The sequence below is a fragment of the Sphaerisporangium sp. NPDC088356 genome (assembly GCF_040685555.1).
In the GTDB taxonomy this organism is placed as follows: Bacteria; Actinomycetota; Actinomycetes; order Streptosporangiales; family Streptosporangiaceae; genus Sphaerisporangium.
The window spans coordinates 6,701-54,926 of sequence record NZ_JBFBIK010000015.1 but is presented as its reverse complement, the minus strand read 5'-3'; the positions used below and the strand labels follow the sequence as shown (position 1 = coordinate 54,926).

The window sequence follows — 48,226 nt, the reverse complement described above, 5'->3', positions numbered from 1 at the left end:
GCGTGACGCCGACGGCCCGGTCCGGTGATCCGGGCGTGACGCCGACGGCCCGGTCCGGTGATCCGGGCGTGACGCCGACGGCCCGGTCTGGTGATCCGGGCGTGACGCCGACGGCCCGGTCTGGTGATCCCGCCGCGTCGACGGCGGGATGGGCCAAGAGCGAGCGGCAGCGGGAGCGTGAGCGGCTCCGCCGCCGCATGGACCTGCGGTCCAGCTCGGTCGCGACCGCGTCCACGGTCGTGTTCATCGTGCTGATCGTCTGGCTGGTCACCGCCTCGCCGGGCTGGCCACGGGTCAAGGAGACGTTCTTCGACCTCGGGCAGTTCACCGAGGCGTTCCCCGACGTGCTCCGCGGGTTCCTGCTCAACATCAAGATCTTCCTGATCGCGGAGCCGCTGATCCTGGTCGTGGGCCTGGTGGTCGCGCTGGTGCGCAACCTGCACGCGCCGGTGTTCTTCCCGCTGAGATCCCTCGCCGTGCTGTACACCGACGTCTTCCGCGGCGTGCCGACGATCCTGGTCATCTATCTGGTCGGCTTCGGGCTGCCGGCGCTGCAGCTGCAGGGCATGCCGTCCGACTTCGCCACCTTGGGAATCATCGCGCTGACGCTCTCGTACGGCGCGTACGTGGCGGAGGTGTTCCGGTCGGGCATCGACTCCGTTCACCCCAGCCAGCGTGCCGCCGCGCGCTCCCTCGGACTCACCCACGGCCAGACGATGCGGTTCGTCGTCCTGCCCCAGGCCGTACGCCGCGTCGCGCCGCCCCTGCTCAACGACTTCGTCTCGCTGCAGAAGGACACCGCCCTGGTAGCGACGATCGGGCCGCTGGAGGCGCTGCGCCAGGCGCAGATCCACGCGGCCGAGAACTTCAACTACACCCCCTACCTCGCGGCGGCCCTGCTGTTCATCCTGCTGACGATCCCGATGGCCCGCTTCACCGACTACCTGTCGGCCCGTTCCCAGAGGCGGCGAGGCATGTGAGCGGCCTGCTGGAGATCGAGGGTGTCTGGAAGCACTACCACCGGCACAGCGTGCTGCGCGGCATCGACCTGTCGGTGGACTCCCACGAGGTGGTCTGCCTGATCGGCGCCTCGGGGTCGGGCAAGTCGACCCTGCTGCGCTGCGTCAACCTGCTCGAGACAGTGGACGACGGTGCGATCCGGCTTGACGGCACCGAGATCACCGACGTGCGGGCGAACCCGGACGACGTGCGCAAGCGCATCGGCATGGTCTTCCAGTCGTACAACCTCTTTCCTTACCTGACCGTGCTGGAGAACATCACGCTCGCACCGAGGAAGGTGCACGGCATGGGGAAGGCACAGGCCGAGGAGCACGCACACGAGTTGCTGTCCCGGTTCGGCCTCGACGGCAAGGCCGGGGCCTACCCCGACCGGCTGTCCGGCGGCCAGCAGCAACGGGTGGCGATCATCAGGGCGCTGGCCACCCGTCCCCGCCTGCTCCTGCTCGACGAGGTGACCTCGGCCCTCGACCCCGCGCTGGTCGCCGAGGTGCTGGAGATCATCCGTGAGCTCAAGGAGTCCGGGATGACGATGATCCTTGCCACGCACGAGATGGGCTTCGCGCGCGACATCGCCGACAAGGTGTGCTTCCTGGACGAAGGGGTCCTGCTGGAGCAGGGCACGGCCGAGCAGATCTTCACCGATCCCCGGGAGCCCCGCACCAGGGAGTTCCTCCGCCGGGTGCTCGACGCCCGTCGCATATGACCCCGCCGGCGACATGCGGGCGGGCGGCGGGTTCGGCGGGCCGGTCAGCCGCCGGTGACCAGCCACGCACGGCCGTACGCGCGCACCCCGAGGGTGACCGCGCGGGCCGCCATCCACACCATGAACGCCATCCACAGCGCCACGAGGCCGCCGCCGAGGTGGACCACGCCGAAGACCGCCGGGAGATAGACGATCGTCGTGACGGCGGAGGCCCAGGCGAGGTAGCGCCGGTCGCCCGCTCCGATCAGCACCCCGTCGAGGACGAACACCACGCCGGCCAGGGGCTGGAGCAGCGCGACGATCCACAGCACGGCCGCGAGCTCGGCGCTCACAGCGGGGTCCGCGCCGAACAGATGCGGGATGGCCGGACGCAGGAGGACGATCGCGAGCGCGAGGAACGCCCCGTACCCGATGCCCCAGGTCACCATGGTCCGCGTGGCGGCGCGCGTCCGCTGGACGTCTCCGGCGCCGAGGGCGCGCCCGGTGATCGCCTGACCCGCGATCGCGATGGCGTCGAGGGCGAACGCGAGCAGCGACCAGATCTGGGTCGCGATCGAGTGTGCCGCGAGCTGGGCGATTCCCATGCGGGTGGCGACGCCCGTCGCGACGATCAGCACGAGGCGCAGGCAGACCGTGCGGACCAGCAGCGCGATCCCCGCCGTCCCAAAGTCCCTGATCCCCGCGAGGTGCGGCTTCAGCGAGACGTGGTGCTCGCGGGCGGCCCTGGCGGCGACGAGCAGGTAGACGGCCGCTCCGAGCCCCTGAGCGAGGACGGTGCCCCAGGCGGACCCCGCGATGCCCCAGTGGAGGACGAGCACGAACACGGCGTTCAGCACCGCGTTGAGCGTGAACGAGCCGACGGCGACGGCCAGCGGGGTCACCGTGTCCTGCAGGCCGCGAAGGATGCCGGTGCCGGCCAGGATGATGAGCATGGGCGGGGTGCCCAGCAGGCTGATCCGCAGGTACGTGACCGCCTGGGCGGCCACGCCAGGGGAGGCGCCGAACAGCTCGACGAGCCACGGGGCGAGCGGCCAGCACGCCGCGATCAGGGTCAGGCCGATGGCGGTGGCCAGCCAGAGCCCGTCGATGCCCTGCTTGACCGCCCGCGAGAGGTTCCCCGCGCCCACCTGCCTCGCCACCGCCGCGGTGGTGCCGTACGCCAGGAAGACGCAGACGTTCACCAGCGTGGTCAGGGCGGTGCCGGCGATGCCGAGCGCGCCGAGCGAGGTCGTGCCGAGCCGGCCGACGATCGCGTAGTCCACGAGGATGAACAGTGGCTCGGCCACCAGCGCGCCGAAGGCCGGAATGGCGAGCCTGAGGATCTCCCGGCTACCGACGTGGGGGGTAAGAGACACTCGTCTATCTTGCCCCTTACACCGCCGTGGTCGGGACGGCCGCGGGCGACTATCCACGTGTCGTGCCGACTTTCTTTTCTCCACAGCTCGTGGACACCGTTTCCCCTGCTCAATAAGGGTTCTGTGGTTATGCACATCGGTTATCCACAGGGTTGTCCCCAGGCTGCCCACACCTCGTGACGAGAACTGCACACGTTATCCACAACGTTGTCGACAGGACGCGTTGCCGGTTCCTCCAGAACCGGCGAAACTGTCACCCCGGCTACTTCGGGGGTGGCACGGGAGTTCGTAGGAGGCGGCCAGTTGAGCAGTGAAGTGGTCCCCGCCTTCGATGCACCCTTCGAGCGCACGCCCCCGAGCAACATCGAGGCCGAGCAGTCGGTGCTGGGCGGCATGCTGCTGTCCAAGGACGCCATCGCCGACGTGGTCGAGGTCCTGCGCTCCGACGACTTCTACCGGCCGGCCCACCAGATCATCTACGACGCCATCCTCGACCTGTACGGGCGGGGTGAGCCGGCGGACGCGGTGACGATCTTCGGCGAGCTGTCCAAGCGCGGTGAGATCGCGCGCGTGGGCGGCGGCGCCTACGTCCACACCCTGACGGCCGTCGTCCCCACGGCCGCGAACGCCGGCTACTACGCCAAGATCGTGCGGGAGCAGGCGATCCTGCGGCGGCTCATCGAGGCCGGCACCCGCATCGTCTCCTACGGGTACGGCGGGCAGAACGAAGAGGTCGACGAGCTGGTCGACCGGGCCCAGGCCGAGATCTACGCGGTCACCGAGCGCCGCACCAGCGAGGACTACCGCCCGCTGTCCGAGATCATGCCGGGCGCTCTCGACGAGATCGAGGCCATCGGCAGCCGCAGTGGCCAGATGGTCGGCGTCCCGACCGGCTTCCAGGACCTCGACGCCCTGATGAACGGCCTCCACCCCGGCCAGATGATCGTCGTAGCGGCGCGTCCCGCCATCGGCAAGTCGACGCTGGGGCTCGATTTCGCCAGATCCGCGGCTATCAAGCACCATATGGCGACAGTCGTGTTCTCTCTGGAAATGTCGCGCAATGAGATCACGATGCGTCTGCTGTCGGCCGAGGCCCGGGTGGCCCTGCACACGATGCGCTCGGGCACGATGAACGACGACGACTGGACACGCCTCGCGCGGCGCATGAGCGAGGTCGCCGAGGCGCCGCTGTTCATCGACGACTCTCCCAACATGTCGATGATGGAGATCCGCGCCAAGTGCCGCCGCCTCAAGCAGCGTCACGACCTGCGCTTCGTCATCGTCGACTACCTCCAGCTGATGAGCTCGCCGAAGAAGACCGAGAGCCGTCAGCAGGAGGTGTCCGAGATCTCCCGTGCCCTCAAGCTCCTCGCCAAGGAGCTGGAGGTGCCCGTCATCGCGATCTCCCAGCTCAACCGTGGCCCCGAGCAGCGCACCGACAAGCGCCCTCAGGTGTCCGACTTGCGCGAATCAGGGTCGATTGAGCAGGATGCCGATGTTGTGATCCTCCTCCACAGGGAGGACGCCTACGAGCGCGAGTCGCCGCGCGCCGGCGAGGCCGACCTCATCGTGGCCAAGCACCGTAACGGCCCCACCGCCACGGTCACGGTCGCCTTCCAGGGTCACTACAGCCGCTTCGTCGACATGGCACCCCACTGAGCCTGCTCGTACCGCATTGGAAAAGATCCGGAGAGAAGCGAACCGCGGCGGCACCGGGCAGGTCACGAGTCCACCGAAAGGCCTGGGCGGACATGGACCAGCTTGTCGGGGTTGAGGACGCCGAAGATCTGGTGGACGCGGCCGTCGGCGATGTCGAGTTGCTCCTGGTCGCCATGGAACCGTCGTTCCAGGCGACGACGTCCTCGCTCGGCATCTCGGTGTCACCGGGTTCAGGGCAGGACCACGCGGGCGTGGGAGGTCAGGCGGCCGTCGCCGGTCAGTACGTGCAGCGCGAATCCGGGAGGCAGGTCGAAGTCGACCGGCGGCCATGCCGTGGACTCCTGCGGGAGCAGCGCCGTCGAGGCCACGCCCGGCGCGACGTACACCGGGAGGCCCGCGAAGGTGGTCGCGGCGGCGGTGTGGACGTGCCCGACCAGGAGGCCCACGACCTGGGGATGCGCGTGGAGCACCGCCTCCAGGCGCTCGGGCTCCTTGAGCCCGATCTCGTCGACGTAGGGGATGCCGACCGGCACCGGCTGGTGGTGCATGCCGACGAGGACCGGCGCGCCGGACGACTCCAGGACCTCGGCGAGCCACCGCAGGGTCTCGTCGTCGAGGTAACCGTCGTCGCGGCCGGGGATGCTGGAATCGCACAGGGCGATCGTCGCGCCGCCGGCGCGGAGCACCTGGTTGACGGGCCTGCCGGTGTCACCGGCCTCGCCGAGCAGCACCTTACGGAACTCCGGCCTGCTGTCGTGGTTCCCCGGGCAGATGATCGTCGGGTACGGGAACCGCAGCAGCTCCCGGGCGATCTCGTACTCCTCCACGGTTCCGTGGTCGGCGATGTCACCGGTCACCAGCACGGCGTCGATCGGCCCGGGAAGGCCGGAGATGTGACGTACGACCCGCTCGACGCGCTCGGCACTCCGCGGGGTTCCGTCGATGTGGACATCGCTGACATGGGCGAGTGTGATCATGGGATCCAGGTTTTCACAGGGGTCGCGAAATAAAATGCCGGGGTACGGCCGCCCCGCGCGGGCCGTACCCCGGTAGAGGCCGGAGGTCACTCCCAGCGGAACGTCCGCGCCGCGAGCACGCCGGCCACCAGCGCCCACACGGCGAGGACGGCCAGGTGAAGCACCTGCGGAGACGCGCCCGCCCACGTGTCGCGCAGGGCCTGGCCGAACGCGCCCGTCGGCGTGAAGTCGCTGAGCCTCCGCAGGACCTCGGGCATCAGCTCGCGGGGCAGCCACATCCCCGCGAGGAAGAGCAGGGGGAACATCACGATCGCCCCGATCCCGCCGGCGGCGCGGCTGTTCGGGACGACGGCCGCGATGAGCAGGCCGAGGGCGAACATGGCGCAGACCCCGAGGAGGAAGACCAGGACGAACCACAAGAGCTGGGCGGGCACGCGCGTGCCGAGCACCAGGTTTCCGAACACGATCATCAAGAGGCCGGCCACGACCGTCGCCACCAGGTTGAGCAGCAACTGGGCGACCAGCAGCGCACCCGGCGAGGCCGGGGTGATGGACAGGCGGCGCAGGACCCCGCGCTCCCGGTACACCGCGAGCACCGTCGGGATCACGCTGAACGCGGAGGTCACGACCGACAGCAGGATCATCATGGCGGGCAGCTGGGTGTCCACCACCCGCTCGCCGCCGAGCGAGGGGTCAGGGGTGCGGAAGCCGGGGATGGCGCTGCCGAGGACCAGCAGCAGCGTGAGGGGGAGCAGGAGCGCGAAGAACGCCGTGAGAGGTTCTCGCAGGTAGAGCTTTGTCTCCGTGAGGGCTAGCTTGCGCAGGCTCGTCCCCCTGCGCGTGGTCTTGATGGGGATGGTGGTCGACATGGGGAGGTCCTCCTAGGACGCGTCGGTGACCGGGCGGCCGGTGAGGGTGAGGAAGGCGTCGTCCAGCGTCGCGCGCTCCATCTGGAGCCCGGTGGGGACGATCTGGTTCGCGGCGAGGGCGGTGGTCACGGCCAGGAGGAGGTTCTCCGATCCGGTCACCGTGACGGTGTCGCCGTTCCTGGTGACACCCTCCACCTCCGGAACAGACCTGAGGATGCGGTCGGCGCCGGGAGGGCCGCGGAAGCTGACCCGTTGCCCGCCCTCCACCCGCGCGATCAGACCCGCCGGCGAGTCGATCGCCGCCACGCGCCCCCCGTCGATCACGGCGACCCGGTCGCAGAGCCGTTCCGCCTCCTCCATGAAGTGGGTGACCAGGACGATCGTGACGCCGCGGGACCTGACCAGCTCGATGAGGTCCCAGGTCTCCCGCCGCGCCTGCGGGTCGAGGCCGGTGGTGAGCTCGTCCAGGATCGCCACGCGCGGGGCGCCGACCAGGGCGAGGGCGATCGACAGCCGTTGCCGCTGCCCGCCGGAGAGCTTGGCGAACGTCGTGTCCCGCTTCTGGCCGAGGCCGACCTCGTCCAGCAGCTTCCTCCAGTCCGCGGGCCGGTCGTAGAAGGACGCGTAGAGGTCGAGCGCCTCCCACACCTTGAGCTTGTCCGGGAGTGAGCAGTCCTGGAGCTGCACGCCGACCCGTCGCCGCAGCTCGGCGCGATCGCGGCGCGGATCGAGACCCGTGACGGTGATCGTCCCGCCGTCGGGCGTGCGGAGCCCGGAGACGCACTCGACCGTCGTGGTCTTCCCGGCGCCGTTCCGCCCGACCACGCCGAAGATCTCGCCTTCCTCCACGGCGAACGACACGTCGTCGACCGCCACCTGCTTGCCGTAAAGCTTGCGCAGCTTGGTGATCTCGATGATTTCCATGCCATCGACGCTAGGAATCGCGGCCTGCCGCCGGAATGCGCCTGCGGCCCGAACGGGGGTGTACTTAGATACACCTGAACAGGGTGTCCACGGCTACTTCGAACTACCGGCCCGGTGAACCAGACTGGGGCGCATGGTTCTCAGGACGGTGGTCGGCTTTGGTCACGGTCTCGTGCTGTTCACGCTGGCCGTCACGAACATGGTCATGCTCGCGATCACCGCGGTGGTGTTCGTGCTGTGCTTCGGGCTCGGAATGGTCTTCCTGTTCCCGGCCACGGTGCGCATGGTCCGCGGCCGCGCGGGCCAGGCACGCGCGGTCGCCCGCGCGTGGTCGGGAGTGGAGATCGCCGCCCCCTACCGCGCCGCGCCGCCCCCGCCCCAGCCCCAGCGGGACGGCTGGTACCGCGAGGGCCGGCAGCTCTACCGCACGTCCCTGATCCCGTCCTTCAACAGGACCTGGAACTGGATGATCAAGGACCCCGCCACCTGGCGCGACTTCGCCTGGCTGCTGGCCGAGCCGCTGATCGGCGGCCTGCTGGCCATCTCACCGCTGCTCATGGTGGGGTACGGCGTCGTCCTGGCGAGGGTGGGGCACCCGGTGGAGATGCTCGCCGGAGTCGTCCTCGTCGTCGCGGGGGTGCTCGTGGCTCCGAGGATCGCACGCGTCCACGGCCTGTGGGCCCGGTTGCTGCTGGCCCCCACGCTGAAGGCCCGCCTGGCCAACGAGGTGCGGCACCTCACCCAGGTGCACACCGAAGTGGTCGACTCGCAGGCCGCCGAGCTCCGGCGCATAGAGCGCGACCTGCACGACGGCGCCCAGGCACGTCTGGTGGCCATCGGCATGACCCTCGGCGCGGCCGAGGAGCTCATGGACTCCGACCCGAAGGCGGCCAAGGCGCTCATCGCCAAGGTGAGGGAGGCCTCGGCGGCCTCGCTGATCGAGCTGCGCCAGCTCGTGCGGGGCATCCACCCGCCGGTCCTGGCCGAGCGCGGCCTCGGCGACGCCGTACGGGCTCTCGCCCTCGACAGCCCTCTCAAGGTCACGGTCAGCGTCGAGCTGCCCGTACGTCCCGAGGCGCCCGTCGAGTCGGCCGCCTACTTCGTCATCAGCGAGCTGCTCGCGAACGCCAGCAGGCACGGCGACGCCGCGAACGTCGCGATCGACATCAGCCACCGCCGCTCCGCCCTGCGCGTCACCGTGACCGACGACGGCCACGGCGGGGCCGATCCCTCGCGGGGCAGCGGCCTGCGCGGCATCGAGCGCCGGCTGTCCGCGTTCGACGGCGTCCTCGCGCTGCACAGCCCTCCGGGCGGGCCGACCGTGGCCACCGTTGAGCTTCCGCGCGCGTTCTCCGCGGAAGCCTGCGGGTCCACACTGCCCGTGTGGAAGCAGAAGCTGATGGGCGTCTGCTGGGGGCTGTTCTGGCTGCCGCTGTTCCCTCAGGGCCTGGTGGCGATGTTCTTGAAGATCTTCGGGGCGGACCAGCGGAGCTGGTTCCTCGCGCTCTACATGCCGGAGCCTCTCCAGTGGCCGGTCATCATCGGCATGATCGCTCTTGGCGCAGGTATGGTCTGGTTCGCGGCCAGAGCCGCCCAGCAGGCGAAGGAACGAGACGACGCGTGAGAGTAGTCCTGGCCGAAGATCTCTATCTGCTGCGTGACGGCCTGGTGCACCTGCTCCAGGCGCACGGGTTCGAGATCGTCGCGGCGGTCGAGTCGGGGCCCGAGCTGCTCAGGGCGCTGCTCGACGAGCGTCCCGAGGTGGCGGTGGTCGACGTACGGCTGCCGCCCACCTTCACCGACGAGGGGCTCCAGGCGGCGCTCGCGGCCCGCCTGGCTATCCCCGGGCTGCCGGTGCTGGTCCTGTCCCAGCACGTGGAGCAGCTTTACGCCAGGGAGTTGCTCGCCGACGGCACCGGCGGCGTCGGCTACCTGCTCAAGGACCGCGTCTTCAACTCCGAGCAGTTCATCGACGCGGTGCGCCGGGTCGCGTCCGGTGGCACCGCCATGGACCCCGACGTCATCGCCAAGCTGCTGGCCAGCAACGCCCGCCACGAGCCGCTGGGGAGGCTCACCCCGCGCGAGCGGGAGGTGCTGGAGCTGATGGCCGAGGGCCGTTCGAACGCCGCCATCGCCCAGCGGCTGTTCCTGAGCGAGAGTGCTGTGGGCAAGCACACGGCGAACATCTTCGCCAAGCTCGACCTCGCCGTCTCCGACGACGACAACCGCCGCGTGCTCGCCGTGCTCACCTATCTGAACGGCACCCGGGGCTGACCGCGCCGCGTTCGCGCGGGCTCGCTGGTTCCGTAGCCGCCAAATGTCCGCCCCAGGCGCTACCTTTCTGGGAACGAGACGTTGCGAAGGGGATGGATCAGGGTGAAGTTCCAGGTGAACCGCGATGTGCTGGCCGACGCGGTGGCGTGGAGCGCCCGCACGCTGCCGGGTCGCCCCGCGTTGCCGGTCCTGTCCGGCATTTTGCTGGAGGCGCTCGACGACAGCCTCTCGCTCTCGGTGTTCGACTACGACGTGTCCGCGCGCGCCCTGATCGAGGCCGATGTCGCCGAGCCGGGCAAGGTGCTGATCCCCGGGCGGGTCCTCGCCGAGATCACCAAGAGCCTGCCCGCCGAGCCCGTCCAGATCGTCACCTCCGGGTCCGAGGCGGTGCTCACCTGCGGCGGAGCCGAGTTCGGCCTGCTCACGATGCCCGTTGAGGACTTCCCGACCCTTCCGGCCATGCCGCCCAAGGCCGGCGCGGTGGGCGGCGGCATTTTCGCCTCGGCGGTCGGCCAGGTCGCCGTCGCCGCGAGCCGCGACGACACGCTTCCCATGCTCACGGGCATCCGCGTCGACATCGACGGCGTCAACGTGTCGATGGCCTCCACCGACCGCTACCGCATCGCGGCGCGCGACTTCCTCTGGCACCCCGAGCGGCAGGAGCAGACGGCCGCCGTGATGGTCCCCGCCAGGGTGATGGTCGAGGTGGGCCGCTCGCTGCGCGCGGGGGAGGTGTCGATCGGGTTCGGCGACGGCATCGCCGGTTTCGAGTGCGCAGGCCGCGTCACGACGGTGCGCCTGCTCGACGACCAGTTCATCGACTACCGCGCGCGCCTCACCGAGAGCTGGTCGATACGGGCGGCCGTCAAGGTGGCCCCGTTCGTCGAGGCCATCAAGCGCGTGGCCTTGGTCGCCGAGCGCAACACCGCCATCCGGCTGTCGTTCACGCAGGGCCAGGTGCTGGTGCAGGCGGGTGGCGGTGACATCGGCCGTGGAGCCGAAGCCGTCGAGGCCGACCTTGAAGGCGACGACATCCAGATCGCCTTCCAGCCCCACTACCTGCTCGACGGCCTCGCCGGCGTCGAGAGCGAGCAGGCGCGCATCAACATGGCGTCGCCGACCCGGCCCGTGCTGATCACCGACGACGAGGACGACCCCACCTTCCGCTACCTGGTGATGTCCCTGCGGCTCGCCTGAAGGCCGTTCCGGCGGCGCGTGCCAGGGGGCGGTCAGTCGAGGAGCGCGGGGGTGTCGGTGAGGGCGATCGCGATGTGCTCCATGCAGGCGTGGCCGGCGCGCTCGGCGGCGGCCGCGTCGCCGGCGGCGATCGCACGGGCGATGGAGTCGTGGGGGATGTGGCCGTTCTCCAGCGGCGCGCCGGCGGCGGCGATGCTCGTGCGCAGGGCGGCCGAGAAGTCCTTGTAGAGCTCGATGAGCACGCGGTTGTGCGTCGCCTCGACGACCGCGATGTGGAAGGCCAGGTCGGCCTCCACGAAGGCGTCGACCTCGGCCTCCACCCAGGCCTGCTCCCGGCGGGCGAGCGCGGCCTCGATCAGCTCGATGTCCCCTTCGGTACGCCTGACGGCGGCGAGTTTGGCGGCCTCGACCTCCAGCGCCCGGCGTACCTCAAGGATCTCCAGATGCTCGGCCGCGCGCAGGCGCCTCGCCATGGCTCCTGAGAGCTCGCTGGTGGCACGCACGTACGTGCCGTCGCCCTGACGGCATTCGAGCAGACCCGCATGGGTGAGGGCGCGGACCGCCTCGCGCACGGTGTTACGACCGACGCCGAGTTGCTCCGCGAGCACCGTCTCCGTAGGGATCTTGGCATGCAGGCGCCACGATCCGGAGGTGATCTGCTCCTTGAGTTGCTCGATCACCTGGTCGACGAGGGAAGCCCGCTGCGCCGTACGCAGACTCACAGTCTGCCTCCTCCGGGAAACCAATCATCCTACGAGTCAATGATTGGTCGACCTTAATTATTCCGGTGTCTCCGCGCCAAATCCGGAGCTCCGGCGAGGAGGCCTACCGTGCGAAAACCGCGGACGTCACGGCACCGGCGACGGTCGACCTGACCCCGACCGCTTCGAGTGCCCTACGATACGCGCCCGTCTGCTGCTCCCGGTTACCGGCCTTGCCCCACAGGTCACCCAGCTCGCGCCAGACGCCCGCGATCTCCCGGTCGCGCACCGTTCCCGCTGCCGGCGCGGCCGACAGCAGGGCCCCGGCACGCTCCAGGTGGGTCTTGAGAGCGTCGTCGGACCGTGCCAAACCAACCTCGGCCAACACCAGGTGCGCGGACGCAGCGAGGGTTCCGGGAGCGCCGGACAGCAGCTCCAGGGCCTTCGAGGCGAGGTCTTCCGCGCGACGGGCGTCGCCGGACCTTAGCTGGACGCGGGCCAGCGCGATCAGGCTCCGGGAGTGCTCCACGGACTCGGCCGGGAGTACGGAGAAGACCTGGGTCGCGCGGGAGACGAGCTCGTCGACCTGCTCGAGACCGCCACCGGCACGGGACGCGGAGATCTCGGCCCAGCGCATGGCGATGCGTGCCATCTGGGCGGCGATCCTCGCGGGCCGGCCCGCGGAGAGGGCGTCGTCGGCGAACTGCACAGCGAGAGCCGAATCCTCGCCCTCGGCGGCCGAGACGCTGGCCTGCCAGAGCGAGAGGATCTCCGTCGTGCGGTCGGTCGGCACGGGCACGCCGGTGTCGGCGAGCACCTGCTCGACGTACGGCAGCCCGATCTCGGCGTCGGCCAGCGCCGCGGCGAGGTCCACGGCCACCTCTCCGTGGAAAAGTGACAGTTGTGTGACCTGGTCGAGTGCCTTGGTGCCCAGATCGCGCGCGCGCATCACGTCCCCGGCGCGCTGGTAGCACCGGCACAGCGCCACGGTGAGCGGCACGTCCGCCAGGCGCTCGGGGTGCGCGGCGGCCTCGCGGCGCAGGCGCTCGTACGCCTCCACCGCGCGCCCGATGCGACCCTGGGCCTCCAGAGCACGCGCTCGCCCGAGGCGGGCATGCGCGGCAAGCAGCGCGTTGTCCTCGCCGGCGGCTTTGACGATGTCACCGAAGCGGTCGGCGGCGATGGCCGCGTCCCCGTGGTAAAGCTCCAGCTCTGCGTGACGCAGCCCGAGTTCGGTGTCGATGCGCTGGCGCGGCTCGATCCCGTGGAGGAGAAACTCGGTGGTGCATCCTAGGCGTTCCGCGAGCAGGCGGGCGACCACCGGCGTCGGCGTGCGCTTGCCGGACTCGATGAGAGAGACATAACTGTCGGAGAGGTCGGGTCCAGCCAGCTGGGCCTGAGACATTCTCCTGCTCAGACGCAGCCCGCGGACGCGGTCACCGATGGTTCCCTGACTCGGCATGTGATCTCTTAGGGCGGGGATATGGTCAATGGTTCCGCCATGATGGCACGAAGCAGCCGAATCGGGTATACCCACGTCAAGAATCCCGAGGAGGAAGTCTGTCTCACCCCTCGGGATTCAGGACGAAAGTGGACTAATCATCGTCGTCAGAACTGGGAAAGAGCATCTGGCAGACCTCGAGGTACAGGGTCTCCGGATAGGGGATGAAGGGGACGGTCGACAGGGCCTGATCTTGACCCGCCGACTCCAGGACGAACTCGCCGTACCCCAGCATGCGGCCGAGCAGTGAGCGCTGGAAGCTCATGTCGGTCACCTTGCCGAGCGGCATCATCGCCACCCGGCGGGTGATCAGGCCGGTGGTCAACAGCATCCGCTTGGACGTCACCACGAAGTAGTCGACCGACCACTCCGCCACTTTCCACACGAAGCGGATCAGTAAGAGAAGCCACGCCCACCAGACGATGACCAGCGCCTGTGACCCTTGGTTCTCACCGAGCCACTTGCTCAACAGGCCTGCCAGCACCAGGCCGCCGAAGACCTCGGCGACCGGGCGTAACAGGACGGCCGGGTGGCGCCGCACCATGATGACCTGGTGTTCGTGGGGGAGAAGGTAACGATTGACCGACGACGGAGCAGAGTCCCCGTGGGTCACAAGTCTCATGTCAGCTTCGTGAAGAATAGAGCCAGCGAATCCGCGGCATTCACCACAGTGTCCATTGCTCCCTTGACCGCGCTTGCCGCGTCAGCCGGTCTGGTGAACAGGTAGAAAGCCACAAACGCGATGGCTGCGTACGTTAGAACCTTCTTGACCTGCACTGCCGCCTCCGTTAACCACTCACCCACTGCACCCACCGTATACATTACCCAGACCAATGGCCGGGTAAAGCGCATCCGGACCCCATAGTCTTTAGGGGTCTGGATGTGACCTGCGTCACCCTTGCTCGCCGGCCACCACTGCCAGCACCTGGAGGTGCTTGCGAGCGATTCGCTCGACCAAGCTCGGGTACGCGTAACCAGTGACTTCCATCGCACCGTGGTGAGCCGCTTCGATGCAGCGCGTCACCGTCGCGGCGGGATGAACCCCGGCGAACTCGACCTTAAGCACGGTCTCGACCTGTGTATAGGCGTCAATATCCGGCAGCTGGTCCATGGCTCTCCCAGGTGTGCGTTCACGGCCTGAGGGACCGGAACACAGTGACATCGTCATCACTCTGTGTACCCACCGAAACACATTATGTAACGAGACGAACGTCAACCTGAGGAAAAGAAGGAAAAGGAAATCAGACGACGCCGTAGAGGCGGTCTCCGGCGTCGCCGAGGCCGGGCACGATGTACCCGTGCTCGTTGAGCCGCTCGTCGAGCGCGGCCGTGACCACGCGCAGTGGCTGCCTGCAGTCGGCGAAGACCTTCTCCATGAAGGCCAGGCCTTCGGGGGCGGCCAGAAGGCAGATGGCCGTGACGTCCTCGGCACCGCGCTCGAAGAGCAGCTCGATGGCCGCCGCGAGGGTGCCGCCGGTCGCGAGCATGGGGTCGAGCACGTAGCACTGGCGGCCTGAAAGGTCCTCCGGCAGCCGGGTCGCGTAGGTCTGGGCCTTGAGGGTGCCCTCGTCGCGGATCATGCCGAGGAAGCCGACCTCGGCGGTGGGCAGCAGGCGGGTCATGCCGTCGAGCATGCCGAGGCCCGCGCGGAGGATCGGCACGACCAGGGGTGCGGGGCGCGCCAGCCGTACCCCGTGGGCGGGGGAGACGGGGGTGTCCACCGTGGCCGCGGTGACTCGCACGTCGCGGGTCGCCTCGTAGGCCAGCAGGGTGACGAGCTCATCCGCGAGCCTGCGGAACGTCGGGGAGTCCGTGCGTACATCCCGCAGCGTGGTCAGCTTGTGGGCGACGAGCGGATGGTCGACGACGAGGGTCTTCATGGCTGCCAAAGGTATCTCCTGAGACCGGGTAAATGGTACGAGTGGGTCGGTAACGGCCATCACACCCTAAGCTGGCCGGGCACAGCCGTTTTTGATCACAATTTGCCCGAGGGGCGTACGGGGACTGAGTGATTCTGCGAGCATTGCCAACTGTAAGAACCGCGTCGGTGGGGTGAAGATGACAGACGTAGATGCTCTTGACTTCGCCATCGTGGTCTACCGCGAGGACGACCAATGGGAAGCCGAGATGCTGCCCGTGGGTCTCACAGCGGACCTGCATGGGCTGATCCACTCCCTGCGCCAGCAGCCGAGCATGGGCACCACGATTGGGCTGGTCGCCGTGGGGGATGACTTCTTCGTGGCATTACGGGTGTTTGGCGAGCGCGTCGACGTGTTCCTCTCCGACATCACGGCATCGTGGGACTGGCCCCTGGCCCAGCAGATCCTCGAGTTGCTCGATGTCCCTGTGCCAGAGGAGGAGGAGCTCGACATGGTCCTCCCGGCGGGAGATCTGTCGATCTTCTCCGACCTCGGGCTCGACGAGATGGAGCTCGGCGCCCTCTCTGGCGACCTCGAACTGCTGCCCGACGAGGTGCTTTCCAGCATCGCCGCACGGCTCGGGTTCTCCCAGCCGTTTGAACGTGCCGTCGACTCAGCCCTCGGCTGACCGCGGGAGCCCCGATCATGCCCTCCAGACCAACACACAGTGCCATGTTCGCCGCGGCCTTCGTCCGCACGCCTGACGGGTGGAGCGGCTCGGAGGTCGACCTCGCGAACGCCGAGATCGCCGACGACCTCGGTGACGCCGTGCAGGACGCCCTCGGACTCCAAGGCGACGAGCTGGCCCTGCTCTGCGTCGAGGTGGAGGACGAGTGGTTCGCCCTCGTCCGCTACGACGGTGACGCCGAGCCACGGGCGTTCGTCTCCGATGTCCACTCCGCGGCCAGCGACGCCCTCGGAGAGCTCTTCAGCGAGCTCGCCGGGGTCCTCGTGCCCGACAAGGAGGCCGACCTCGGGGTACGGCCGGCCGGTGACTTCGAGCTGCTGAACGATCTCGGGGTGACCGCCGAGGAGTTGCTGGAGCTCAGCATGGAAGAAGGCGTGCTCCCCGCCGACACCCTCTCGGTGATCGCCGAGAAGCTCTCCTTCGCGGACGAGCTCGACCGGCTCCACTAGCACGAGATCCCGCACGTGAGCGAGCCCGCCTTCGAGCAACCCATGCGGCTCGCGCTGGCGCAGGCCGTACGGGCGGGTGAGCGCGGCGAGGTGCCGGTCGGCGCGGTCGTGCTCGGGCCCGCGGGCGAGGTGCTGGCCGCGGCCGGCAACGATCGTGAGGCGAGCGCCGACCCCACGGCACACGCGGAGGTCCTGGCACTGCGCGAAGCCGCCCGCGTGCGCGGGGAATGGCGCCTGGCCGGCTGCACGCTGGTGGTCACCCTGGAGCCGTGCACGATGTGCGCGGGGGCCGCGGTGCTCGCGCGGGTCGACAGGGTCGTCTACGGCGCCGCCGACGAGAAGGCCGGAGCGGCCGGTTCGCTCTGGGACGTCGTCCGCGATCGGCGGCTGAACCACCGTCCCGAGGTGATCCTGGGCGTGCTCGCCGGGGAGTGCTCGGCCGTGCTGAGGGACTTCTTCGCGGACCGACGCCCATGAACACCCCCTTTCTTCGCATACCGGACGCTTGCGACGCGCGAAGAGGGTCGCGGATCCGGTAGGCTGCTCGGCGGTGGAGTCGCCTAGTGGCCGAGGGCGCACGCCTCGAAAGCGTGTGATGGGGCAACCCATCCGTGGGTTCAAATCCCACCTCCACCGCCACCACGAAGGGCCCCCAGCCCGCACCACCGGCTGGGGGTCCTTCGCGTGTCCCCGGTCTGGCGCCGTGCGGCACGGGCGGTCCTAGGGGACGGCTGCCGCCGACTGGAGACGACCGCCGCCGACAAAAGGCTTAAATAGGGCAATTGGGGCCGTCAGGTGGGGCCGGGGTCATCGGCGCGGCTCGTGGATTGACCCTTCGTGCGTCTCATTCCCGGACATAATGCAATAAGCCGGTTATATGCCTCGGGGAGAGGGCGGCGCTCGTCAGCGCATTTCAGGATTTACGCCTACACATCGTCGAAAGGCGGTGCGTACGCGAAATCACCGCGTATGGCGGGGGTATAGGTGCTCAGAGTGCGGGCCTGGAAGTTCGGAGCCCAACCCGGCACCGGCGGCGTGATTCCGTACTCCTCGGCCAGGCGGAAACCGAACAGCGGGTAGTAGTCGCTGTGACCGAGCAGCACGATGATGGGCTCTCCGAGCGCGTCCGCGGCCCCGAGCACGGCGTGCATGAGCGCGTGCCCCACTCCCTGCCGCTGGAAGGCGGGGAGCACGCCGAGCGGGCCGAGCCCGAGCACGGGTGCGGCGCCGGCCGAAGCCCGGCTGCAGACCACGTGCCCCACGACGGACCCGTCGCCCGAGGTGGCCACCAGGGAGAGCTCGGGGATCCAGGCGTCGCAGGCTCGCAGCGCGTCTACCAGGACGGCCTCCACGGATATCCGGCCCGCCTCCACGGTGGCCTGGCCGGGCGCCGGCGGCTTGGCGAAGGCGGCGGTGTGCACCTCGCGAATGGCTGGGATATCTGCTGGGAGTTCACGTCTTATCAACACTTGTTCAGGCTTTCGACCCCAAGACAGGCCGTCAACCGAATAAACCTGCGACTCGCGGCCTCCCGCCCCGATCGTACGGGCGCGGGGGCCGGGGTCTCGCGGGTCTCCGCGTACTCCCCGAATTGCTTGAGGGATCGGCGAATCGGAAGCTTCCCACCTGCCGGCTCGTGTCCGTGAAAGCGCCGAATGGGATTCAGGGATGTGCCGAATGTCCGAAACCAAGCCTTTGCCTCTTACGGGATGCTCGCTGGATTTCGTCCGCTTAAGGTGAGATATGTAGTTTCTCGCGACGTTTTGGGATATCCCGAGGAAACCAATACGAAGCTCCGCATGCCCGGGTGTAGCTCGGGCCTAAGACCACCTCTATCAACGGAAGTGATCTCCTATGCTCAGAAAAGCTCTCGCCACCGGATTCCTTGTGGCTTCCGCACTCGTCATCCCGGGGACGGTGGCGGTGACCGCCGCCGGCGCGTCCACCGTGCCCGGCGCCTCGGTGACCTCCCAGACGACGGACCACGCCTCCTGTAAGGGCAAGCGGTGCGCCACGAGGTATGGCCACCACAAGAAGAAGCGCGTCACCCACCACAAGAAGCACAGCAAGCACAAGCACGCCAGCCGCTCGCACAAGAAGGCGCACGCCGCCAAGCGCCACAAGAAGGCGCACAAGATGTCGCACATCATCAAGCACCACTAGAAGCGACCACGCTCCTGCCACTTCTCCGTCGCCCCGCGAGGACCTCCTCACGGGGCGACTATCGCGGACGGGCATCGCCCAGGTCGCCTCAGGGGTCGAGCGTGCTCTCCTCGGCGTTCTCCATGCGGCCGTACAGCACCCGCTCGTTGATCTCCAGGTTGTTGATCAGCCGCAGGGTGGCCGTGATGGCGTTGCCGACCAGCTCGCCACCCACCTCGCCGTACTCGGCCTGGAGGACCGTGTTCGTCGCCCGGTCGTCGTCGGCCACGTGCCACGTGCCCTCGGCGCCCATCTCCCTGGCGGCGCGCATGATGGACCCGATGGCATGGGCCTTGGACTTCGGGATCGTGAGCGTCAGCAACTCGCGCTCCGCCCGATCGAGCCACACGCCGTCCTCGGCGCCGCCGAACAGCAGCGCGTGCAGGAGATCTTTGGACTCGGTCAGCAGCGCCTCTCCGCTGGGCGCGCGGTGCTCGGGGGTGATGAGCGCGCCGCCCTTCTGCGGTGGATCGAGAAGGTGGCCTTCGCTCTCGAGAACCTCGCGGGTCAGCGCCCGGTAGCGTTCGAGGTATCCCGGCAGGGACGTGTGGTCGAGGGCGAGCCGGCGGATGCGGGCCGCCCTGGCGACCCGATCGCTCTCCTGCTGCGGCCCCTGGCCGTTTCCGGCGAGATGATCCGCCTGGCCGTTTCCGCCGTGTACGGGATAATTCGTGGCCGGTTCCTGGACGCTTCCGGCATCCTCGCCCGTGGCCTCGTCCTCGCCGTCCCTGTACGCCTGGTCGCCCTCGCTCTCCCGGACCGGAGGGGCGTACACGCCTTCCTCGGCCGAGGGGCCTCGCGGCACCTGTCTCGGGATCGAGTACGTGATCTCGTCCGGTCGCAGGACCAACGCCATCAACTGCTCGACCAGCCAGTCCGTGGGCTGCTCGTGGAGACGCACGCGCAGGCGTTCGCGCAGCTCACCCGCGAGCTCTTCACGGACCTGCGCCACGAGGTGTGTGACATCTCGCATTGGGTCACCGTCCGACCTTGCGTTCCAGCGGCCTGAGCCGTGTCGCCCCTGCGACTGTCGCAGCTTAGGAACCCGCGGCCCCGAGGATGGCCGGTAAGGGAACTGTTTTACCTATGACGCCTGCGGCCGACGGACGATATGCGGATCATTCGGATGGGGCGCCCGTGGGAGCGTCCACGTCGAGCACCCGCGCGTGGAGAACCGAGCGCTGGTGGAGCGCCGCGCGCAGCGCGCGGTGCAGGCCGTCCTCAAGATAGAACTCGCCGCGCCACTGCACGACATGAGGGAAAAGATCGCCATAGAACGTCGAGTCCTTGGCGAGCAGGGAATGCAGGTCGAGCACCGCCTTCGTGGTGATCAATGAGTCGAGCCTGACCTGCCGGGGCGCTATCCGCGCCCATTCACGATGCGACAGGCCATGCTCGGGGTAAGGGCGGTTGTCACCGACTGACTTGAAGATCACCTATTCAGTTTAAGAGAGTTTTCGACCTTTGCCTGCTTCAGTGGCTTGGCAGTGAGGTGCCGTACGGCTCAGATGGCGCCCGAGAAGGTGTCGCACTGGCCGGGCTCACCCGACTTGTAGCCGGTGCTGAACCACTTCATGCGCTGCTGCGAGGTGCCATGGGTGAAGCCTTCCGGGTCGACCCGGCCCTGAGCCTTCTGCTGGATCCGGTCGTCCCCGACGGCCGCCGCGGCGTCGAGCGCTTCCTGGATGTCGGTGTCGGTGAAGGGCTTCTCGTAGAAACCGGTGTCCACGGCGTTCTTCGCCCAGACCCCCGCGTAACAGTCGGCCTGGAGCTCCAGCCGCACCGAGCTGCTGTCGGCGCCCTGGCTGTTGCCGCCGACCTTGTCCATGGTCCCCAGGAGGTCCTGCACGTGATGCCCGTACTCGTGGGCGATGACGTACGCCTGGGCGAACGGGCCGCCCTTCGCGCCGAACTTGCTCTGCAGCTCGTCGAAGAAGGTCAGGTCCAGGTAGACGAGCTTGTCGCTCGGGCAGTAGAACGGCCCGACCTCCGAGGTGGCCTGGCCGCACCCGGTGCTCACCGCCTGGGAGAACAGCACGGTCTTCGCCTGGCTGTACCGGCCGTTGCCCGCCTTGTCGAAGGCGTCCTTCCAATAGGCCTGAATGCTGTTCACCACGCCCACGACGCGGCAGTCTTCCGACTTGTCGGCGTCGGACCCCTTCTTGCATTCCTGGGAGGTGTCAGAGGTTGGCTGGACACCTGTCGTGTCACCCCCGCCGGTGATGTCGCCGGGGTTGATTCCAAAGATCAATGCGGCGATAAGGGCGATGATGCCCGCCGCGCCTCCACCGATGGCCAGCCCGCCACCGCGGAGTCCGCCACCGCCACCACGGTTCTCGACCTGTGAGGAATCAAGGTCGACATCGTCACGGAAGTCCATTGGCCCGTTTTCCCTTTTCTTAGGTTTTCAGGGTCATATATGACCCCGCTAGTTCCCCAGAGAGAAACGATCATGCACGTCCTGTACAGAGTGCCAGCTCAGGGCACTTCTCAACGGCGGTATGGCTCTTCTTCAAGGCTCGCACCGCTGCGGGCCAACGGCATGCCGTGATCGGTCCGGTAAGGGCGTGGGATCTCGGGCCGCAGGCCCACGTCTGGTTACTGTGAGGTGCGGGTGACCACTGACAGTGATATGGAGGCGACCTTGCGTACGGTGCACGAGGAGCCGACCCCCCATCAGCTGCCGCCTCCCGCCTTCTTCCTGCGGAGCGTCCCGATCACGCCGACGAGCAGGTGGATACGGGACAAGGCCACATCGCAGGGCCCGTTCGTCGCCGGTCTGGTGCTCGCGATGGCGGCCGGCGCGGGCATGGCCCTCGGGTTGAGCCCCTCCTGCGAGCTGACCGGGCCTCTGCCGGGCGGCTTCGGCTCCGAACCCCGGCTCCCTGACCACACGGGCTCCGGCCTGCCGTACGTCGTCCAGTGGAAGCCCATGCCCCCGGCCCTGCCTTCCGGCAACCACTGAAAACGGGCTGACCACCGACCACCTCGGACGGAACACCAAAAAGGGCCGGCCCGCACACACGCGGCCCGACCCTTCGGAAGGTGGCGGAGGATAGGAGATTCGAACTCCTGAGGGGTTGCCCCCAACACGCTTTCCAAGCGTGCGCCCTAGGCCAACTAGGCGAATCCTCCGTCGAGAAGCTTACCGGACTTCGGCGGCTGTGGAGACCGCGCCGATGACCACGAATCGGTCTCGGTGTTCGTGCGGTGGCTGCCACGAGCACTGCCGCGCACGGCTAGACTGTCACCGGACCCCTCGCACGGCGTCATCCTGTGAACCTCCCCAGGGCCGGAAGGCAGCAAGGATAAGCGGGCTCTGTCGGGTGTGCGAGGGGTCTCTTCGCTGGAGTTCCAGGACGGTGCCGTCACATGAGCGAGCTGTTCGACCCTCGTGACACTCCGGGCCTTCCGGCGCGTTCGCACTCCGACCCCCTAGGCGAGGAGACGGCATGAGTCTCGCCCTCTACCGCAAATACCGGCCTGGGACCTTCGCCGAAGTCAAGGGTCAGGATCACGTCACAGAGCCGCTGCGGCAGGCACTCAGCAGCGGCCGCATCAACCATGCCTATCTCTTCAGCGGCCCGCGCGGGTGTGGCAAGACCTCCAGCGCGCGCATCCTTGCCCGCTCGTTGAACTGCGAGAAGGGCCCGACACCCGACCCCTGCGGCGAGTGCGAGTCCTGCGTGGCCCTGTCGTCCACCGGGCCAGGCCACCTCGACGTCATCGAGATCGACGCCGCCTCCCACGGCGGTGTGGACGACGCCCGCGACCTTCGCGAGCGCGCCTTCTTCGCCCCGGTCTCCGCGCGTTTCAAGATCTACATCATCGACGAGGCGCACATGGTGACCCGCGAGGGTTTCAACGCGCTGCTCAAGCTGGTCGAGGAGCCCCCGCCGCACCTGAAGTTCGTCTTCGCGACCACCGAGCCCGAAAAGGTCATCGGGACCATCAAGTCCCGCACCCACCACTATCCGTTCCGGCTGATGCCGCCGGCGACGCTGCGGCAGCTCATGGAGGAGATCCTCAGCTCCGAGTCGGTGCCGTACGAGCCCGCCGCGCTGCCCCTGGTCGTGCGCGCGGGCGCGGGTTCGGCGCGTGACTCGCTCTCGATCCTCGACCAGTTGCTGGCGGGCGCCGACGACGCGGGCATCACCTACGCCCGCGCGGTCTCGCTCCTGGGTTACACCGACTCCGACCTGCTCGACGAGATCGTCCTGGCGTTCGCCCGGCGTGACGGCGCCCAGGTGTTCCAGGCGGTCAATCGCGTGATCGAGGGCGGTCACGACCCGCGCCGCTTCGCCATGGACCTGCTTGAGCGCTTCCGCGACCTGGTGGTGCTCGCCAACGTGCCGGAGGCCGCGACCAGCGGGCTGCTCGACCGCCCGGCCGACGAGCTCGAGCGGCTGGCCGAGCAGGCGGCGTCGATGGGGCCGGCCGAGGTGACCCGGGCGGCCGAGCTGTTCAACGCCGGGCTCACTGAGATGCGCGGTGCGACCTCCCCCCGGCTGCTGCTGGAGCTGATGTGCGCCCGGGTTCTGCTTCCGGCGGCCGAGCAGGGCGAGGCCGCGCTGCTCGCCAGGCTGGAACGCCTGGAGCGCGGAGGGGTGGCGGCCACGGCCGTCCCGGTGCCCGGCTCCGCTGCCCCGCCGGCCCCCTCCGGGCCTCCGGCGGCCGGCACGGTGATCGCCGCCGAGGAGCCGCAGCACGCCCGGCCGGCGCAGCCCGTCCAGCAGGCGCAGCCCGTTCAGGACCAGCCCGTCCAGCAGCCTCCGACCGCGCCCGCCGCCCGCCCGCCCGCGGACGACTGGCCTGCTCCGTCACGGCCCGGTGCTCCGCAGGCCCCCTCGCGCCGGCCTGAGACCACTCCCGCGCCGGCCGCCCAGGTGTCGCCGGCGGGTGGCGCCTTCCACCAGACGTGGCCGCAGATCCTTGACGTGCTCAAGCAGCGCTCCCCGGCCGTCTGGGCGAACGTCAACACCAACTCCCAGCTCATCGGCGTCGAGGGCAACATCGTCACGCTCGGCTTCAGCCAGGTCGGCGCCATGCGCAACTTCGTGAACGGCGCCAAGGACTCCGTGGTCGCGGCGGCGATCGCGGCGGTGATGGGCGGCAACTGGCGCGTGGAGGCCGTCGTCGGCAACTCGGGCGGCGGAGTACCCCCGTCGGTCCCGGCCTCATCCGCTCCGGCGCAAGCCGTACGGCAGGCTCCCGCGCCGCGGCCCGCATCGTCGCGGCCGGAAAGCCCGCAGGCGGCCCCCGCGCCGCAGGCGGCCCCCGCGCCGCAGGCGGCCCCCGCGCCGCAGGCGGCCCAGAGAGGGCCGGCCGGTGCCGAGGACGTGCCGTCGCAGGGGCGGCGGCAGGCCGCCCAGAAGCCGCAGGCCGCGCCCTCGCCCTCCGACGAGCCGTGGCCGGATGCGCCGCTTCCCGAGGACGAGGGGCAGGCGCCCAGGGGTGGTCTCGCCGCCGCCCGTTCGGCGGCGCAGGCGGCGGCCCAGTCCGGGCCCCGGCAGGCGGGGGCCGCGGGCTGGCCCGACGCCGTGCCCCGCCGTCCCGGCCAGACGTCCAGTGAGGCCGACGAGGTCGATCCGTACAACGACGCCGACGCCGACGCCGACTCGCTGAGCGGCATGGCGCTCGTCCAGCGGGAGCTCGGCGGGCAGATCATCGAAGAGATCGATCACACGTAGTCTCGCGGTCGCCGGCTCAAGCCGGTCCGCACTTTTCGGGTCGTCCGCTCCCCTCACGGAGGGCTCCCACGCGAACACTGACGTGCGCCAGTGCAACATGCGTGGCAAACCCCGTAGGCTCGTGCCACACGCGAAGCCATGAGGAGCGCAAGATCGTGAATCCAGGGGATGTCAACTTGCAGCAGTTGCTGGAGCAGGCGCAGCTCATGCAGCAGCAGCTCGCGACGGCCCAGCAGGAGCTCAACGACGCGGAGGTCGAGGGCAGCGCCGGTGGCGGCCTCGTCGTCGCGACCGTCAACGGGAGTGGTGAGCTGCTCGAGCTGAAGATCAGCCCCAAGGCCATCGACTCCGGCGACCCGCAGGACACGGCCGATACGATCGCCGACCTGGTGATCGCGGCGGTGCGGGATGCCGTGCGAGCGGCCGCCGAGCTCCAGCAGGAGAAGCTCGGCCCGCTGGCGCAGGGCCTTGGCGGGGGCGGATTCCAGCTGCCGGGGTTTTAGCGGCCATGTATGAGGGGGTCGTCCAGAACCTGATCGACGAGTTGGGCCTGCTGCCCGGCGTCGGTCCCAAGAGCGCGCAGCGGATCGCCTTTCACCTGCTTTCCGCGGACCCGGCCGACGTCAAGCGGCTGGCGCACGCCCTGCTGGAGGTCAAGGAGAAGGTCCGGTTCTGCCGCGTCTGTGGGAACGTCGCGGCCGAGGAGGAGTGCCGGATCTGCCGGGACGTCCGGCGCGACCCCGCCGTCATCTGCGTGGTGGAGGAATCCAAGGACGTCGTCGCCATCGAAAAGACTCGTGAGTTCCGCGGTCGCTACCACGTGCTCGGCGGGGCGATCAGCCCGATCGAGGGAGTCGGCCCCGATGACCTGCGCATCCGCGAGCTGATGACACGGCTGGCGGACGGGCAGGTCACCGAGCTGATCCTGGCGACCGATCCGAACCTCGAAGGGGAGGCCACGGCGACCTATCTCGCCAGGCTGGTGAAACCGATGGGTTTGAAAGTGACACGATTGGCCAGCGGTCTGCCAGTGGGCGGAGACCTCGAGTACGCCGACGAGGTCACCTTGGGCCGCGCTTTCGAAGGACGGAGGCTGCTGGATGTTTGATGAGTGGAGCGCTCTCGCGGATCGCATCGCGGTGCATGCGCAGAACTACCTCGATGGCCTGACCAGGCTCGCGAGCGGTGAGGGCGGCGACGCGACGCTCCCCATGCTGCTCGTCGAGGTCTCGCAGGTCAGCCTGGCGGGCTCGCAGCTCGGAGCCGCGCAGGACGTGATCCTGCAGGGCAACTTCGAGCCCGCGACCGGCCCCGACCCCGACCTCGACGGGGTGCGCACGGCTCTCGCCACGCGTCTTGGGCCTGTGGACGACTACGCCGAGGTCTTCGACCCTTACAAGGACACGGTCGTCACGCCCTACCGGCTCTCCGACGACCTGGCGGCCGTCGCGGCCGACCTGATCCACGGGCTCGGGCACTACCGCGCCGGCCGCCCCCTGGAGGCGCTGTGGTGGTGGCAGTACTCGTACTTCAACACCTGGGGCAACCACGCGGGTGCGGCGATGAGGGCGCTGCAGGCGCTCGTCGCGCACACCCGGCTGGACGTCGTGGAGGAGACCACGACCGCCTGACCGTCCACAGGTTGGCAGGCCGGCCGTCCATAGATCACGGCCACTGATCATCCACAGGCCGGCCCGGCTTTCCACAGCTCACGGCCGTGGCTGTCCACATGCTGGCCAAATCAGTTGGGCCTTCTGGAGGCCCCAGTAGACTGTGAGCTCCGCAGACTGAACCTTTGGGAGACATCCCGTGGCGCTCGTTGTCCAAAAATACGGTGGTTCCTCCGTCGCCGACGCATCCGGCATCAAGCGTGTCGCCCAGCGCATCGTCGCGACGAAAAAAGCCGGCAACGACGTCGTGGTGATCGTCTCGGCGATGGGTGACACCACCGACGAGCTGCTCGACCTGGCCCAGCAGGTGACGCCGCTGCCCCCCGGGCGCGAGCTCGACATGCTGCTGACCGCCGGCGAGCGCATCTCGATGGCGTTGCTCGCGATGGCCATCGCCAACCTGGGTCACGAGGCCCGGTCGTTCACCGGCTCGCAGGCCGGTGTGATCACCGACTCGACCCACGGCAAGGCGCGCATCATCGACGTGACCCCGGGCCGCATCCAGGAGGCGGTCAGGGTCGGCCAGATCGCGATCGTGGCCGGCTTCCAGGGCGTCTCGCAAGACAAGAAGGACATCACGACGCTCGGCCGAGGTGGCTCCGACACCACGGCGGTCGCTCTCGCGGCGGCCCTGGAGGCCGACGTCTGCGAGATCTACACCGATGTCGACGGCATCTTCACCGCCGATCCGCGCATCGTCGCCGCCGCCCGCCAGATCCCGAGGATCTCCTACGAGGAGGCCATGGAGATGGCCGCGTGCGGCGCCAAGATCCTGCACCTGCGCTGCGTGGAGTACGCCAGGCGGTTCAGCCTGCCGATCCACGTCAGAAGCTCGTTCAGCAGCAAGGAAGGCACATGGGTCGTCTCCGATCCCAACACTGAAGGAAACGAGATGGAGCAGCCGATCATCTCCGGTGTCGCACATGACCGGAGCGAGGCAAAGATCACCGTCGTCGGGGTGCCCGACAAGGTCGGAGAGGCCGCGGCCATCTTCCGCACGCTCGCCGACGTCGAGGTCAACATCGACATGATCGTGCAGAACATCTCGGCCGCGGCCACCGGGCGCACCGACATCTCCTTCACGCTGCCCTCCGCCGACGGCACGGTCGCCGTCACGGCCCTGAAGCGCATCCAGGAGCAGATCGGCTTCGAGAAGATCCTCTTCGACGACCAGATCGGCAAGGTCTCGCTGGTGGGCGCGGGCATGCGTTCGCACCCCGGCGTCACCGCCAAGTTCTTCGGCGCCCTGGCCGACGCGGGCGTCAACATCGAGATGATCTCGACCTCCGAGATCCGCATCTCGGTCATCGTCGGGCAGGACGAGGTGGACGCGGCCGTCACCGCGGCTCACCGGGCGTTCGATCTCGACGTCGACCAGGTCGAGGCCGTGGTCTACGGCGGGACCGGACGATGAGCGACCAGCCAGTGCGCGCCGGCGAGGAGAGTGACCGCGAAGTGAACGCCACCAAGCCCACCCTGGCCGTCGTCGGCGCGACCGGTGCCGTCGGCACGGTGATGCTCGACATCCTGTCCGGCCGCCCCGACGTGTGGGGTGAGATCCGCCTCATCGCCTCGGCGCGCTCGGCGGGCAGGAGGCTCCTGGTCCGCGGGCAGGAGGTCGAGGTCGTCGCGCTCTCGCCCGAGGCCTTCGACGGGGTCGACGTCGCCATGTTCGACGTGCCCGACGAGGTGTCGGCCGAGTGGGCGCCGATCGCGGCGTCCCGTGGAGCGGTGGCGGTCGACAACTCCGGGGCCTTCCGCATGGACCCCGAGGTGCCCCTCGTCGTGCCCGAGTGCAACCCCGAGCAGGTGCGCGAGCGCCCCAAGGGCATCATCGCGAACCCCAACTGCACCACGCTGTCGATGATGGCCGCCCTCGGCGCCCTGCACCGCGAGTACGGCCTCACGGAGCTGGTCGTGGCCTCCTACCAGGCGGTCTCGGGCATGGGCGTCTCCGGGCCCGAGCGGCTCTACGACGAGATCGAGGCTGTGGCGGGCAACCGCGGCATCGGCACCGTGGCCGGTGACGTGCGCAAGGCCGTTCCCGACCTGGTCGACTCGCCGTTCCCCGCGCCGCTGGCCTTCAACGTGGTGCCGGCGGCCGGCTCCCTCAAGGAGGACGGCTGGTTCTCCGAGGAGCTGAAGGTCCGCAACGAGTCGCGCAAGATCCTCGGCATCCCCGATCTGAAGGTCTCGGCGACCTGCGTGCGCGTTCCGGTCATCACCACCCACTCGCTGGCGGTGCACGCCACCTTCGCCAAGCCGGTGACGGTGGAGGCCGCGCGGGCGGTGCTGGAGGCGGCTCCCACGGTCGTGGTCCTGGACGACCCGGCGAACGGCGTGTTCCCGACGCCGGCCGACGTGGTCGGCACCGACCCCACCTATGTCGGCCGCATCCGCCAGGCGCTCGACTTCCCGAACACCCTCGACATGTTCGTCTGCGGCGACAACCTCCGTAAGGGCGCGGCGCTCAACACCGCGGAGATCGCCGAGCTTCTCGCGGCGGAGTTCTCGGCGTAGCACCCAACGTTGGGCGTGGTTCGCCGGCGTAAGGCGCCCTTAGAGAGTCATGGAAGTGTGGGAGTCTCGGCGGGACTCCCACCGGCCATGCGCGCGGCCACAGGGTGCACGGGCCTCAGGTCAGGAACGCGTGTGCCGCCACGAGCGGGCGGGGCGCCGGGCTGGTCGCGACATGACCGCCGCGGGGCCGGGTCTTGTCAGAGGAACATGATGTCCCAGTGGCTGGGCTCGTTGGCGTAGACCGTGTAGCCCTGTGGACGGCGTTCGTAGAACAGGCGGGCGCCGTCACCACGTACGCGGCCCATGCGCCTGTTCCTGATGAAGCGGTCGACGCACTTGTTGTGCTCGATGTCGATCTTGTAGCCCTGCCCGTGGCTGTGGGCGCCCCTGGCGTGTCCGACCTCGGTTCCTCCTGTCATGACGACAGGGCAGCCGCTGCGGCGCTTGAGGTTCACCAGGCCCCACAGCGTGCCCAGCCGTACGGCGGACAGCGACGTGCAGGAGTGCCGGTGCCGGTTGGCGCAGTGGCCCGATGACCTCCACCTCAGACCCGCGTGGTGGAGGCGCCGCGCGGCCTGCGGGTGCTGGAGGCGCACGGCACGGTAGAGGCGGTGCTGCTTCCACAGCACCGCGCTGACCATCCCGGCGGCCCGCGCCTGCTGTGCTGTTGCCTGGCGCAGCCTCCGGGCGTCGACCGTGCGGGGCCTCGCCGCCATCGTGACGCTCACGGCGCGTAGCCGTTGGGCGCGGGCCTCCGCGGGCGAGCCCGGTCGCCGGTGCGCCTCGTGGGGCATGGCCCCGTGCGCGGTCGCGCCCAGACGGTTTGGAGTCGCCGCCGAGGCCGGTCCCGCGGAGCCCAGTGCCGTCACCGTGATCTGCACGGCGAGCAACGCGCAGGCACCAAGCCACGCGGGCCCCCGAGTGCATGGATGCAAACCCATATTGATCCTCTGTCGCAGGGCGCCCCTCCGCCAAGAGGATCTATCCCACCTTCAGAAAGTGCTGACTCCACTACTCTGCGTGTTTTTGCGGGAAAATGGCGGGCATGCTGTGCGTCTGTGACCTTGAAGGGCTACGAGTCGTACAGTGGCCACGTGGTCGAATCGACGCCGAGAGCGCGTGGGGGAGAAAAGACCCGAGAGGTCATCGTCGAAACGGCCCTGCGCCTCTTCCGGGAGCGGGGGTACGAGGCGACGACCATGCGGGCGATCGCGTCCCAGGCGGGCGTCTCTGTAGGGAACGCTTATTACTATTTTTCGTCGAAAGAGCAGTTAGTCCAGGCCTACTATGACCGGGCGCAGAACGAGCACGAGCTCGCCTGCCGCGAGCTGCTCGCCACCGAGCGGAAGTTCGCCGTACGGCTGAGCGGAGTCCTGCGCGCCTGGGTCCAGGTCTCAGAGCCGTACCACGGGTTCGCCGTCAAGTTCTTCAAGCACGCGTCCGAGCCGAGCAACCCGCTCAGCCCGTTCAGCGGGGAGTCGACGCCCGCCCGGGAGGCGGCGATCGCCATCTACCGCCAGGTCGTGGAGGGCTCCTCCGACCGCATCGACGCCGAGCTGCGCGAGGAGCTGCCCGAGCTGCTGTGGCTTTCGTCCATGGGCATGGTGCTGTTCTGGGTGCACGATTCCTCGCCCGGCTGCGAGCGCACGTACCGGCTGATCGAGGTGATGGTGCCGCTCATCGACCGGCTGGTGGGCCTGTCGCACCTGCCCGGCCTGCGCGGTGTCACCAAGGACTTCATCACCGCGATGCGGGAGCTCAGGGCCTGAGAGTCGTCGCGATGGGTCCGCCTGATCCCGTGTGCGCCATACCGTCCGGTTGGTATGGTCGGGGCAGGAGGTGGACAGTGAAGCGTTGGGGCATCACGATCCCGTTCTTCGATCTCACCATGGCCGAGTCCAAGGACCTGGTCGCCGAGCTGCCCGGTCTCGGGTACACCGACGCCTGGTCCGCCGAGGTCGGCGGCACCGACGGCTTCGTCCCACTGGCCCTGGCCGCCGACTGGGCTCCCGAGCTCCGGCTCGGCACCGCGATCATCCCGGTGTCGACCCGCGGCCCCGCACTGCTCGCGATGTCGGCCGCGACGCTCGCCGACCTCGCGCCCGAGCGGTTCGTGCTCGGCATCGGCGCGTCGTCCCCGGTCATCGTGGAGCGGTGGAACGCCGGCGAGTTCGTCAAGCCGTACGGCAGGACGCGCGACACCCTGCGCTTCCTCAAGAAGGCGCTCGCCGGGGAGAAGGTCACAGAGAAGTACGAGACCTTCGAGGTCAAGGGCTTCCGGCTGGAGCGCGCCCCCAAGGTGGCCCCGAAGATCGTGCTGGCCGCCCTCCGCCCCCGCATGCTCCACCTCGCGGCCGAGGAGGCCGACGGCGCCATCACCAACTGGCTCTCCCCTGAGGACGTGCGCAAGGTGCGGGCCGAGGTGGGGCCGGAGATCGAGCTGATCGCCCGCCTGTTCGTCTGCGTCAGCGAGGACGCCGAGAAGGTGCGGCAGCTCGGCAAGAGGATGCTGGCGGCCTACCTGACCGTGCCGGTGTACGCGGCCTTCCACGACTGGCTCGGCCGGGGTGAGGTGCTCCGCCCGATGCACGAGGCGTGGGCCGCGGGCGATCGCCAGGCGGCGCTCAAGGCCATCCCGGACGAGGTCGTGGACGCGCTGGTCGTGCACGGTGACGCGGCGACCTGCCGGGCGAGGATCCAGGAGTACGTCGACAACGGCCTGACGACCCCGGTGCTGGCACCGCTCGCGGGCGGTGAGGTCCCGATCCCGCAGGCGGTCCGCGACCTCGCTCCGGTCACGTCCTGAGGCCGCGCAACGACGGGGTCGTCACGGCCTGACGGCCCCTACCAGGCAGGGAACTCCGCCCGCCGCGCCGCGCGTTATCGAGGAGCACGGAAGGGTAGTGGCGCGTTCAAATGATCCGACCGTGCGCGCGTGATCGTGGGCACAGACGGAGGTGGCCATCATGAGCAAGGCTGGACGCGCGACCGCGGCCTATCGCGCCTACAAGGAAGTGAGCCGGCCGGGCTCGCCGGGCCCGATGGCCCGGATCAGGGCGTTGCCGAGGATGATCGGGGGCGCGCTCCGCGGGGAGTACCGAGACCTGGGCAAGAGCAAGCTGACCCTCATGGGGCTCGGCATCCTCTACATCGTCTCGCCCATCGACGTGATCCCCGACTTCCTCCCGCTGATCGGCGTGACCGACGACTTCGGCGTGTTCCTGTGGCTGATGACCTCTCTCCTCGGCGAGAGCGGCCGCTATCTCGACTGGGAGCACAAGAAGGTGCGCGGAGAAGTCCTGTAGTCCCGGCGGGGAGACCCGGGACACCCCTCCCCGGCCCCGGTGCGCGCAGGACCGTTCCCAGGGCCGTGCAGGCCTGTGCGCGGCGGGGTCCTAGAGCTCTTCTCTGAGCAGCCAGGCGCGAGACGGGAGCGGATGCCCGAAAAGACGTGCCGCGTTGCCGTACGCGACCCTGGCGATGTCGGCGGGCGGCAGGCTGCCGAGGTGGCGCGCCAGCGCCTGCTGCACGTCGGGCCAGGTGGACTCCGAGCGGGGATAGCCGCTTTCGAGCAGCACGTGCTCCAGCCCCACGGCCAGGCGCACGCCCGACAGGGCGTAGTCGTCCAGGGTGCCGAAGTAGAAGTTGCGGCGGAGCACCTCGCTGGGCTTGAGGCCGCCCTCCCAGGTGGCCTCGCCCGCCACCGGGTGGTCGAGCGCGTAGTCGGCGCGGGCGGCCAGCATGGGCAGCCATCCGACGCCGCCCTCGACGATGAGGATGCGCAGCTTGGGGAAGCGCAGCGGCACGCCCGACCAGAGCCAGTCGGCGCAGGCGAACATCGCGCTCGCCGGGATCATCGTGGTGATGGCCTCGATGGGGGTGTCAGGTGAGGGCACCGGCGACCACGACGAGGCGCCGGTGTGCAGGCACACGACCGTGCCCGTCTCCTCGCACGCGGCGAAGAAGGGGTCCCAGTGGCCGGTGTGGATGGACGGCAGCCGCAGCCTGGTCGGGAACTCGGGGAACACCACGGCCTTGAAGCCGCGCGCCGCGTTGGCCCGGATCTCCTTGGCCGCGATCTCGGGATCGGGCAGCCAGGGAAGCTGGAGCGCGATGATGCGCTCGGGATAGGTGCCGGCCCAGACGTCGCAGTGCCAGTCGTTCCACGCCTGGGTGAGGGCCAGGCCGAGATCTTGGTCGCGGGTCTTGGCGAAGGCCATGCCCGACTGCACCGCCAGCATGCCCGGGAAGCTGAGCGCCGCCCAGACGCCCGCGATGTCCATGTCCTGGATGCGGGCCTCGATGTCGTGGCAGCCGGGCCTCATCTGCTCGAACCGCACCGGGTCGAGTGTCCACTGGTCGCGCGGGAGCCCGGCGCCGGCGTCGAGGCCGGCGCACGCGTAGGTGCCTCCGCCGTACCGCCACACCTGATGGCCCGCCTCGGTCTCCACGACTTTGGGCGCCAGGTCGACGTACTTCTCGGGGAGCCGGTCGTCGAACAGATCCGGCGGCTCAATCAGGTGATCGTCGACGCTGATGATCACATAATCTCGCCGCCTCGGCTCGGGGTCAGGGGGCAGCGATGTGTTCACAGGGAAAACCGTATGCCGCAGGAATAACACCAGACAAGCTGGCAGGTCTCCGGTTGGTATCCGTTCATACGAGGAGCCGCACCCAACATGCTTAAGGGGCTTACCAAATAGGGTGAAGTTTCCGACAAAGAACGGGTCATGGGACGGTGACCTGCTCCGCCAGTCCAGGGTATCGGCCGACGAGACCTTCGGGTCCGAACGACAGGTCCGCCTGGAATCCCTCGCTCTCGTAGCGGACGACGCCGGGACGTAGCGGGACATAGCGCTGCGGATAGCGGATCACCGCGAGGTGGGGCACCCGCACCCAGGCCATCATGAAGTCCACGCTCGCGCCTCCCGCGAGCATCCCGTGGCGCAGCACGGGCATGGAGTTGGTCAGGGGCGACAGCCCGAGGTCGCAGTCGAGGGCCCCGGCCAGCTCGGCGGGGTCGCCGCCGGGGCCGGGGCCCGCGAGGACTCCGGCCGACGTCGCCGCGCAGGACCACGAGCCTGACCCGTCGCGTTTCAGATCGAGCGTCCGGGACCAGCCGGCTCCCCACGAGCGCACGGCCAGCGCCTCGGTCACGTACTCGGGACCGGTCGTCAGCTCGTATTCGAGCCGGTAGGGAACGGGATCGGCGCCGATGGCGGCCCCGGTCGCCGTGAGATGGCCCTCCGCGAGGTGCACCTCGGCGTATTCAGCGCCTTCGTCCTTCACCCAGACCACCGATGTCACCGACGCCTCCGATCTCGCCGACAAAGCTGTGCAAGGGAAACGTTACGGGCGCTACGGGTCGTACGGGGCCGTGGTCAGTGGCCGGGGGCGGGGATACCGGCACCGGCACCGGCACCGGCACCGGCACCGGCGTCGGCGTCGGCGTCGGCCGAGGATTCGCGCTCGGCCTGGAGGTCGCGCGCCTCACGGCGGATCAGCATGATCCACCCTCCGATGGCGATGCCGATGAACATCCACCACTGCACCCCGTACGCGAGGTTGAGGCCGCCGCCACCGCCCACGTCGGGGTCGGGGACCGGCTCGGGGGCGGTCGCGGCGCCCGGCCGCTGTTCGGTCAGCTCGACGTACCCGCCGTACAGCTTGTACGGCATGGTCTTGGCGAGGTCCGGGGTGTTGATCAGCAGCACCTGACGGGGCGGGAGGCCGCTGCGGTCGGTGATGCCGGTGCTGTCCTCGGTCTCCGCCTGGCGTAGCCGCCCAGTGACACTTACCTCACCGGTGGACGGAGGAGGGACCTCTGGCGGTGAGTCCGCGGTCGGCCCCATCTTGACCCAGCCCCGGTTGACCACGACGGCGGTGCCGTCGGCGGTGACCAGCGGAGTCAGCACGTAGAAGCCGGTCTGGCCGTTCTGGGTGCGGCGCCGTACGAGCAGCTCGTGGGCGGGGTCGTAGCGGCCGGCCGTGGTGACCGGGCGGAACCTCACCGAGGCCGGCACGGTCGCGCCGGGGGTGTCGAGGGTGGTCAGCGGCACCGGCGCCGCCGCGAGGTTGCCGGTCGCCAGGTCGCTCGCGGTGGACCTCTGCTCGTAGCGCCCGAACTGCCATCTGCCCAGGAGGACGAACGAGGGGATGAGCACCAGGACCAGCACGTGAAGTGCCAGCCAGCGGGGCGTCAGGAGGAACCGGTACACGCTCTCAGCCTAGGCAAGCAGGTGAGCGGTCCGTGACTCGCCTGTGGCCCTTGGACCTCGGGTAACGAGAAACCCTGCTCGCGCATCGCCTCTGGAGATCGTACGGAGCCGCAGGGGGCGGGGGTGGTGAAGGTGTCGCCAGCCGCTGATCATGATCTCGTGGAACCGCTCGCGGACGGCTGGGGCATGCCGTACGGTCGTTTGGGACTCGTCTTCGGCACCTCGCTCTGGCCCTCGGGAGCCCTCTCCATATGACCGCGCCCTCTTTCGTGCTGCCGTCGCCCGCGCAGCATCCGGTGTTGCCCAGGATTCCCGTCCTGATCCGGCACGCGGTGCCACGGGTGCTGGAGGGCATGATCCTTCCGGTGGCCGTGTTCTACGCGGGGCTGCTGGTCGCCGGGATTCACGGCGGCCTGCTCATGGCGGTCGCCTGGGTGTACGGAGGGGTCGCGCTGCGGCTGGTCAGGCGCCAGACGGTGCCGGGCACCGTGCTGCTCGCCATGCTGGCGATCACGGTGCGGGCCGCGCTCGCCCTGGTCACCGGGGACGTGGTCATCTACTTCCTGCAGCCGACCCTCGGGGTGTTCTGCGCGAGCCTGGCGTTCCTCGGCACCGCCGCCGCGCCGCGACCGCTGATCGAGCGGGTCACCACCGATCTGGTGCCGCTGCCCGACCATCTGGTCCACCATCCCCGGATGCGCAGGTTCTTCGTGCACCTGTCGCTGCTGTGGGGCACTGTCCAGTTCGTCAACGGGTCACTCAGTCTGTGGCTGCTGTTCAGCGAGTCCATCGAGACGTATCTGATCGTCAGGACGGCCGCGGTGGCCGTGCTCATGGTGCTGGCCGCCCTGGCCTCACTGCTCGCCTTCAGGCGGGTCCTCCAGGCCGTGCAGAAGCACTGAGGTGCGGTTCAGCCGGCCAGCCGCCGGGCGCCCGGGCCCGGCCTCGGGGTGACCTGGCGGGGTGAGGGCACCTCGTGGCCCTCGTCGCAGATCAGGTGCACGTCGATGGGTGAACCACAGTCGCGGTGGGTGAGGATCACCGGCGGGCCCTCCTGGTCGGCCAGGTAGCGGTCGCCCCAGTGCATGAGGCTGACCATGATCGGATAGAGGTCGAGGCCCTTCTGCGTGAGGCGGTACTCGTCACGCCTGCGGCTGCCTGGCTCGCGATAGGGAACCTTGCGCAGCAGGCCCTCCTCCACCAGCCTCGCCAGCCGGGCGCTGAGCACCTGCCGGGGCGCCCCAGTGCCGGCCTGCATGTCGGCGAACCTGCGCACCCCGTTGAAAGCCTCTCTCAGCACGAGGAAAGTCCACTTCTCGCCGAGGATCGCGAGCGTGCGCTCGATCGAGCAGTTCTCCACCCTGTAGGGGTTCGGCTCGCTCATGAAGGCATCGTAGGCGCTCATTTTTCGTCCCTCCACCGTCGCTAAGTCTAGTTGACAGACTCAGCTGGGCCGGGAAGGCTGAGTCCATGACACGAACTCAGGTGGCGATCTCCCAGGTCTCCACCGATGTGCCCGTCCCGTCGGTCGAGATCCGGCCCGCGCGGATGGACGACGAGCAGAGGGTCAGGTCGTTCGTCGAGGGCCTCTCCCTCAGGAGCCAGACCCTGCGCTTCTTCGCCGGGCTGACGCGGCCGAACCGGCGCCTGGTCAGTGCGCTGATCGCGATGGACGACCGCCGTGACGTCCTGCTGGCCGTGGACGGCGACGACCGGGTCATCGGCCACGCGATGAGCTTCAGGCGGGCCGACGCCACCGAGATCGCCGTGGTGGTCGCGGACGAGTGGCAGGGCGTGGGGCTCGGCTCGCGTCTCGTACGGAAGCTGCTGCGGCGGGCCGTCGCGCGAGGCGCGGTCTCCGTCGGAATGGACGTCATGGGAGAGAACCGCAAGGTCCTCTCGATCATCAAGCGCTGGTGGCCGGACGCCGAGATGCGCGTCGAATCCGGCACGGTCGAGGTTCTCGCCCCGATCGGCGCGTTGCCCGGCAACCCCGGCCGCCGTTGACGTCGCCCTTTTCGAATGTGATTCGGGAATGTGGCTGATCCTGTGCGACACCCGTGGTCGTGAAGGTCGTTAGGATGAATTAGCGCTGGAGTTTGCAGAATAAGGTTCTGTTGAGTCACCATTGACAGTGTGAAGAGCGCGAAGAACGGACGAGACGGCCGCACCAGGATCATCGAGGGTGCCCTGCGCCGCTTCAGCCAGGACGGGGTCTCATCCACCACGCTCGCCAGCCTCCGCGAGGAGAGCGGGGTCAGCGTCGGAAGCTTCTACCACCACTTCGCCAGCAAGGAACACGTGTTCGGGGTGCTCTACTCCGAGATCCAGAACATGTACCAGCAGACCTTCGTCGACGAGCTGTGCCGGCACGAGAGCGCCCAGGGCGGCATCGAGGCCATCGTGGCCATGCACATGGCCTGGTGCGGCGAGCACCCCGAGCGGGCCCGCATCCTGATCAGTGAGCGGCCGCCCCGCCGTGACGAGCCCGGCGGTCCCGAGGTCGCCGAGTCGCGGCGGGCGTTCTTCCGCCAGGTGTCCGACTGGTGGCGCCCCCACATGAAGGACGGCATCCTGCGGCCCGTGCACCCCACGATGTGTTACGTCCTGTGGCTCGGCCCCGCCACGGAGATGTGCCGCCTGTGGTTCTCCGGCGCCCACCAGCCGACCGAAGAGGAGATCCAGGCGCTCTGCGAGGCCGCCTGGCACAGCCTCCGGCTCGCCTGACCCGTATCCAGGTGTCTGGATCGACCAGGGCAACCCGCTGATCTTCGCCATAATGCATGCGTGGATCGGTATTCCAGGCGGCTGTTCCTCCAGCTCGGCGGTGTCGCCGCCGCCGCCGGAGCGCTGATCCCGGCCGCTGGGGCGCCGATCCAGGGCACCGATGACGTCCGTACAGACTCTTTCAGCTCGCTGCGCCGCCGATGGAGCGAGGTGACGGCGGGGTCGGGGTTCGACGCCGCGGCCGAGCCGTACCGCACCCGGCTGGCCAGGCTGGGGACGACGGCGGCCGGATACCGGGACACCATGGCGCCGGCCGGCGCGTCGCTCTGGCCCGATCTCGCGTTCCCCTCGTTCGTCGCCACCCCCAAGCGGCTGCTGTCCATGGCCCGCGCGTACGTCCTGCCGGGCACCGGCCTGACCGGCGACGCGAAGCTGGCCCACGCCGTCGCCACCGGCGTCGACCACTACCGCCGGCAGGTGTACGCCGCGGACGCCGACCAGGTGGGCAACTGGTGGCACTGGCAGATCGGCGTCCCCAAGACGCTCCTCGACGCGGCCGTGCTGATCGGATCGCACCTGACCGGCCCGCAGAGCGAGGCGCTAAGGGATGCGGTGGACCACTTCGTCCCCGAGTGCCGCCTGGACGACTACAGCGGCACCAGCACCGGGGCCAACCGCGTGGACCTGTGCGTGGTGACGCTGCTGCGCGCCATCCTCACCTCCGACCCGCGGAAGGCCGTGCTGGCCGTCTCGGCGCTCTCCCCGGTCTTCCCCTACGTCTCCGAGGGCGACGGGTTCTACCGGGACGGCTCGTTCATCCAGCACACGTCCATCCCCTATCAGGGCGCGTACGGGGCGTCGCTGCTGTCCGGGCTCGCGACGCTGTTCGCGGTGCTGCGCGGCTCGCCGTGGGAGATCCGGCACCAGAACATCTACGACATGGTGGAGAGGTCGTTCGCCCCATTCGTCCACGACGGCTTCTGCATGGACCTGGTCCGCGGCCGGGGGGTCGGCCGGCAGCCGTACGGTGACCACAGGAGGGGGCGGGAGATCGCCTCCTCGATCCTGCTGCTGGGCGACACGGCGTCCGCCGCCGAGCGGGCCCGATGGAAGGGCATGGTCAAGGGGTGGGCGTTGCGCGACACCTGCGAGCCCATGCTCAAGGCGGCCGAGGGCGACGATCTGGCGTTCCACGCCCGCCTCGCCGCCATCATGGACGACGACGCGATCCCCGCTGCCGACGAACCCGTGGGGCACCGCTTGCCGGCGATGGGCGCCCGCGCCGTCCACCGCAGGCCGGGGTGGTGCGCGGGGCTCAGCATGGCCTCCTACCGCATCGGTCACTACGAGCACGGCAACGGCGAGAACCTCCGCGGCTGGCACACCGGCTCGGGGATGCTCTACTGGTGGGCCGAGGGCCACGGCGACCAGTATTCCGACTCCTTCTGGCCCACTGTCGACCCCTACCGCCTGCCCGGCACGACCGTCTCCACCCGGCGGCTGGCCGACGGCGCCGGTGAGGCATGGGGCGACACCTGCCCGCCGGCCCGCTGGGTGGGCGGCGCGACCGACGGCATGTACGCGACGGTCGGCCAGCACCTGAACGGCTTCGAGAGCACGATGGAGGCCTTCAAGTCGTGGTTCTTCCTCGACGACGCGGTGGTGTGCCTGGGCGCCGCGATCAGCGGCCGGGACGGTGTGCCGGTCGAGACCATCGTGGACAACCGCCGGACGGACGCGCTGCTCACCGTGGACCACGAGGCGGGTTGGGCGCATATAGAGGGACATGGCGGCTATGTCGTGCCAGCCTGCCCCCGCCTGAACGTGCTGCGCGAGAAACGCACCGCCGGCTCAGCCGCGGTGACCCAGAGCTCGGGCCCGCTGACCGGAGGCTCGGGTCCGGTGACCCGAGGCCCGGATCCTGTTACCCGGGCTTATACGACCCTGTGGCTCGATCACGGGGTCGACCCCCGTTCGGCCGGTTATGTCTACCTGCTCCTACCGGGCGCGAGCCTGGCGGAGACCCGGGCTCGCGCCGCAGACCTCGGCTGGGCGCGCGTGCTCGTCAACACCGGCCGCCGGCAGGGTGTCCAGGTGCCGTCGCTCGGGATCACCGCCGTCAACTTCTGGAACGACGGAGCCGCCGGCGGCCTCACGGCCTCCGCCCCGTGCGCGGTGCTCGTCAGGGAGAAGGGCGACGGCACGGCCACGCTGACCGTGTCGGACCCCCGGCGCGACCTCAGCGCGCTCACCGTGACCTGGAACCGGCCGGTGACCGAGATCCTCCACGGCCACCCACTCCTGACGAGCACCACGACCGGCACGAACCTCACCCTCACCTTCGGCCGCCTGTCGGACCGAGGCGGCGGCTCACAGACGGTCACCGTAAGGCTCGGCTGATGGGTTCGGTCGGCGGTGACCGTATGGCTCGGTAGTCATTGGCCGGCCTGGCATTTCCTCTGCCCCGGCGAGCCCTTGCGCAGGGTCGGCGGAGCCCGCTTAGAGTGGCGTATCCCGCCGATCATGGTCTCCGAGGAATGCCCATCGAGGACGGGAGAACGGCTGATGAACGTAGGTCTCGGCCTGCCGATCGGCGAACCCGACTCCTTGCTGACGTGGGCTCGGCGCGCCGAGGCCGGTCCGTTCACCACGCTCGGCCTGCTCGATCGCATCGTGTACGACAACCCCGAACCGCTGGCGACCCTGGCGGCCATCGCCGGAGCCACCTCGCGGGTCCGGGTGATGACGGAAGTGCTGGTCGCGCCGCTGCGTCAGACGGCCCTGCTCGCCAAGGAGACCGCGACACTCGATCGCATCTCCGGTGGCCGGTTCACGCTCGGGGTCGGGGTCGGGGTCCGGGAGGACGACTTCAGGGCGGCTGGTGTGGAGTACCGGCGTCGCGGCCGTCGTCTCGACGAGCAGATGGCGACCCTGCGACGCGTCTGGTCGGGCGAGCCGTACGGCGACGGCATCGGACCGATCGGGCCCGCACCGGCTCGGCAAGGTGGCCCTGAGGTGCTGTTCGGAGGCTTCGTCCCGGCCACCGCCGATCGCATCGCCCGCTGGGGTGACGGATTCCTCGGCTCGATGTTCTCACCGGAGGAGATGGGCAGGTTCTTCCGTACCGTCGAGAGATCGTGGCAGGTCGCCGGGCGTGCCGGCCGCCCGCGCCTCGTCGCCCAGGCCAACGCCGCCCTCGGCCCGGAACCCGTCGTACAGGAGGCGCGCCGGGCCATCAGCGCGTACTACGACTTCGTCGACTACACCGACAAGATCGTCCAAAGGATGCTCACCACACCGGAAGCGATCCGCCGGTCCGTCACGGGCTTCACCGACGCCGGCGCCGACGAGGTGATGCTCTACTGCTGGTCCTCCGACATGGACCAGATAGATCGCATAGCCGACACGGTGCCCTGACCTTCCTGAAGGCGGCCCATTTCGGGGACCGCGGAGTGAGCCGCTAGGCCAGCTGGCGGAGGCGGGTGGGGACGCGCCAGACCTCCTGGTCGAGGGTGATGTCGAGGCGTAGATCCTGCCGCTGGCGGCGCAGGCCGGGGACCTGGAAGCGGTCCTGGACGTCGAAGCGCCCGCGGCGCGGATAGCCGAAGCCGATCGCCCCGGGCATGACTCTCAGGTCATCTCGGTTGCCGCAGCTCGGGCAGGTCCATGCGACCAGATCCATGCCGCGGTTGTAGTCGTGGCAGGCGGGAAAATATTCGTCCGGCTGGAATCTGGACTCACATGCGAAGCACGGGATCAGCATCGAGATCCGCTCCTTGGAACATCTGGTGCGGGTGGCGTACGCCCCAGTCGTATCTGTACCCGCTTAACCGTAACTTGCGAACGACTTGAGTTCCCGGCGCTCCAGCTCATTGAATCACTGTTCTACCTGCTGCTTTGTCGTAATTTTTTGGTGTTGATCCGGCGTTGATCGGAAGTTGAACGCCAGGCGGAAAGCTGTGGATGTGGGCACGGAGCTTGGGGGGTTCGAGGTCCGTGTCAACGTCCGGCCGGTCGTCATCGTAAGGCGGCCGGTCGCCGCGAGGCGCCTCCGGCAGACACCGGGCCCCCCGGCGCCGAGCGGCGGCCAGACGACCGGCCGGGCAGTTATAAGCACTCATAAAAATTTAAAATCACTTCAAATCAACCTCAATTCATAAGTCCCCAAATCGAGGGCTCGAACGGGACATGGTGACCATAAGTGATCAACCACGTATGGATGACGCGATTGGACGACGACCCCTCCTACGACGTGCGGGAGCTAATCGCTGACCTGGTCGAGCTTCAGCAGGGCGCGCAGGTCGTCGGCCTCGGGGGATCCGAGGCGGGTGAAGATGTCGAGCGCACGCTTGAGGCAGTCGCCGCTCCGCCGGACACTGCCCAGCCCGGCGAGGGCCCGGCCTAACACCATCAGCGACAACGCCTCGCCGTACGGATGGCCGATCTCCCTGCTCAGCGTGAGCGCCTGCTCGGCGTGCCGCGCCGCGTCCTGGTAGCGCCCAGCGGTGATGAACGTCTCCGCCAGCCTGCAGCACACCCGCTGCTCCCACACCTTCTGGTTGCCGGCGCGGAAGAAGTCGAGGCACTCGGCGTGATGGACGACCGCCTCGGTGAGCCGTCCGACCCGGGACAGGACGATGCCGAGGTGGTAGCGCGCGCGGGCCGTGCCCGCCCCGCTGCCCAGCTCGGAGAAGATCGCCAGGCCGCGTTCGGCGGCGGCGATCGCCTCCTCCGGATGGCCGAGCCCCAGATGGTCACGGGCGGAGTAGCTTGCCACGAGCGCCTCTCCGGCGGCGGCGCCGATCTCCCTGTACGCCTTGAGCGCGGAGTCGAACCAGGTCAGAGCCTCCTCGTGCCGCCGCCGGCGTCCGGCGACGACCGCGAGCGCGTTGAAGATCTCGCCGGTGACGATGCGGTCGCCGGTTGTCCCGGCCAGTTCGAGGGCGGCGCGGAACTGCTCCTCGGCGTCGCTGAGCCGGTTGGACCCGAACATGACCCGCCCGAGGACGTACCGGCAGCGCAGCTCGCTGGACTTGTCGCCGATGGCCTGGGCGGTCGCCAGCACCGCGCCCGTACGGCCGGCGAACTCGCGGACGTACGCCCCCGACTCCAGCAGCGGCTCCATGGCGAGGAGCAGGTCCGCGGCGGGCAGCAGGATCTCGGAGGTCGGGTCGGCCTCGGCCATCTGCCCGATCGCGGCGAACAGCGCCTCGGCCTCGACGGTGAGCCAGGCCACGGCCTCGTCGGCGCCCGCGAAGCCTCGTCCGGTGATACCCGTGGAAACGAGGTGCTCGGAGATCACGCTGCCTTCGTACGCGAGCCGGTGCGCCGCCTGAGCCGACGCCAGGTAGAACCCGAGCAGCCGACGCAACGCGAGCACGCCGGCGGTCGGATCCTCGCTCACCTCCGCCTGCTTGCGCGCGAAGAGCCGGAGCAGGTCGTGGAAGCGGTAGCGGCCGGGAGCGGGAGCCTCCAGCAGGCTGACGTCGACCAGGGACTCCAGCATGTCCTCGGTCTCGATCGCGCTCAGCGACAGCACGGCCGCGGCCGCCTGCACCGAGATGTCCGGCCCATTCGGCAGGGACAGCAACCGGAACGCGCGGGCCTGTCCCGGTTCGAGGTGGCCGTAGCCGAGCGAGAAGGTGGCGTCCACGGCGAGGTGGCCGATGCGCATCTCGTCCAGGCGGCGTCGCTCGTCGGCGAGCCGGGGCGAGAGGGAGGCCACCGTCCACGACGGCCTCGCCGCGAGTCTGGCGGCCACGATGCGGACGGCGAGCGGCAGGAATCCGCATATCGCCACCACGTCCATGGCCGCGGCGCGCTCGACGGCCACGCGCTCAGGGCCGGCGACGGCCGAGAACAGGCTCAGGGCCTCCTCGGGCTCCATGACCTCGAGGTCGAGCAGCCGGGCCGAGGGCAGGTCCGCCAACTTGACCCGGCTTGTGATGATGGCCGCGCAGCCCGCGGTGCCCGGCAGGAGGTGCTCCACCTGCTCGGCGTCGCGGGCGTTGTCGAGCAGGACGATCATGCGCCGCTCGGCGAGCAGCGACCGGAACAGCGCGCCTCGCTCGGACAGGCCGTCGGGGATGACGTCGACGGGGATGCCGAGGGCGCGCAGGAACGCCGCGAGCACGGACTCCGGAGCAGTCGGCTCCTCGCCGTACCCGCGGAGGTCGGCGTAGAGCTGGCCGTCGGGGAACACCTCGTGCATGGAGTGCGCCACGTGCACGGCCAGGGTCGTCTTGCCGACCCCGCCGATGCCCGACACGGCCGCGACCGGCACGCCTTCGCCGCCGCTGACGCTGCTCAGCAGCGTGCGCAGCCGGTTGACGACCTCCCTGCGGCCGGTGAAGTCGTTCACCGCGGCGGGAAGCTGCGCCGGCCGTGGCATCTCGTGGAGCGCCTCGTGCTCGGCCTCCTCCGTGCCGGTGCCGGCCCCCTCGCCCGGCCCGCCGGAGCCGTGCCCGGCCTCGCGGTGCGCTCCTGCATCCCCGTCGTCCCCGGCCGCTCGCCGTACGGGCTCGGCCCGCGTCCACGCGAGCTGGGGATCGGCGGCGAGGATGCGCTGGTGGAGGGACGCGAGCTCGGGGCCCGGGTCGATGCCCAGCTCCTCGACGAGCGCGTGCCGGGTGTCGGTGAACACGGTGAGCGCGTCGCCCTGCCGGCCGCAGCGGTAGTAGGCGAGCATGAGCTGCCCGCGCAGCCGTTCCCTGAGCGGGTGCTCGGCCGTCAGCGAGATCAGCTCGGGGATGACGTCGGCGTGCCGTCCGAGCTCCAGGTCGAGCTCCATCAGGGTCTCGACGACGCCGACGCGGCGCTCGACGAGCCTGCCCCGCTGGCTCTCGACGTACGGCCCGACGGCGCCGGCGAGTGGCTCACCCGACCACATGGCCAGGGCCTCGCGTACGGTATCGGCGGCGCCCGCCAGATCGCCCGCCTTGCGCTGTACCTCGGCGTCGGCGACGCGGCGCTCGAACACGGCGAGGTCGAGGGCGCCCGGCGCGAGCCGGAGAGCGTAGCCTCGCCCGACCGAGGTGAGCAGCTCGGGACGCATGCGAGGCGAGCGGTCGGGCTCCAGCACGGCACGCAGCCGGGAGACGTACGTGCGCAGCGCGCCCAGCGCCCGCGGCGGCGCGTCCTCCCCCCAGACGGCGTCGATCATCTCCATCGGAGTCACCGCGCGGCCCTCGCGGAGCAGCAGCATGGTCAGGATGGACCGTTGCAGAGGCGTGCCGAGCTCCACCTCCCGGCCGTCCAGCCACGCCTGGACCGGTCCCAGTACGGCGAAACGCAGGCCAGCCTCAGTGCCTTGACCAGCCATTTTCCTAATACCCCACCCTTAAACAAAGTTTTATAGGCAAATGATAGTTCCCCGGATGCTTTCTGCCCTATGCGAGTGACTTGACGTTAATCCGCGCGTCGATTCCCCGTTGATCTGGCGTTGAACGCACGGGCCCATGCTGAGACCAGTTGAGCGTGGCCCCGGAGCGGGGGCGGTCACGTAAGACGTCGGCAGGCGATGCCGGATCGGGTGCTCGTCACCAGGTCCGGCGGGGCCAGGCTCAAGCGCCTTGCAGGCGAAGGTAAGGCCGTTGTAAGCATCCTGCAGGCGATGGGTTCTATCACTTGGACATAAGCCCCGGGCAGCCAGGAATCCGGGGAGCCCCTCATTTCAGGAGAACCACCATGCATCGCTCGATCCGCACCATGCTCGGCCTCGCCGCCGCCTCCGCCGTCCTCGTCGTTGGAATTCCCGCCGTGGCCTCCTCGGCCAGCGCGGCGACCACCACGAAGACCGCGTCCGCCGCCAGTCTCGACTTCGACGACTTCTGGGGCTACAACTACTCCAAGTACTTCAACGGCTCGCGTGCCAAGGCCAAGGGTCACGTCTACGAGGACAACGACGGAAGCTTCCACGTCGAGGGCAAGCTGTACGACAAGTACTCCCCGAACTGGCTGTGCGGCTATGTCCAGGTCAAGTTCGAGGACCAGGACGGCGACGACTCGACCTACTGGGCCAAGAAGTGCGGCTCCAGCGGCTACCGCTACTTCCACTTCTCCGAGGACGACGTCGACAACATCCAGGTCCGGGTCTGCTACTACGACAACCACCAGGCCAAGAAGAAGTACTGCGGCCGCTGGGACTACATCTACGAGGCCGACAGCGACGAGTAATCCTCATCGCTGAACCCAGCTGTATCAACACCAAAACAGGACAGCCCGCCCGGAAGCCGCGAAGGCCTCCGGGCGGGCTGTCTGTTCCATGGGTTCATAGAAGGAACGGGGACCTCACGCCGCTTCCACGAGGCCGAGCCTCGCGTGCATCCGTTCTCGGACCTGCGGCCATTCGGTACTGAGGATGGAGTAGTAGGCGGTATCTCGGACCGTGTCGTCGGCGCCTCGGCTGTCCGCCCGCCGCACCCCGTCGAGGTGTGCGCCGAGGGCCTCGATGGCGGCCCGGGAACGTACGTTGCGTACGTCCGCCTTCAGGGTGATGCGGTGGACCTGCCAGGTCTCGAAGGCGAGCGAGAGCATGAGGTACTTGCTCTCCCGGTTCACGCTGGTGCCCTGGGCCGATGCGGCCAGCCAGGTGTAACCGATGTCCGCCACGGACGGGACCTCGCCCACCACGCCCCGCGCGCCGGGAGGCCAGGGCAGGGGTCCCTGCCAGTACTCCAGGTGCATGAGACGGGTGGCACCGACGATTCTGTCGGTGTGCAGCCACCGGATGGCGAAGGGCACAGTGCGGCCCTCCGCCTGCTCAGCCAGAGCCGCCTCGACGTACGAGGTCATCTCTTCCCGGCCAACGGGAACGCGGGTGAAGGCATACGTGGAGCGGTCTTCACTCGCCGCGGAGACCAGGTCGTCGACCACCGCGTGGCTGAGAGGTTCCAGGCGCACGGAGCGCCCGGACAGGGTGACAAAAGCGGGCATGAGCACATGATGAGGGCTCTGTTCTAGACACTGCGCCAAATCGGATGGAACATCTTGGCGGGCGTCCGGGAGGGCAGTGATCCCGGGCATGAAACCACAGGTCAGGCGGGTGATTGTGGTCGTCGCCCACAGGGGGCGAACGGTAAAGGTTCGGTAATGTCGATCACGGGGTCACCGGGGCCAGCGAGCCGGGCATCCAGGCGGCGAATCGCCTCCTTTCCGTGAACCCCGCGAGGGCCTCTTCCAGGTGCCCGAGAGAGGCCGCCACCCATGGCAGATCGAGGGGTCGCTCGGCGTCCAGCGTGGCCAGCCGTTGCTCCTCGCCCTCCCCGTACAGGAGGCTGGTGGCGACCCGCACGCGGTGGTTCCCGGGCGCGTCACCGAACGCCGACCCGGGAAGCACGCCCACCCCGTACTCGTCGAGCAGGGTCGAGGCGAGCTCGGCGGAGGTGGCGAACCGCCGCAGGGGCGCGAGGTCGGGGTAGAGGTAGAACCCTCCCTGCGGGTACGCCAGGTGGGCGCCCGCCCTCGCGAACCGGTCGGCCACCGCGCGCGCCACGGTGCCGTGAAGCCTCCTGCTCGCGGTGACGCGCTCGACCAGCTCGGGCGGCTCGGTGTACGCGTACGCCGCCGCCTGCTGCACCGGGGTGGCCGGGCTCGACCAGATCTCGGAGGCGATGGCGAGGAGCCTGTCGCGCAGGGGCGCCGAGGTGAGCCGAGCCACCCCGATGCGCCACCCGCCGATCGCGAGGCTCTTGCTCAGCCCGCTGGTGACGACGGTCCGCTCGGGTGCGATGTCGGCCGGGCTCAGGAACGCCGCGTTCTCGTCGTGGACGAGGTCGCGGTAGATCTCGTCCGAGATGATCATCAGGTCCAGGCCGCGGGCGATCCGCACGAGGCGGGTGACGGTCTCCGGGGCCGCCAGCCTGCCCGTCGGGTTGTCGGGCAGCGTCAGCAGGATCGTGTTGACCGTACGGCCCTGAGCGCGCGCATGGAGCACCGCGCCCACCACCTGGTCGGGGTCCGGCGTCCCCCCCTCGCCGGGAGGCGCCGGTACGAGGATCGGGCGGACGCCGGCGAGCTCGGCCTGGGCCGCGTAGCTCACCCAGCTCGGCATCGGCAGCACGATGTCGCCGCCGATCGCGAGCAGGAGCGCGTAGAGCAGGGGCTTGCTTCCGGGGCCGCAGACGACCGATTCGGGATCGGTGGGCAGCCCGCGGCGGGCCCAGTACCCCGCCGCCGCCTCGCGCAGGCCGAGGGCGCCCGCGACGGGTCCGTAGCCGTTCTCTCGTGAGGCCTCGGCGAGGCGCTCGCGCAGTGCCGGGTGGACGGGTAAGCCGGCCTCGCCGAAGGCGAGGTTCAGGACCCGCTGCCCGGCGCGACGTCTTCGGGCAATGTCCTCATTGGCCGCCAGAGTGGCAGAAAGCGTGATGTTCATGGTCGTAACCTCCTGGTCCGAGGGAACGTCCCCAAGCTTGAGCGGGTACACCCATCAGTACAAGCGAGGCTTTTCGTGGGTGACCATAAGGAGAACCGATGCTCCACCTCCGGCGCCTGGCATTGCTCTGCGAGTTCGCGCGCAGAGGGAGCATCGCCGCGACCGCCGCCTCGCTCGGGTACAGCGCGTCGGCTGTCTCCCAGCAACTGGCGGCCCTGGAACGCGAGGCGGGCTCGGTTCTGCTGGACCGTACGTCCCGAAGTGCCGAGCTCACGGAGGCGGGGCACCGTCTGGTCGAGCACGCCGAGCGGATCCTCGCCATGGTGGAGACGGCCGAGTCCGACCTGTCCGCCCACGCTGCCACTCCTTCGGGCCGCGTCGTCGTGACCGCCTTCCCGACGGCCGCGGTGGCGTTCGCCCCGGCCCGTCCGTGGCCGCGACGCTGCGGGCCTTGCACGTGGCGGCGCGCTACCTGGCCGCCGACCTCGCGCCGGTGCGGTTCTCCGCCGAGTAGTACGTGCCGGAAACCGTTACATCCCACGTCATGCGTGCCGGAAACCCGTACGTCCCACCGTCGTGCGCGCCGAAACC

Annotated in this window: 50 protein-coding genes, 2 tRNA genes and 1 other RNA gene; 29 read left to right on the top strand and 24 right to left on the bottom strand. The window is 69.2% G+C overall.

Annotation, left to right across the window (positions count from 1 at the left end):
- Nucleotides 1–2: 2 nt before the first annotated feature.
- Both AB0O34_RS08680 and AB0O34_RS08675 read left to right on the top strand, forming a co-directional pair.
- Nucleotides 3–980 (top strand): amino acid ABC transporter permease, encoded by a 978-nt coding sequence (locus tag AB0O34_RS08680; protein ID WP_363914145.1) that lies wholly within the window; start codon nucleotides 3–5, stop codon nucleotides 978–980.
- Complete coding sequence (locus tag AB0O34_RS08675) at nucleotides 977–1,723, top strand: amino acid ABC transporter ATP-binding protein (RefSeq protein ID WP_363914143.1); 747 nt, start codon at nucleotides 977–979, stop codon at nucleotides 1,721–1,723. Before AB0O34_RS08680 ends, AB0O34_RS08675 begins: the two co-directional genes overlap by 4 nt.
- Nucleotides 1,724–1,767: 44 nt before the next feature.
- On the opposite strand, the gene AB0O34_RS08670 is transcribed toward AB0O34_RS08675, so the two are convergent.
- Entirely contained in the window at nucleotides 1,768–3,078 is a 1,311-nt protein-coding gene (locus AB0O34_RS08670; RefSeq protein WP_363914141.1) for an MATE family efflux transporter, read from the bottom strand.
- 303 nt (nucleotides 3,079–3,381) lie between these two features.
- Here AB0O34_RS08670 and dnaB point away from each other — a divergent pair, with 303 nt between their 5' ends.
- Nucleotides 3,382–4,737 (top strand): replicative DNA helicase, encoded by a 1,356-nt coding sequence (dnaB, locus tag AB0O34_RS08665; RefSeq protein WP_363914139.1) that lies wholly within the window; start codon nucleotides 3,382–3,384, stop codon nucleotides 4,735–4,737.
- 230 nt (nucleotides 4,738–4,967) lie between these two features.
- Here the strand turns inward: dnaB and AB0O34_RS08660 are convergent, their stop codons facing one another.
- From AB0O34_RS08660 to AB0O34_RS08650, 3 genes are all read right to left on the bottom strand, one after another.
- Nucleotides 4,968–5,714, bottom strand: coding sequence for a phosphodiesterase (locus tag AB0O34_RS08660; protein ID WP_363914137.1), 747 nt, complete (start codon nucleotides 5,712–5,714; stop codon nucleotides 4,968–4,970).
- 86 nt (nucleotides 5,715–5,800) lie between these two features.
- On the bottom strand, nucleotides 5,801–6,583 hold the full coding sequence (locus AB0O34_RS08655; RefSeq protein WP_363914135.1) for an ABC transporter permease: 783 nt from the start codon (nucleotides 6,581–6,583) through the stop codon (nucleotides 5,801–5,803).
- 12 nt (nucleotides 6,584–6,595) lie between these two features.
- Complete coding sequence (locus AB0O34_RS08650; RefSeq protein ID WP_363914133.1) at nucleotides 6,596–7,507, bottom strand: ABC transporter ATP-binding protein; 912 nt, start codon at nucleotides 7,505–7,507, stop codon at nucleotides 6,596–6,598.
- A 133-nt stretch (nucleotides 7,508–7,640) separates the two neighbouring features.
- On the opposite strand from AB0O34_RS08650, the gene AB0O34_RS08645 reads away from it, so the two are divergent.
- The 3 genes from AB0O34_RS08645 to dnaN all read left to right on the top strand — a co-directional run bounded on the left by AB0O34_RS08645 (nucleotide 7,641) and on the right by dnaN (nucleotide 10,978).
- Nucleotides 7,641–9,131, top strand: coding sequence for a histidine kinase (locus AB0O34_RS08645; protein WP_363914131.1), 1,491 nt, complete (start codon nucleotides 7,641–7,643; stop codon nucleotides 9,129–9,131).
- A complete protein-coding gene (locus tag AB0O34_RS08640) occupies nucleotides 9,128–9,781 on the top strand; it encodes a response regulator transcription factor (RefSeq protein ID WP_363914129.1) in 654 nt (217 codons plus the stop codon). The genes AB0O34_RS08645 and AB0O34_RS08640 overlap by 4 nt, the downstream gene beginning before the upstream one ends.
- Nucleotides 9,782–9,883: 102 nt before the next feature.
- On the top strand, nucleotides 9,884–10,978 hold the full coding sequence (gene dnaN / locus AB0O34_RS08635) for a DNA polymerase III subunit beta (protein ID WP_363914127.1): 1,095 nt from the start codon (nucleotides 9,884–9,886) through the stop codon (nucleotides 10,976–10,978).
- Between the two features lie 32 nt (nucleotides 10,979–11,010).
- On the opposite strand, the gene AB0O34_RS08630 is transcribed toward dnaN, so the two are convergent.
- From AB0O34_RS08630 to upp, 6 genes are all read right to left on the bottom strand, one after another.
- On the bottom strand, nucleotides 11,011–11,700 hold the full coding sequence (locus tag AB0O34_RS08630) for a FadR/GntR family transcriptional regulator (protein WP_363914125.1): 690 nt from the start codon (nucleotides 11,698–11,700) through the stop codon (nucleotides 11,011–11,013).
- Between the two features lie 103 nt (nucleotides 11,701–11,803).
- Entirely contained in the window at nucleotides 11,804–13,141 is a 1,338-nt protein-coding gene (locus AB0O34_RS08625) for a helix-turn-helix transcriptional regulator (protein ID WP_363914123.1), read from the bottom strand.
- 133 nt (nucleotides 13,142–13,274) lie between these two features.
- Nucleotides 13,275–13,802, bottom strand: a complete 528-nt coding sequence (locus AB0O34_RS08620) for a PH domain-containing protein (protein WP_248964684.1) — start codon at nucleotides 13,800–13,802, stop codon at nucleotides 13,275–13,277.
- Nucleotides 13,799–13,957 carry a hypothetical protein gene (locus tag AB0O34_RS08615; protein WP_184610310.1) on the bottom strand — a complete coding sequence of 53 codons (159 nt, stop codon included), beginning with the start codon at nucleotides 13,955–13,957 and terminating at the stop codon, nucleotides 13,799–13,801. The genes AB0O34_RS08620 and AB0O34_RS08615 overlap by 4 nt, the downstream gene beginning before the upstream one ends.
- A gap of 115 nt (nucleotides 13,958–14,072) precedes the next feature.
- A complete protein-coding gene (locus AB0O34_RS08610) occupies nucleotides 14,073–14,291 on the bottom strand; it encodes a three-helix bundle dimerization domain-containing protein (RefSeq protein ID WP_358551441.1) in 219 nt (72 codons plus the stop codon).
- A 130-nt stretch (nucleotides 14,292–14,421) separates the two neighbouring features.
- Entirely contained in the window at nucleotides 14,422–15,060 is a 639-nt protein-coding gene (upp, locus tag AB0O34_RS08605) for a uracil phosphoribosyltransferase (RefSeq protein ID WP_363914203.1), read from the bottom strand.
- Nucleotides 15,061–15,238: 178 nt separating this feature from the next.
- Between upp and AB0O34_RS08600 the strand changes: the two genes are divergently transcribed.
- From AB0O34_RS08600 to AB0O34_RS08585, 4 genes are all read left to right on the top strand, one after another.
- Entirely contained in the window at nucleotides 15,239–15,727 is a 489-nt protein-coding gene (locus AB0O34_RS08600) for a tRNA adenosine deaminase-associated protein (RefSeq protein ID WP_363914120.1), read from the top strand.
- Between the two features lie 17 nt (nucleotides 15,728–15,744).
- A complete protein-coding gene (locus tag AB0O34_RS08595; protein WP_363914118.1) occupies nucleotides 15,745–16,236 on the top strand; it encodes a tRNA adenosine deaminase-associated protein in 492 nt (163 codons plus the stop codon).
- A gap of 42 nt (nucleotides 16,237–16,278) precedes the next feature.
- On the top strand, nucleotides 16,279–16,713 hold the full coding sequence (tadA, locus tag AB0O34_RS08590; protein ID WP_363914201.1) for a tRNA adenosine(34) deaminase TadA: 435 nt from the start codon (nucleotides 16,279–16,281) through the stop codon (nucleotides 16,711–16,713).
- A gap of 72 nt (nucleotides 16,714–16,785) precedes the next feature.
- Nucleotides 16,786–16,875 (top strand) — tRNA-Ser (locus AB0O34_RS08585).
- 287 nt (nucleotides 16,876–17,162) lie between these two features.
- Here the strand turns inward: AB0O34_RS08585 and AB0O34_RS08580 are convergent.
- Entirely contained in the window at nucleotides 17,163–17,657 is a 495-nt protein-coding gene (locus AB0O34_RS08580) for an N-acetyltransferase (protein ID WP_363914116.1), read from the bottom strand.
- Nucleotides 17,658–18,123: 466 nt separating this feature from the next.
- Between AB0O34_RS08580 and AB0O34_RS08575 the strand changes: the two genes are divergently transcribed.
- The gene (locus AB0O34_RS08575; protein WP_363914114.1) at nucleotides 18,124–18,399 is read left to right on the top strand and encodes a hypothetical protein; all 276 of its coding nucleotides are present in this window, start codon (nucleotides 18,124–18,126) and stop codon (nucleotides 18,397–18,399) included.
- A gap of 88 nt (nucleotides 18,400–18,487) precedes the next feature.
- Here AB0O34_RS08575 and AB0O34_RS08570 read toward each other — a convergent pair whose 3' ends face one another.
- The 3 genes from AB0O34_RS08570 to AB0O34_RS08560 all read right to left on the bottom strand — a co-directional run bounded on the left by AB0O34_RS08570 (nucleotide 18,488) and on the right by AB0O34_RS08560 (nucleotide 20,818).
- Nucleotides 18,488–19,411: a hypothetical protein gene (locus AB0O34_RS08570; RefSeq protein WP_363914112.1), complete on the bottom strand. Its 924-nt coding sequence runs from the start codon at nucleotides 19,409–19,411 to the stop codon at nucleotides 18,488–18,490.
- Between the two features lie 145 nt (nucleotides 19,412–19,556).
- Nucleotides 19,557–19,874: a type II toxin-antitoxin system VapB family antitoxin gene (locus AB0O34_RS08565; protein WP_363914111.1), complete on the bottom strand. Its 318-nt coding sequence runs from the start codon at nucleotides 19,872–19,874 to the stop codon at nucleotides 19,557–19,559.
- Between the two features lie 68 nt (nucleotides 19,875–19,942).
- Entirely contained in the window at nucleotides 19,943–20,818 is an 876-nt protein-coding gene (locus AB0O34_RS08560) for a neutral zinc metallopeptidase (protein ID WP_363914109.1), read from the bottom strand.
- Between the two features lie 234 nt (nucleotides 20,819–21,052).
- Here AB0O34_RS08560 and AB0O34_RS08555 point away from each other — a divergent pair, with 234 nt between their 5' ends.
- Entirely contained in the window at nucleotides 21,053–21,403 is a 351-nt protein-coding gene (locus AB0O34_RS08555; protein WP_363914107.1) for a hypothetical protein, read from the top strand.
- A gap of 81 nt (nucleotides 21,404–21,484) precedes the next feature.
- On the opposite strand, the gene AB0O34_RS08550 is transcribed toward AB0O34_RS08555, so the two are convergent.
- Nucleotides 21,485–21,573 (bottom strand) — tRNA-Ser (locus AB0O34_RS08550).
- 115 nt (nucleotides 21,574–21,688) lie between these two features.
- Here AB0O34_RS08550 and ffs point away from each other — a divergent pair.
- From ffs to AB0O34_RS08515, 7 genes are all read left to right on the top strand, one after another.
- An RNA gene (gene ffs / locus AB0O34_RS08545) (signal recognition particle sRNA small type) lies at nucleotides 21,689–21,784 on the top strand.
- Between the two features lie 106 nt (nucleotides 21,785–21,890).
- Complete coding sequence (locus tag AB0O34_RS08540; RefSeq protein ID WP_363914105.1) at nucleotides 21,891–24,128, top strand: DNA polymerase III subunit gamma and tau; 2,238 nt, start codon at nucleotides 21,891–21,893, stop codon at nucleotides 24,126–24,128.
- 155 nt (nucleotides 24,129–24,283) lie between these two features.
- Nucleotides 24,284–24,631: a YbaB/EbfC family nucleoid-associated protein gene (locus tag AB0O34_RS08535; RefSeq protein WP_358551417.1), complete on the top strand. Its 348-nt coding sequence runs from the start codon at nucleotides 24,284–24,286 to the stop codon at nucleotides 24,629–24,631.
- A gap of 5 nt (nucleotides 24,632–24,636) precedes the next feature.
- Nucleotides 24,637–25,236 (top strand): recombination mediator RecR, encoded by a 600-nt coding sequence (gene recR / locus AB0O34_RS08530; RefSeq protein WP_363914103.1) that lies wholly within the window; start codon nucleotides 24,637–24,639, stop codon nucleotides 25,234–25,236.
- Nucleotides 25,229–25,759, top strand: a complete 531-nt coding sequence (locus tag AB0O34_RS08525) for a DUF5063 domain-containing protein (RefSeq protein ID WP_363914101.1) — start codon at nucleotides 25,229–25,231, stop codon at nucleotides 25,757–25,759. The genes recR and AB0O34_RS08525 overlap by 8 nt, the downstream gene beginning before the upstream one ends.
- A gap of 178 nt (nucleotides 25,760–25,937) precedes the next feature.
- Nucleotides 25,938–27,212 (top strand): aspartate kinase, encoded by a 1,275-nt coding sequence (locus AB0O34_RS08520; RefSeq protein WP_363914099.1) that lies wholly within the window; start codon nucleotides 25,938–25,940, stop codon nucleotides 27,210–27,212.
- A 41-nt stretch (nucleotides 27,213–27,253) separates the two neighbouring features.
- Nucleotides 27,254–28,318, top strand: coding sequence for an aspartate-semialdehyde dehydrogenase (locus tag AB0O34_RS08515; protein WP_363914199.1), 1,065 nt, complete (start codon nucleotides 27,254–27,256; stop codon nucleotides 28,316–28,318).
- 197 nt (nucleotides 28,319–28,515) lie between these two features.
- On the opposite strand, the gene AB0O34_RS08510 is transcribed toward AB0O34_RS08515, so the two are convergent.
- Complete coding sequence (locus AB0O34_RS08510; RefSeq protein WP_363914097.1) at nucleotides 28,516–29,208, bottom strand: hypothetical protein; 693 nt, start codon at nucleotides 29,206–29,208, stop codon at nucleotides 28,516–28,518.
- 168 nt (nucleotides 29,209–29,376) lie between these two features.
- On the opposite strand from AB0O34_RS08510, the gene AB0O34_RS08505 reads away from it, so the two are divergent.
- From AB0O34_RS08505 to AB0O34_RS08495, 3 genes are all read left to right on the top strand, one after another.
- A complete protein-coding gene (locus AB0O34_RS08505) occupies nucleotides 29,377–30,087 on the top strand; it encodes a TetR family transcriptional regulator (protein WP_363914095.1) in 711 nt (236 codons plus the stop codon).
- A 77-nt stretch (nucleotides 30,088–30,164) separates the two neighbouring features.
- Nucleotides 30,165–31,124: an LLM class F420-dependent oxidoreductase gene (locus AB0O34_RS08500; RefSeq protein ID WP_363914093.1), complete on the top strand. Its 960-nt coding sequence runs from the start codon at nucleotides 30,165–30,167 to the stop codon at nucleotides 31,122–31,124.
- Between the two features lie 160 nt (nucleotides 31,125–31,284).
- Complete coding sequence (locus AB0O34_RS08495) at nucleotides 31,285–31,623, top strand: YkvA family protein (protein ID WP_363914091.1); 339 nt, start codon at nucleotides 31,285–31,287, stop codon at nucleotides 31,621–31,623.
- Nucleotides 31,624–31,713: 90 nt separating this feature from the next.
- Here the strand turns inward: AB0O34_RS08495 and AB0O34_RS08490 are convergent, their stop codons facing one another.
- From AB0O34_RS08490 to AB0O34_RS08480, 3 genes are all read right to left on the bottom strand, one after another.
- Complete coding sequence (locus AB0O34_RS08490) at nucleotides 31,714–32,910, bottom strand: amidohydrolase family protein (RefSeq protein ID WP_363914089.1); 1,197 nt, start codon at nucleotides 32,908–32,910, stop codon at nucleotides 31,714–31,716.
- Nucleotides 32,911–33,046: 136 nt separating this feature from the next.
- Nucleotides 33,047–33,625 carry a putative glycolipid-binding domain-containing protein gene (locus AB0O34_RS08485; RefSeq protein ID WP_363914087.1) on the bottom strand — a complete coding sequence of 193 codons (579 nt, stop codon included), beginning with the start codon at nucleotides 33,623–33,625 and terminating at the stop codon, nucleotides 33,047–33,049.
- Nucleotides 33,626–33,699: 74 nt separating this feature from the next.
- A complete protein-coding gene (locus AB0O34_RS08480) occupies nucleotides 33,700–34,536 on the bottom strand; it encodes an SURF1 family protein (protein ID WP_363914085.1) in 837 nt (278 codons plus the stop codon).
- A 251-nt stretch (nucleotides 34,537–34,787) separates the two neighbouring features.
- Here AB0O34_RS08480 and AB0O34_RS08475 point away from each other — a divergent pair, with 251 nt between their 5' ends.
- Complete coding sequence (locus tag AB0O34_RS08475; RefSeq protein WP_363914083.1) at nucleotides 34,788–35,438, top strand: VC0807 family protein; 651 nt, start codon at nucleotides 34,788–34,790, stop codon at nucleotides 35,436–35,438.
- A gap of 8 nt (nucleotides 35,439–35,446) precedes the next feature.
- Here the strand turns inward: AB0O34_RS08475 and AB0O34_RS08470 are convergent, their stop codons facing one another.
- Nucleotides 35,447–35,941, bottom strand: a complete 495-nt coding sequence (locus tag AB0O34_RS08470; RefSeq protein WP_363914081.1) for a helix-turn-helix domain-containing protein — start codon at nucleotides 35,939–35,941, stop codon at nucleotides 35,447–35,449.
- Nucleotides 35,942–36,006: 65 nt separating this feature from the next.
- Here AB0O34_RS08470 and AB0O34_RS08465 point away from each other — a divergent pair, with 65 nt between their 5' ends.
- The 4 genes from AB0O34_RS08465 to AB0O34_RS08450 all read left to right on the top strand — a co-directional run bounded on the left by AB0O34_RS08465 (nucleotide 36,007) and on the right by AB0O34_RS08450 (nucleotide 40,680).
- Nucleotides 36,007–36,543 carry a GNAT family N-acetyltransferase gene (locus AB0O34_RS08465; RefSeq protein WP_363914079.1) on the top strand — a complete coding sequence of 179 codons (537 nt, stop codon included), beginning with the start codon at nucleotides 36,007–36,009 and terminating at the stop codon, nucleotides 36,541–36,543.
- A 129-nt stretch (nucleotides 36,544–36,672) separates the two neighbouring features.
- Nucleotides 36,673–37,263, top strand: coding sequence for a TetR/AcrR family transcriptional regulator (locus AB0O34_RS08460; RefSeq protein ID WP_363914077.1), 591 nt, complete (start codon nucleotides 36,673–36,675; stop codon nucleotides 37,261–37,263).
- Between the two features lie 60 nt (nucleotides 37,264–37,323).
- Entirely contained in the window at nucleotides 37,324–39,663 is a 2,340-nt protein-coding gene (locus AB0O34_RS08455) for a polysaccharide lyase 8 family protein (RefSeq protein ID WP_363914075.1), read from the top strand.
- 165 nt (nucleotides 39,664–39,828) lie between these two features.
- Entirely contained in the window at nucleotides 39,829–40,680 is an 852-nt protein-coding gene (locus tag AB0O34_RS08450; protein ID WP_363914073.1) for an LLM class flavin-dependent oxidoreductase, read from the top strand.
- Between the two features lie 43 nt (nucleotides 40,681–40,723).
- Here the strand turns inward: AB0O34_RS08450 and AB0O34_RS08445 are convergent, their stop codons facing one another.
- Both AB0O34_RS08445 and AB0O34_RS08440 read right to left on the bottom strand, forming a co-directional pair.
- The gene (locus AB0O34_RS08445; RefSeq protein ID WP_363914071.1) at nucleotides 40,724–41,026 is read right to left on the bottom strand and encodes a hypothetical protein; all 303 of its coding nucleotides are present in this window, start codon (nucleotides 41,024–41,026) and stop codon (nucleotides 40,724–40,726) included.
- A gap of 498 nt (nucleotides 41,027–41,524) precedes the next feature.
- Nucleotides 41,525–44,584: a BTAD domain-containing putative transcriptional regulator gene (locus AB0O34_RS08440; protein WP_363914069.1), complete on the bottom strand. Its 3,060-nt coding sequence runs from the start codon at nucleotides 44,582–44,584 to the stop codon at nucleotides 41,525–41,527.
- A 365-nt stretch (nucleotides 44,585–44,949) separates the two neighbouring features.
- Between AB0O34_RS08440 and AB0O34_RS08435 the strand changes: the two genes are divergently transcribed.
- Nucleotides 44,950–45,438 carry a hypothetical protein gene (locus AB0O34_RS08435; protein WP_363914067.1) on the top strand — a complete coding sequence of 163 codons (489 nt, stop codon included), beginning with the start codon at nucleotides 44,950–44,952 and terminating at the stop codon, nucleotides 45,436–45,438.
- Nucleotides 45,439–45,552: 114 nt separating this feature from the next.
- Here AB0O34_RS08435 and AB0O34_RS08430 read toward each other — a convergent pair whose 3' ends face one another.
- Nucleotides 45,553–46,197, bottom strand: coding sequence for a GNAT family protein (locus tag AB0O34_RS08430; RefSeq protein ID WP_363914065.1), 645 nt, complete (start codon nucleotides 46,195–46,197; stop codon nucleotides 45,553–45,555).
- Between the two features lie 163 nt (nucleotides 46,198–46,360).
- Complete coding sequence (locus AB0O34_RS08425) at nucleotides 46,361–47,635, bottom strand: pyridoxal phosphate-dependent aminotransferase (RefSeq protein ID WP_363914063.1); 1,275 nt, start codon at nucleotides 47,633–47,635, stop codon at nucleotides 46,361–46,363.
- Between the two features lie 98 nt (nucleotides 47,636–47,733).
- On the opposite strand from AB0O34_RS08425, the gene AB0O34_RS08420 reads away from it, so the two are divergent.
- Nucleotides 47,734–48,226 (top strand): LysR family transcriptional regulator (locus AB0O34_RS08420; RefSeq protein ID WP_363914061.1); only part of this gene is annotated, 493 nt, incomplete at its 3' end.

What these genes read in the sequence shown, in the direction of transcription:
- AB0O34_RS08435 (WP_363914067.1), top strand. Translation starts at nt 44,950, where the DNA reads ATGCATCGCTCGATCCGCACCATGCTCGGCCTCGCCGCCGCCTCCGCC.
- AB0O34_RS08655 (WP_363914135.1), bottom strand. Translation starts at nt 6,583, where the DNA reads ATGTCGACCACCATCCCCATCAAGACCACGCGCAGGGGGACGAGCCTG.
- AB0O34_RS08645 (WP_363914131.1), top strand. Translation starts at nt 7,641, where the DNA reads ATGGTTCTCAGGACGGTGGTCGGCTTTGGTCACGGTCTCGTGCTGTTC.
- AB0O34_RS08470 (WP_363914081.1), bottom strand. Translation starts at nt 35,941, where the DNA reads ATGAGCGCCTACGATGCCTTCATGAGCGAGCCGAACCCCTACAGGGTG.
- AB0O34_RS08525 (WP_363914101.1), top strand. Translation starts at nt 25,229, where the DNA reads ATGTTTGATGAGTGGAGCGCTCTCGCGGATCGCATCGCGGTGCATGCG.
- AB0O34_RS08540 (WP_363914105.1), top strand. Translation starts at nt 21,891, where the DNA reads ATGAGTCTCGCCCTCTACCGCAAATACCGGCCTGGGACCTTCGCCGAA.
- AB0O34_RS08475 (WP_363914083.1), top strand. Translation starts at nt 34,788, where the DNA reads ATGACCGCGCCCTCTTTCGTGCTGCCGTCGCCCGCGCAGCATCCGGTG.
- AB0O34_RS08660 (WP_363914137.1), bottom strand. Translation starts at nt 5,714, where the DNA reads ATGATCACACTCGCCCATGTCAGCGATGTCCACATCGACGGAACCCCG.
- AB0O34_RS08445 (WP_363914071.1), bottom strand. Translation starts at nt 41,026, where the DNA reads ATGCTGATCCCGTGCTTCGCATGTGAGTCCAGATTCCAGCCGGACGAA.
- AB0O34_RS08495 (WP_363914091.1), top strand. Translation starts at nt 31,285, where the DNA reads ATGAGCAAGGCTGGACGCGCGACCGCGGCCTATCGCGCCTACAAGGAA.
- upp (WP_363914203.1), bottom strand. Translation starts at nt 15,060, where the DNA reads ATGAAGACCCTCGTCGTCGACCATCCGCTCGTCGCCCACAAGCTGACC.
- recR (WP_363914103.1), top strand. Translation starts at nt 24,637, where the DNA reads ATGTATGAGGGGGTCGTCCAGAACCTGATCGACGAGTTGGGCCTGCTG.
- AB0O34_RS08610 (WP_358551441.1), bottom strand. Translation starts at nt 14,291, where the DNA reads ATGGACCAGCTGCCGGATATTGACGCCTATACACAGGTCGAGACCGTG.
- AB0O34_RS08450 (WP_363914073.1), top strand. Translation starts at nt 39,829, where the DNA reads ATGAACGTAGGTCTCGGCCTGCCGATCGGCGAACCCGACTCCTTGCTG.
- AB0O34_RS08570 (WP_363914112.1), bottom strand. Translation starts at nt 19,411, where the DNA reads ATGCGAGATGTCACACACCTCGTGGCGCAGGTCCGTGAAGAGCTCGCG.
- AB0O34_RS08425 (WP_363914063.1), bottom strand. Translation starts at nt 47,635, where the DNA reads ATGAACATCACGCTTTCTGCCACTCTGGCGGCCAATGAGGACATTGCC.
- AB0O34_RS08440 (WP_363914069.1), bottom strand. Translation starts at nt 44,584, where the DNA reads ATGGCTGGTCAAGGCACTGAGGCTGGCCTGCGTTTCGCCGTACTGGGA.
- AB0O34_RS08465 (WP_363914079.1), top strand. Translation starts at nt 36,007, where the DNA reads ATGACACGAACTCAGGTGGCGATCTCCCAGGTCTCCACCGATGTGCCC.
- AB0O34_RS08625 (WP_363914123.1), bottom strand. Translation starts at nt 13,141, where the DNA reads ATGCCGAGTCAGGGAACCATCGGTGACCGCGTCCGCGGGCTGCGTCTG.
- AB0O34_RS08650 (WP_363914133.1), bottom strand. Translation starts at nt 7,507, where the DNA reads ATGGAAATCATCGAGATCACCAAGCTGCGCAAGCTTTACGGCAAGCAG.
- AB0O34_RS08430 (WP_363914065.1), bottom strand. Translation starts at nt 46,197, where the DNA reads ATGCCCGCTTTTGTCACCCTGTCCGGGCGCTCCGTGCGCCTGGAACCT.
- AB0O34_RS08595 (WP_363914118.1), top strand. Translation starts at nt 15,745, where the DNA reads ATGCCCTCCAGACCAACACACAGTGCCATGTTCGCCGCGGCCTTCGTC.
- AB0O34_RS08560 (WP_363914109.1), bottom strand. Translation starts at nt 20,818, where the DNA reads ATGGACTTCCGTGACGATGTCGACCTTGATTCCTCACAGGTCGAGAAC.
- AB0O34_RS08600 (WP_363914120.1), top strand. Translation starts at nt 15,239, where the DNA reads ATGACAGACGTAGATGCTCTTGACTTCGCCATCGTGGTCTACCGCGAG.
- tadA (WP_363914201.1), top strand. Translation starts at nt 16,279, where the DNA reads ATGCGGCTCGCGCTGGCGCAGGCCGTACGGGCGGGTGAGCGCGGCGAG.
- AB0O34_RS08620 (WP_248964684.1), bottom strand. Translation starts at nt 13,802, where the DNA reads ATGAGACTTGTGACCCACGGGGACTCTGCTCCGTCGTCGGTCAATCGT.